The following is a 56248-nucleotide window of genomic DNA, read 5'->3' as shown; positions in this document are numbered from 1 at the left end:
TCATTTCAATGATCAGCGCCTCTTGCTCGGCGAGCCGCCGTTCTCCTTCGACGACCTCGCGTTCGATCTGGCTCAGCTCATCGTATATCGCCGTCGTGTACATCGCGATCCTCGCGCGGCCGTGCTGCAGAAGGCACGCCGGAGAGCAGTTTTCGCCTCTTCCAGGAGCTTGATCGGGCCGCTTGGTGCGGCCTTGACCGAAGCGCAAGGCGCATGACTTTCAACTCAATCAGCTTCTCGAACGTTCCGGCTGTTTCCATTTTTTCCCGAGCTTGGATCGGTCGATCGAGCGGCCGTGTTGTAATCATTTTGGCGGAAGCGGCTCACCTAACACGCGACTGCCTGGAACGGACCTCCTCGCGGCGACAATGCACTCGGCTCAGGGCTGCGCCTCAGTCAAGTTGCAAACAAGCGGTCGGCACAATATCGTCGATCGTCCGCCCGCATGTCTGACGTCCGATCTTTCAGGAGCCAACACTATGAATGTGGTCTCAGTGCCCGGCGGGATCCATCGCCCTCCAGGGAAGGTCGATATCCCGTCTGCCTGGCGGGGCGCTGAGATGAAAGCCAATCCCGATCGATGGTTGATATCGCTTGGGGCCGGCGAGATCGCGGAACTTGAGGGCGCGGCTGAAACGTATCTGGGCAAAAACAAAAGAATTGCCGAGATCACGAAGGAAAGCTTTCCGCTTCCCCGCTTTGGCGCGCATCTGGAAGAGCTTAAGACAACGCTCCTGGCTGGCCTTGGCTTCGAAGTGATCCGCGGCCTGCCGGTGGCAAAATATAACCAGGAGCTCGCCGCGACGATATTTTGTGGGGTGGGCGCGCATCTTGGATCGGCGCGGTCTCAGAATGCAGCGGGTCACATTCTCGGTCACGTCCGTGACACCGGCGCCGATGCGAAGGATCCGAACACCCGCATTTATCAAACCTCGGAACGGCAGACATTCCACACGGATTCGTCCGACGTGGTTGGATTGTTATGCATTCGCGAGGCGATGGAGGGAGGGGATTCTCTCCTTGTCAGTACGACGACAATCTACAACGAGATGTTTGACAGGCGTCCCGACCTTGCCACCCTCTTGTTTGATCCGATCGCGACAGACCGGCGAGGCGAGGTGCCGGAGAACGAAAAGCCATATCTTGAAATCCCGGTGCTGAATTGGCATGCGGGGTTCCTGACCGGGTTCTATCAGCGCCAGTATATCGATAGTGCGCAGCGCTTCCCCGATGCGCCGAGACTGACTCCGGCTCACGTCGAGGCGCTCGATCTCTTCGACACGCTCGCAAATGATCCCGGGCTGCATTTCGGCATGCGGCTTCAGCCGGGCGACATGCAGTTCGTTTACAATCATGCCTTGCTGCATGACCGGACCGGATTCCGTGATTGGCCCGATGCAGGCCAGAAGCGTCATCTATTGCGGCTCTGGCTCAGCATGGAAGGCGACCGGCCGCTGCCCGATTGTTTCAAACAGCGCTATGGCTCGATTGAGATTGGCAATCGGGGCGGCATTATTACCAAAGGTACCAGTTTGAACGTCCCGTTGGATTGACGTTCCGGATGGTTTGAACCGGAAGCCCAGACCCAACTTGGCCTCGCAAGCTCTAGCCGCATGAGCAGGCCGGACAATCCCTTCGACAGCGCCAAGCTGAAACTCTCAACGTGGCTCGACGCGACCAGGGCGAGTATCCATAAATGCCGCTTCTCGGCGTAAAGCGGACTTACGCATCACCCGAGCTACTTGAATGCCGCGGTCTCCGCCGGGGCGGGTGTACTTGGCCGCACGAATACAATGGTGGAGTTCACTGGAATTTCCGCGTTCTCGCGGGTGCCCTGGCCGATGAGAATGAGGCCTGCTCCACCATTGGCCACCGTTAGGATGACCGGTTCACCCGCCCATGTCCTGATCGGCTCCATCCCGATGATGAGAAACTCACCGATTGGCTGGTCCAAGTACTGAAGTCTCAGCTGCGGAGCGATTTCTGCGGGCGCAAGTCCGAAACCCAGCCGTTGCGCGCGCGCATAGATTTCGGTCAACGACGCTGTCTCGCCCTTGAAGCCGAGCTCCGCGGCCGAGACAGGGACGAGCTGTACGTCCGTTTTCTTGCCACTCAGAGTAAAAGCCGGCCGCGCAAGGACTTCAGCAGCGGCGCTTCCGACGTCGCAGCCCATTGCACTCATCGCCTTGCGAAGGGCGCGCATGTCCCTGAACGTCCCTATCGCAATCGTCTTCCACAGCCGAACATCGGCGGCCGAACTGACGGGAGTCTGCGATCGCTGCACCGGAGGAGCAGTCTTGAGGTCCAGGTGATTGCGCAGAACGTCCTGCGCGGTGCATTGAGCTTTGGCCTCGCTAGCGAAAGCGAGGATAAGCGCGCCACAGAGCAGCAGGGCAATAACGCCGACGTCGCGTTCTGTCGAACGATTCTGCCTCGCGATGTCTCGGTGCGAGGCGATGTAATCGATCTCGCCGCGCGTCGTGCCGATGTCCATGAGCTCCCTGTCGCTGAGGCCGCGCAGGGTCGCTTGTGCACGCCGGCGTCTACGGCGCTCCCGCCATGTGCTCAAGAATTGCTGGACGAGGCTGACAACGCGCTGCGTTGATCCGAAGGGCCGTCGCATCCATGCGGCGCCATAGATCACGCTCATCGCAATCTCCTTTGGCTTGCTTTTCACCGAGGGCTAAGGTGCCAATGCTCGGTCCGGCACGCTTGACGAGGGGCTTACATTTTTCTCACCGGCGGCTTATTCTTTGCGTCCAAGGCGGTGCGGGGGCGTTTCCGTGCGGCTGACGTCGGCCGATCCCGCGACGCTGGGCAAGGCACACTTGATATTCGGCTTACATTTTTCCGTTCGAAGGCCTATCCTCGCCGGACAATCGCTGCGGCGCTCTCGGAAGTAGAGGGCAAGCCTGGGGAATGGTGCCATGCGCTATTTCTTCGAGGACTGTGTGCTGGATACCGACCGGCGCGAGTTGCGGCGCGGGGCCGATGCCGTGCCTACGACGCCACAGGTACTTGATCTGCTCGGCTATTTGATCCGCAGCAGGGATCGCGTCGTCAGCAAGGATGATCTCATAAACGCGATTTGGAATGGTCGGATCGTGTCCGACGCGGCGCTGACGACCCGATTGAACGCGGTCCGACGCGCGATCGGCGACTCAGGCGTGCAACAACGTCTTATCAAGACATTTCCACGAAAGGGCTTTCGTTTCGTGGGCGCTGTCCACGATGACGAGCGATGTCCCGAAACTGCGGTGACATCAGGCGCCCTCGCAGAACCGGCGAATCTTGCGCGCGCAGCCGCGGAGGCAGCGGTTTTGGTCCCGGAGTTCTCCGAAAAAGTAGCTTTCAAATGGCGGTCCAAGAACTGGGTGCGTCACATCAGAGGCCCTCTGAAGTTCGTCGGCGGGACGCTGGCGTCGGTTGCTGCCATCGGTGCAATTGCCGGCGGCCTTGTCGGTTATTGGAATGTTTGGAAGACGCTCCGTACCGACGCGGTTCAGGAAGCTCGAGAGCTTCACGGACAGCCGATAGTCAGGCCCGAGATCGCGCATCGTCTCTCTCTCATCGTGTTGCCCTTCGCCAACCTCAACAACGATCCAGAGCAGGATCAACTTGCCGATGCCATCACGACAGATTTGACGACCGATCTTGCGCGAGCGCCCGCCACTTTCGTCATCGGACGCGAGGCCGCCCGCACCTACAAGAATAAGTCGATCGATCTGAAGCAGCTTGGAACGGATATCGGCACCCGCTGGGCGGTGCGCGGCGCGGTGAAGCGCAGCGGAGATCAGGTGCGGATCAGCGTATCGCTGACTGATCTTCAGACTGCGCACGACGTATGGTCCGACCGGTTCGACGGCGATCGGACAGATCTAGCCATCTTGCAGAAGAATATCACGGTGCGGCTCCTCTGTGTTGCGCACCTGCAGCTCCGCCAATACGAAGAAGCCATCGAACCGTGTAGCCGATCGCTAAATATCGGCGCGGGCCTTCAGGCTTACACAAGCTGATCTCGGCCTACGGCCGACGGGACAAATGGGAGTTGCCGTGACAGTGCTGGCTGCACCACTTAAGCGAGATACGATAATTACAGGCAGGGCGTTCCGAGGATGGCCTTCTGCTTCCAGGAATTCAGATGCTGAAAGTATCCGCCGAGGGACTCGGCCAGCAAAGTGTAACGGCCGTCAGTCCCTTGGTGACCGACAGGCGGCTGTCCCATGATTGAATTCCCTGCCAGACGCCTGCGAGCCGTCGGTTGCGAGCGCGCTGCGTCTTTCGGAATGTCCTGCTCCATTGTCGCCTCCGCCTTTTCGGTTCTGACAAGAAGATGAATCCGGACAGCGCCTCGTCGGCCGTTCTGCGCCATGCAGCGATGTCCGCTATCGCGCCTTTTTGGCGGAGAAGCGGACATCACGCGCGCCGGAGCTGTGCGCTCCGATCAAACTAGGACGTGGCCTCAGCCGCGCTTACTCCTCGTCTTCGTCATCATCCTCGTCTTCGTCGTCGAGCTCTTCCAGTCGATCGAGCACCGCGAGCGGCAGCGTCTCGCGAAACAGATCGCCTTCTGCGCCCATCCAGAGACAGATTACGTCGTCGCCCTTCACGTCAGCGACGGTGAGCGGCTGCCCGCCTGATTTCAGCATGACGATATCGCCGGCTTTTAGTTCCATGGATGGTCCTTTCGGTTGATTGACGGAGAAGCTAGCAAACCGGCATGACATGCCGATCACGGGCTACTTGGTCAGTGGATGTGTTGCGGTAGGGCGCATGCGCCGGCCGGGCTGCTGAAATCGATCAGAGAGCTTTAGGCCGGAGCGATCCCATCACGAGAGGCAACGGCGCCTGTTCGATGGGTGGCGCAAGGGCTCTTCCGTCCCGTGCGTCGCGACCATGACACCATGCGCCTGTTTTGCCCGACGGAGCAAATGATTTCGTCAGATCCGCAGTTTGCGTTTACCGCAAGTCCTTGATTCTGCTGCGGCCGTCTACTGTGCATGGGGTTGTTTTCAATGTTTTTGTTTGCGCACCCTGATTGCAGTCAGCCCGGCAGCAGTTCTGTCAGCGAGCGGATGATGCGGTCGGGCTTCACCGCCGAGCCTTCGGGCAGGCCGTCGCCATGTACGTCGATCCAGATCGCGTAGATGCCGAGACGCTGCGGCGTCACGACTTCCCATTCCAGATTGTCGCCGATCATCCATGTGTCTCTTGCGGTGACGCCGAGCGCGTCCATCGCGTGCAGATAGGCGCGCTCCTCGGGCTTGCCGAAGCCGTGCTCGCCCTCGATCTGGATGTGGTGAAAGCGATGCGCCAGCTCGAAGCGCTCGACCTTGGCGCGCTGGGTGTCGGCGGCGCCGTTGGTCACCAGCGCGAGCTTGATGCCGAGCGCCTTGAGCCTGTCGATGGCGTCATGCGCGCCGGGGAAGACGAACATCTCCTCCTCGCGATAGGCGGTGAAACGGTCGGCGAGACGAATGGCGAGGTCGTCGGGCAGGGCGCGATGACCGGCGGCCGCGAGCGCGGCGAAGCCGCCCTTGACGGTGAGATGCCGGGCCTCGGCGAGCTTCATCCGCCAGGAGGCGTCCGCATTGGCCCAGAAGTTTTTCGCGAACGCCAGGACGGTGCTTGCGACCAGTTGCGGCGGCAGCGGCGCGAGCTCCTCCGCGAACTCCGCTGTGATCGCGTTCCAGGCGATCTCGGGCCGCGCATAGGCCGACAGGATGGTGTCGTCCATGTCGATCAGCATGGCGCGCGGCAGCGGCCTCATTGCGGGCTTCATCGTCGTCATGGCCACTTCACCTCCGGCGGCAGCGACGACAGGATCGAATCCACATTGCCGCCGGTCTTGAGACCGAAGATGGTGCCGCGGTCGTAGAGCAGGTTGAACTCGACATAGCGGCCGCGCCGGATCAATTGCTCCTCGCGATCCTCCGCGGTCCAGCTCGTCGCGAAATTGCGCTGCACGATGTCGGGATAGATCTTCAGGAAGGCGCGGCCGACATCTTGCGTGAAGGCGAGGTCGGCGTCCCAGTCGCCGCTGTCATGCCAGTCGTAGAAGATGCCGCCGATGCCGCGCGCCTCTTTGCGATGCGGCAGGTGGAAATACTCGTCGCACCACTTCCTGTACTTGTCGTAATCGGCGATGCCGTTCGGCTGCGTGCAGGCCTGTTTCATTGCGGCGTGGAAGGCGATGCTGTCGGCATCGTCCTGCATGCGCCGGCGGTCGAGCACCGGCGTGAGATCGGCGCCGCCGCCGAACCAGGCTTTCGTGGTGACGACGAAGCGCGTGTTCATGTGCACCGCCGGCACGTGCGGGTTGCGCAGATGCGCGATCAGCGAGATGCCGGAGGCCCAGAATTTCGGGTCGTCCGCCGCACCGGGAATCTGCGCGCGAAACTCGGGCGCGAATTCGCCGTGCACGGTGGAGCAGTGCACGCCGACCTTCTCGAACAGGCGGCCGGACATCATCGACATCACGCCGCCGCCGCCGGCCGCGCCGGTATGATCGGTGCGCTGCCACGGCGTGCGTTTGAAGCGGCCCGGCTCGCCCGAATAAAGGCTTTGCGGGGCATCGTCCTCCAGCCGCTCGAAGCTCGCGCAGATGTCATCGCGCAGGGCTTCGAACCAGGCGCGTGCGCGCGTCTTGCGGTCTTCGATCAAACTCGGGTCCAATGTGGATGTCATTCTCTCAACCCTTGCGGACCGTAATAGGTGCAGCTCTCGTTGCAACTGTCGCGGTGGATGCTGACGCGGGTGAGCTTGCCGATAGGGGCTAGCCGCTCCCAGACGAAGCGCGAGAGGTTTTCCAGCGTCGGCGTGCCCAGCGCTTCGATCTTGTTGAGGTACTTGTGGTCCAGCGTCATGCGCACGTCCTCGATGGCGCGCTGGACCAGGCCGAGATCGACCACCATGCCGGTTTTGGGATCGGGCGTGCCGCGCAGCGTCACCTCGGCGCGAAAGGAGTGGCCGTGGATCTCTTCGCTATCCGCGCCGAACGTCGTTCCCGACAATGAGTGCGCCGCCTCGAAGCGAAACGATTTCGTCAATTCCCACATCTGTTGGAAAACCAATCCTATCTGATACCGAGCGACTTATGCGTCTGCACGCTGAGCCGCCATTGCGGATGATTGAGGCAATAGTCGATGGCGCCCGCGGTGTTTTGGGCGACCTCGGGCCCGTCCATCGGCTGCAGCGAGAAGCGCTCGAAGGCGAGATCCGCGAAGGTCTCCGGCATGGCGAGCGGCTGCGGATAGACCAGCTTCAGCTCGTGGCCGCGCCGGATCACAAGATCGCTGCCGCCCTTCGGGCTGACGCAGATCCAGTCGAGACCCTCGGGCGGGGCGATCGTGCCGTTGGTCTCGACCCCGATCTCGAAGCCGCGGGCATGGAGCGCGTCGACCAGCGCGGCATCGACCTGAAGCAGCGGCTCGCCGCCGGTGAGCACCACGTAACGGTTGTCGGTGGAGGCCGTCCATTGCGCCGCGATGGTGCCGGCGAGTTCCGCAGCCGAAGCATAGCGCCCGCCGAGCGTGCCGTCGGTGCCGACGAAATCGGTGTCGCAGAATTTGCAGGTGGCCTCGCTGCGGTCCGCCTCGCGCCCGCTCCAGAGATTGCAGCCGGCAAAACGGCAAAACACGGACGCGCGCCCGGCGTGGGCGCCTTCGCCTTGCAGTGTCAGGAAGATTTCCTTGACCGCGTAACTCAACCGTCTCTCCTCAACATATCAAACTTGCGGGTTCCGGAGCTGCCGCAGCGCTTCGCCTGCGGCCATCGCCGCGGTCATGGCGACATTGAGCGACCGCAGCCCCGGAGCGATCGGGATCACCAGCCGGGCGTCCGCCGCCTCGACCACCGCCTCGGTGACGCCGGCGCTCTCGCGCCCGAATAGCAGGATGTCCGCCGTCTGGTAACGGAAATCGCGGTAGTCGGTCGCCCCCTTGGTGGTGAACAGCAGCAGGCGGGCGCCCTGCGCCGCGCGCCATTGCTCGAATTTCGACCAGGAGTCGTGCCTGACGATGCTGACCTGATCGAGGTAGTCCATTCCCGCCCGGCGGAAATGCCGGTCGGAGACCGGGAAGCCCGCCGGTTCAATGATATGGGCGGCCACGCCCAGACAGGCGCAGAGCCTGAGAATCGTGCCGGTGTTCTGGGGGATGTCGGGTTGGAAAAGCGCTATCTGCATGGGCTGTGCCGGGTTCGGTGCGGGCCGGAAATGTCTCAATAAAACATCGCTGGCCGCGGAATTCGTGCATTGCACGCTCCCGCGCCGATAGCGGGCTTGCGCTCGCCCGGCAAGGGTGCCAATAGAACGATTCTGGACTGCTGTTTTCGCCTTGTTTTGGTGGGGGCACGTGAAGTTCTGCCGCCGCGGGGGGCCGCGGGCGCCGGCAGGCTGTTCTGGGGACCTTGGGGGCCCTTGGAGCGGTTCCGCCGGCTGCATAAGAAGAAAGGGTTGGAATCGTGACGACAGCGTCTTCGGCGGACCATCCGACACGCCGTGATTTCTTATTCGTTGCAACGGGGGCAGCTGCAGCAGTAGGGGGCGCAGCCGCGCTCTGGCCCTTCATTTCCCAAATGAATCCTGATGCGTCGACCATCGCCGCCGGTGCGCCGATCGAGGTCGATCTCAGCCCGGTCGCCGAGGGGCAGGACATCAAGGTGTTCTGGCGCGGCAAGCCGATCTATATCAGCCACCGCACCAAGAAGCAGATCGACGAAGCGCGCGCCGTCAACGTCGCGAGCCTGCCCGATCCGCAGTCCGACGAGGCCCGGGTCAAGTCCGGCCACGAGCAGTGGCTGGTTGTGATCGGCATCTGCACCCATCTCGGCTGCATCCCGATCGCCCATGAAGGCAATTACGACGGGTTCTTCTGCCCCTGCCATGGTTCGCAGTACGATTCGTCCGGCCGCATCCGCCAGGGGCCCGCGCCCGCGAACCTGCCGGTGCCGCCGTACCAGTTCGTTTCCGACACCAAAATCCAGATCGGCTGAGCCTCGGGCCCTCGTCCGAAGCTTCGCGCCGTCTCGTCGTACTATTTCCTCAGGATCGCATCATGAGCGGACCATCCGACTACCAGCCGAGCAATCCGGCCCTGCAATGGATCGAGCGACGTCTGCCGATCCTCGGCCTCATGCACTCCTCCTTCGTGGTCTATCCCACCCCGCGCAACCTGAACTATTGGTGGACCTTCGGCGCCATCCTCTCGTTCATGCTGGGGATCCAGATCCTGACCGGCGTGATCCTGGCGATGCACTACACGCCGCATGCCGACCTCGCCTTCAAATCGGTCGAGCTGCTGGTCCGTGACGTCAATTACGGCTGGCTGCTGCGCAACATGCATGCCGTCGGCGCCTCGATGTTCTTCGTCGCCGTCTATGTCCACATGCTGCGCGGCCTCTATTACGGCTCCTACAAGGAGCCGCGCGAGGTGCTATGGATCCTCGGCGTCATCATCTACCTGCTGATGATGGCGACGGGCTTCATGGGCTACGTGCTCCCCTGGGGCCAGATGAGCTTCTGGGGCGCCACCGTCATCACCAATCTGTTCTCCGCCATTCCCTATGTCGGCGAGAGCATCGTGACGCTCTTGTGGGGCGGCTATTCGGTCGGCAACCCGACGCTGAACCGCTTCTTCTCGCTGCACTACCTGCTGCCGTTCCTGATCGCGGGCGTCGTCGTGCTCCACGTCTGGGCGCTGCATGTCTCCGGCCAGAACAACCCTGATGGCGTCGAGCCCAAGACGGAGAAGGACACGGTTCCGTTCACGCCGCATGCGACCATCAAGGACATGTTTGGCGTGTCCTGCTTCATGCTGCTCTACGCCTGGTTCATCTTCTACATGCCGAATTACCTCGGTGACGCCGACAATTACATTCCGGCGAATCCGGGCGTGACGCCGCCGCACATCGTGCCGGAATGGTATTACCTGCCGTTCTACGCAATCCTGCGTTCGATCCCGAACAAGCTCGCGGGCGTGATCGGGATGTTCTCGGCGATCATCATCCTGTGCTTCCTGCCCTGGCTTGATGCTGCCAAGACCAAATCGTCGAAGTACCGTCCGCTGGCCAAGCAGTTCTTCTGGATCTTCGTCGCGGTCTGCATCCTGCTCGGCTATCTCGGCGCGCAGCCGCCGGAAGGTATCTACGTGATCGCCGGCCGGGTCCTGACGTTCTGCTACTTCGCCTACTTCCTGATCGTGCTGCCGCTGCTCTCGCGCATCGAGAAGCCGCGGCCGGTGCCGAACTCGATCTCGGATGCCGTCCTGGCTCAAACCGGGAGCAGGTCGACGCCGATGGTGTCGAGTGCGATCGTGCTTGCGCTGGCGGGCGCGTTGTTTGCGGGCTCAGCCGACAGCGCGCGTGCCTCCGAAGGCAGCGACAAGCCGCCGGGCAACAAATGGTCGTTCGCCGGTCCGTTCGGCAAGTACGACCGCGGTGCGCTCCAGCGCGGGCTGAAGGTCTACAAGGAAGTCTGCGCCAACTGCCACGGCCTGTCCTACGTCGCCTTCCGCAACCTCGCGGAAGCCGGTGGTCCCGGCTATTCGGTCGCGCAGGCTGCAGCCTTCGCCTCCGACTACAAGGTCAAGGACGGCCCGAACGACGCGGGTGACATGTTCGAGCGCGCGGGCCGGCCGGCGGATTATTTCCCCTCGCCATTCCCGAACGAGCAGGCCGCGCGTGCGGCGAACGGCGGCGCGGCGCCGCCGGATCTGTCGCTGATCACAAAGGCGCGCTCCTACGGCCGCGGCTTCCCGATGTTCATCGTCGACTTCTTCACCCAGTATCAGGAGCAGGGCCCGGACTACGTCTCGGCGCTGCTCCAGGGCTTTGAGGACAAGGCGCCCGAAGGCGTGACCATCCCGGAGGGGTCCTACTACAACAAGTATTTCCCGGGCCACGCCATCAAGATGCCGAAGCCGCTCAGCGATGGCCAGGTCACCTACGACGACGGCTCGCCGACCACGATCGCGCAATATTCCAAGGACGTCACCACGTTCCTGATGTGGACCGCCGAACCGCACATGGAAGCGCGCAAGCGCCTCGGTTTCCAGGTGTTCATCTTCCTGATCATCTTCGCCGGCCTGATGTACTTCACCAAGAAGAAGGTCTGGGCCGACTCGCACTGAGCGGCCCGAAGCGAGAATGAAGAGGCCCCCGCAAGGGGGCTTTTTTGTTGGGCACGAGAGTGTGTTGTCAGGCGCGATTGCCTATCGCCCGCGCAGCCGCCAAAATACCAGCAATCGCTTCCCCAGAAACTCGTCGGAGGACACCATGGGAACCGCCATCACCTTCAAGCGCCCGGACGGCAAGGACGCATCGGGCTATCTCGCCAATGCCGCGCGCGGCAACGCGCCGGGCGTGGTGGTCATCCAGGAATGGTGGGGGCTGTCGGACCAGATCAAGGGCCTGTGCGATCGCTTCGCGCTGGCCGGTTTCGATGCGCTGGCGCCCGATCTCTACAAGGGCAAGGTGGTGCCGTATCACGACACCGACGCCGCCGGCAAAGAAATGAACTCGCTCGATTTCATGGACGCTACCACGCAGACCGTGCGCGGCGCCACGCAATATCTGTCGCGCAACGGCGCCAAGGTCGGGCTGACAGGCTTCTGTCTCGGCGGTGCCGTCACCATCATCGGCGCGGTGCACGTGCCGGAGCTCGCGGCCGGCGTCGTGTTCTACGGCATTCCGCCGGAGCAGGCCGCCAAGCCCGCCGACGTCAAGATCCCGCTCCAGGCCCATTTCGCCAACAAGGACGATTGGTGCACGCCGGAACTGGTCAACGGCTTCGAAAACGCTATGAAGGCCGCCGGCAAGTCGCTGGAGCTGTTCCGCTATGACGCCGAGCACGCCTTCGTCAACGAGCAACGCCAGGCCGTCCACGACCGCGAAGCCGCCGAGCTCGCCTGGGGCAGGGCGACGGAGTTTTTTAGGAAGCATCTGGGGTAGGCGCGCTGGCGGCGCCACAATTTTAGTGTCGTCCCGGCGAAGGCTGGGACCCATAACCTGAGGGAGAGGTTATGGTGCGAGCTTGTAACCACGAGTCTTCGTCAAATTACTTCCGGTGGCTATGGGTCCCGGCCTTCACCGGGACGACGGCGGAGATTGACGTACGGCTACCGCTCCGGGCCCACCCTTGACGCCGTCCCCGCGCCATGGTGAGTATCCGCCCTATGAGCACCGCCGTCCGACCATCCCGTCTTTGGTGGCGCACCTCCTAAGAGGTGGCCGGTGCGATTTATTCTCCCAAAATCGTCTGAGGTCGCCCACGCAGTGCGGCGGCCTGATCGTTTGTCCTGTGTGGCGTTCCCTCGACAAGTTTCGTAAGAGGACCCCATGAACAGGACCGTCTTTGCCCTTCCGCCTCGAAGCGACTACGTGACCCGCGCAGGGCTTGCGATCGCGCGCGTGGCGGAACAGTTTTCCGGCGGCGCCAACCGGCTCGACGATCTCGTCAGCCTGCTCGACCGCCGCCGCGGCGTGGTGCTGTCGTCGGGCACGACCGTGCCCGGCCGCTACGAGAGTTTTGACCTCGGCTTCTCCGACCCGCCGCTCAAGCTCGAGACCACCGGCGTCAATTTCAAGCTGGAAGCACTGAACGCGCGCGGGGAGGTGCTGATCGCCTTCTTCGCTGACGTCTTGCGCGAACCCTGCGTCGTGATCTCAGAGACGACGCCCACGCGCCTTGCTGGTCATATCATTCGCGGCGAAGCCCCGATCGACGAAGACCAGCGCACGCGGCGCGCCAGCGTGATGTCGCTGGTGCGCGATCTCGTCGCCGCGTTCTCCGCCAATGACGACGGGGTGCTCGGCCTGTTCGGCGCCTTCGCCTACGACCTCGTGTTCCAGATCGAGGATCTCGTGCAGAAGCGCGCGCGCGAGAGCGACCAGCGCGACATCGTGCTCTACGTCCCCGACCGCCTGCTCGCCTATGACCGCGCCACCGGCCGCGGCGTCGTGCTCACTTACGATTTCGCGTGGAAAGGCAAGTCCACCGCGGGCCTCCCGCATGAGACCGCCGAGAGCCCCTACCTCAAGACACCGCGCCAGGGTTTTGCCGATCACGCGCCCGGCGAATATCAGGCCACAGTCGAGACCGCGCGCGCCGCCTTTGCGCGTGGTGATCTGTTCGAGGCGGTGCCGGGGCAGCTCTTCGCCGAGCCCTGCGACCGCTCGCCTGCCGAAGTGTTCCAGCGGCTCTGCGTCATCAACCCGTCGCCGTACGGTGCGCTGATGAATCTCGGCGAGGGCGAATTTCTCGTCTCGGCTTCTCCGGAAATGTTCGTGCGCTCGGACGGACGCCGGGTCGAGACCTGCCCGATCTCGGGGACGATCGCGCGCGGTACCGATGCGATCGGCGATGCCGAGCAGATCCGCCAGCTCCTGAACTCCGAGAAGGACGAGTTCGAGCTCAACATGTGCACCGACGTCGACCGCAACGACAAGGCACGCGTCTGCGTCCCCGGCACGATCAAGGTGCTGGCGCGCCGGCAGATCGAGACCTATTCAAAACTCTTCCACACCGTCGACCATGTCGAAGGCATGCTGCGTCCCGGCTTCGATGCGCTCGATGCGTTCCTCACGCATGCCTGGGCCGTCACCGTCACCGGCGCACCAAAACTCTGGGCGATGCAGTTCGTCGAGGATCACGAGCGCTCGCCGCGCCGCTGGTATGCCGGCGCGATCGGAGCGGTGAATTTCGACGGCAGCATCAACACCGGCCTCACCATCCGCACCATCCGGATGAAGGAGGGCCTCGCGGAAGTGCGCGTCGGCGCCACCTGTTTGTTCGACTCCGATCCCGCCGCCGAGGACCGCGAATGCCAGGTCAAGGCCGCGGCCCTGTTCCAGGCGCTGCGCGGCGATCCGCCAAAGCCGCTGTCGGCCTTCGCGCCCGATGCCACCGGAAGCGGCAAGCGGGTACTGCTGATCGACCATGACGACAGCTTTGTGCATATGCTGGCCGATTATTTTCGCCAGGTCGGCGCCGATGTCACCGTAGTTCGCCATGTGCATGCGCTCGACATGCTCAAGCAGAAGCGGTGGGATTTGCTCGTGCTGTCGCCCGGGCCCGGCAGGCCTGAGGATTTCGGCATCAAGAAGACCATCGACGCGGCACTGGAGAACAAGCTGCCGGTGTTCGGCGTCTGCCTCGGCGTCCAGGCGATCGGCGAGTATTTCGGCGGCGAGCTCGGGCAGCTCACGCATCCCGCCCACGGCCGGCCCTCGCGGGTGCAGGTGCGCGGCGGGCGGCTGATGCGCAATCTGCCGAACGAGATCGTGATCGGCCGCTATCACTCGCTCTATGTCGAGCGCGACAGCATGCCGGAGGTGCTATCCGTCACCGCCAGCACCGAGGACGGCGTCGCGATGGCGCTCGAGCACAAGACCCTGCCGGTCGCCGGTGTGCAATTCCATCCGGAATCGCTGATGTCGCTCAGCGGCGAGGTGGGCTTACGAATTGTCGAGAACGCGTTCCGTTTGGATGCGCGCGCTGATTGAGAGGCACCATGACTTTTGACCACGATCTGAAGGCGAGCGTCCGCACCATCCCGGACTACCCCAAACCCGGGATCTTGTTCCGCGACATCACCACCCTGCTCGCGGATGCGCGTGCGTTCCGCCGCGCGGTCGACGAACTCGTCAATCCCTGGGCCGGCAACAAGATCGACAAGGTCGCCGGCATGGAAGCGCGCGGCTTCATCATCGGCGGCGCGGTGGCGCACCAGGTTTCGGCCGGCTTCGTGCCGATCCGGAAAAAGGGCAAGCTGCCGCACACCACCGTGCGGATCGCTTACTCTCTCGAATACGGCATCGACGAGATGGAGATGCATGTCGACGCCATCCAGCCCGGCGAGCGCGTGATCCTGGTCGACGACCTCATCGCCACCGGCGGCACCGCGGAAGGCGCGGTGAAATTGCTGCGCCAGATCGGCGCCAATGTGGTCGCCGCCTGCTTCATCATCGACCTGCCGGATCTCGGCGGCGCCGCCAAGCTCCGAGCGATGGACGTGCCGGTGCGCACGCTGATGACGTTCGAGGGGCACTGAGCGGCAACCGCGCCGCTGGTGACGTTCAGATCGGCTCGGCCTTTAGCTCCGACAGCCAATGCAGCATGCGCTCTTTGAGCAGCGCATTCCTGACATAGGCAGTCTCCTCATCCTCCAGACGCTCACATTCACCAAACGTCAGGCCTGTCTCGCCATGGGCGTTCCACGCAGCCTGGAGGCGACGACAGGTGTGGCTACCCTGGCGCAGAGAGAACCAGATGCGGTTCTGGATGGTCTCGAGGTTCGGGGCTTGACTGACCCAAGCCTCGCCCGAGGCCGTGCAGCGGACGACGTAGATGCCCGCAACGGTCTTCCGGTCCTTGTAGGCAGCGATCGCTGCTTTCCGGTCTATGGTCACGGTGAAAGGGCCTTGCTGAGGAACGCTGGTACGTAAACTCCAGTAACCGAAGGGCCGCTCGACGTCAATATTATCCGGGTAAAATATTCAGGATCGTTGCAGGATCAGGCTGAGCTCGAGCTCGCGGAAGGCGAGATAATTGCGCCGGGTCCACTGGTGCAGCTCGGTCGAAGCATCCTTCTCATGGCGCAGGTAGCCGGTGAAGGAGAAGTTCAGGCGGCCGATATAGGTCTTCAGGAAGCCGGGCAACGCCGGCAGGCGCAGCAGCCGGCCGCCGGCCATCGCTTCCGGCAGCTCGCCGCGCACGATGTGCTCGTTGTCCACCGTGATCAGATTGATCCGCGGGATCTGTTCGCGCAGCATCTCGTGGGCGCGAGCCGAGACGCGGTCGGTGTCGGCGACGAACAGGATCATCGGCGCGACGTGGCGGCGCGCCGCCTCTTTCAAAAGGCCGATCTCCTCCGTCATCTTGAAGAACTCGTCAAAGGCGTGGAAGCCGAGGTCGATCACCTTGGCAACCCCGTCATCGACGATGACGCGATCCATCAGCTGCATCTTGCCATAGGTGTCGATCACGTCGGCGGTCTCCGTGATCTTCGGCAGATAGTCGAGCAGCGACGGCTCCTTCAGGTTGACGTCGAAGGCCACGACGTTGCCGTTCTTGAGCAGCAAAAATTCGCTCAAAAGCCGCGCCAGCAGGGTCTTGCCGACCTGCGGGCGGGGCGAACAAATGATGTAGAGGGGCGTCGCGGGCATCGATAGCTATATCAGTCGAACTTGGCGACCAATCCAGCCGTATCCGCCCGGCTTGCGCAACTATTTTTCGCTGTTGCGGCTCCCGGATTTCGTCGAGCCGACGATATCGGTCAGCCGGATCCGGTCGAATTCGCTCCAGACGTTCGCAAGCCAATGCCGGACATAGCCGCGCAGCACGAACGAATAGTTCGCTGCCTCGTCGTTGATGCCCTTGTTGGCGACGAATTTCAGGAACGGGACGGAGGACACCTCGACCTGCTCATAGGCCATTTCGTTGAGCTTGGGGATGGTCAGCTCGGTCGCGTCCTTGATGCGGTTGAAATACGACTGGTAAGTCGCCTGGTCCCACTGGAAGAACTGGGTATCGTTGATGAAGTTCTTGACTAGGAAATATTTCGCGCCCCCCATGAAGCCTGCGGTCTCGGCGATTTCGTCCAGAGAGGCGATCGAGGGTCCGAGGATGTGGAACACGGCAAAGGTGATCTGGCCGGCCTTGGCGGCGTCGAGGAAACCGATGTCGCGCAAGGAGGCGAGCGCCGGCGAGAGCAGGCCGGCGCGGACGTCGATCACGGTAACCGACGGGCTCGTCGCGTTGAGCGTATCGAAGATCTTCATCTGGTCCGACGTCGTCGTCATGTCGACGATCTCGGTGATGTCAGGGTGGAAGCGCTTCAGGGTTCCGCGCGGCGACTCGGTGTCGAAGGCGCGCGTCGGCACGTTGTTGGCGGAAAAATAATCGAGCAGGGTGCGCGACACGGTGGTCTTGCCGACCCCGCCCTTGTCTGCGCCCACCACAACCACTGCCGGCTTTGCCATTGCTGTCCCCTAACGCGCCCCCCGATCGCGAAGTCGCAATCGGCCGGGCCCCAAATCGATGTCGCAAAGATGTCCCAAGTCTGCTGTTGGGCGCGAACATGGCAGAAACAAGGGAGAATTCAATTCCGCAGGCCCCAGTTACGGCAATTCCCGAGGTTTTTCCCAATCGCGACGAAACCCGCCGCGCATGGCGTCAAATCACGCTCAATGGCGGCCCCAAGGACCCATAGGATTTCCTGTGGGATTGCCCAAGGAATTACCTCTCGGGTTGCTGCTGGCGGTTCCGGCTGAGCTGGGTGCGGGCACCGGCGGCGGATTGGCCGCGCCGCCAGCGTCATTCCAGGGACCCTGCCGCAGCGGCGCTGGGGCGTCCTGCCGGTCGGCTTGCGCGTCTGGCTCCTCGGCCTCGTCGGCGGGAGGCGGCAGCGGGCCGGGATCATGGCCGCCGGCGAACTTGACCAGCGCATCGACCCGGGACTGCACTGAAGGGTGGGTCGCGAACAAATCGGCAAACCCCTCGCGCGGATTGTCGACGCAGAGCTCCATCACTGCCGAGGTTGCGCCCGGTAGTTCGCCGCGGTTCTCGATCTTGCGCAGTGCCGAGATCATGGCGTCCGGGTTTTTCGTCAGCTCGACGGAGCCCGCGTCCGCGAGATATTCGCGCGAGCGCGACAGCGCGAGCTTCACCACCTGCGACAACAGCCAGGCCACCACGATCAGCACGACCGCGATGATGATGACGATCACCGCACCGCCCCCCGAACTCTTGCTGTCGCTCGGCGACGAGGACGATCGTGACGACGAGGAGGAGCCCGACGACCACGAGCCGCCGGAGCCCCAGCTGAAATTCGTGAACAGGCGGAAGAACAGTTCGCCGAAGAACCCGACCACACCCGCGATGATGACGGCGACCACCATGAGCTGCACGTCGCCGTTCTTGATGTGGGTCAGCTCATGGCCCAGCACCGCCTCGATCTCCTTGTCATCAAGCGCATTGAGAAGACCGGTGGTGACGGTGACCGAATATTGCCGCGGGTTGAGGCCGGTCGCGAACGCGTTCAGCGCCGGGCTCTCCATGATCTTCAGCTTCGGCATCGTGATGCCGCGCGAGATGCAGAGATTTTCGAGCAGATTATAGAGCCGAGGCTGTTGCTGCCGGGTGACGTCGTGGCCTCCGGTCACCGCATCGATCATCGACTGGTGGAAGAAATAGGCGATCACGATCCAGGCCGCTGCCACGACGGTCGCAACCGGTGCGGCGACTTTCAGATCATAGAAGGCGCGTCTCAGATAATGGACCACTGTCTCGTCGCCGTTGATGACGACTTCGGCGATCAGCGCGCCGGCATAGACCAGCACATAGACCAGCGCGAACAGGCCGGCGAGCAGCAGCATCGAACGAAACTTGTTCGAGGCGATGTGCGTGTAGAGACCATACGCGGCCATGACGCGATGCCCTGCCGGCCTATCGGCTCAACTCAGAACTTCACCTGCGGCGTGGCCTCGACCTCGGTGCGGCTGGCGCCGAGATCGAAGAAGTCCTTTTTGGTGAAGCCGAACATGCCGGCGAACAGAGCGGCGGGCATCTGCTGGATGCCGGTGTTGTATTCCTGGACCGCGTTGTTGAAGAAGCGGCGGCTGGCCGCGATCTTGTTCTCGAGGTCGGACAGCTCGCTGGCGAGCTGCTGGAAATTGGCATTGGCCTTGAGGTCGGGATAGGCCTCCGACAGCGCGATCAGCCGGCCGAGCGCGCCGGAGAGCTGGGTCTCGGCCGCGGACACCTGCGCCGGTCCCTGCGCCGACATCGCCGAATTGCGCGCCTTGATGACGTCGTCGAGCGTGCCGCGCTCATGCGAGGCATAGCCCTTCACCGTCTCGACCAGGTTCGGGATCAGATCGTGACGCTGCTTGAGCTGCACGTCGACGTCGGCAAAGGCCTGGCCGACGCGTTGGCCCAGCGCCACCAGCCGGTTGTAGGCGGCGAAGGCAAAGAACACGAGGACGACGATAACGCCGAGGACGATCCAGCCGGTCGACATGGAGAACTCCTGAAGGGGGAAGAAGGCGGGCGCTAGGGTAGACCAAATTGGCGCGGAGCGAGAGCCCGGCGCAGAGGGAAGGTAGGATTTGGTCGGATGAGAGGCTATCCGAGTTCAAGGTGAAAGAGCCGGAGGAGGTTAACTTTCGGCAATGGCGGCATCGCCCCAGCGCCAGCGCCGGGCGCTCGCATAGGCGGCCTTGTCACGGCGCGGCACCTTCGTGATCGCGAGGCCTTCCCCGGTGCAGACCTTGGCCGTGATCTCGGCCTTGCCGATATCCGGCGGCGCCAGCACGCGCGCGGTGCGGGTTGCGGGCGGCGTACGGGTCAGCGCCACGTAGATGAATCGCTCGTCCTCGAACGGCACCTCGGCGCCCTTGATCTGGCGGTGAGCCTGCGAGCGCGGCAAGCGCCGGGAGAAATGGCACCAGTCCGGCGCCATCAGCGGACACGGCTTTTCGTGCGGGCAGGGTGCGGCGACGTAGGCTCCCGCCGCGATCAGTTGCTGGCGCAAAGCGAGGATGCGCGCGTAGCCGGCGGGCGTGCCGGGCTCGATCACGACCAGCGTGTGGCGCGCTTTCGCCCACATCGCTTCCGCGAGCTTGCGTTGATCGCCTTCACTGAGCTCGCCGATGACATAGCTCGCGACGACGAGATCGGCTTGCGAGACCTCGGCGAGGTTCGCGCCGGCATCGCCCGGCAGATAGCGGCAATCCGCCAAACGCGTGCTATCGCGCGCCAGTTCGAGCGCGAGACGGCTGAGCGTGGCGTTGGCGTCGAGCAGGGTGAAATCCTGCAACGAGGAGAACGCCTCCGCCGCGGCCCAGCTCGCGGTGCCCGGACCTGCGCCGACGTCGAGCAGTGTTTCCGGAGCGAGGTCCGGTACGGTCTCGGTCAGCGCATTCAGGCTGGCCGCCACCGCCGCGTAGGTCGCGGGCATGCGCGCGAGCGCATAGGCGAGCGCATCGGCCTCCGACTTGATCGTGCCGGAGCCGCCGCCTGTGCGATAGGTGGTCGAGATTTTCTGCGATCGCTGCGCAGCGTCGGTGCGGGAAAAGCCCTGCAGCTTGCCGTCGAGGGCGGCCTTTAGCTCAGCGGGAAGCGTGGGCGAGATCATCTTGGTTCGCCGTCATTCCGGGGCGCGCGTAGCGCGAACCCGGAATCTCGAAATGGTGGCCTGAGATTCCGGGTTCGATGCTGCGCATCGCCCCGAAATGACCGCCAAAATATCACGCCACGTTCTGGTCGAGAATGTCCACGGCCTCTTGCAGATTCACCGACACCAGCTGCGAGACGCCGCGTTCGGCCATGGTGACGCCGAACAGGCGGTTCATCCGCGCCATCGTGATCGGGTTGTGGGTGATGATGATGAAGCGGGTGTCGGTCGAAGCGGTCATCTCGTGCAACAGGTTGCAATAGCGCTCGACGTTGTGGTCGTCGAGCGGCGCGTCGACTTCGTCCAGCACGCAGATCGGCGAGGGGTTGGTGAGGAACACCGCGAAGATCAGCGCCATCGCGGTCAGCGCCTGTTCACCGCCGGAGAGCAGCGACAGCGTCTGCGGCTTCTTGCCCGGCGGCTTGGCGATGATTTCGAGGCCGGCTTCAAGAGGGTCATCGCTCTCGATCAAATGCAGCGCGGCTTCGCCGCCGCCGAACAGCTCGACGAACAGGCGCTTGAAGTGGTTGTTGACGACCTCGAACGAGGTCAGGAGCCGCTCGCGCGCCTCCTTGTTGAGGCTCTGGATGCCCTGGCGCAACCGCTTGATGGCCTCGACGAGGTCGTCGCGCTCGGTCACCAGACCGTTGTGCTGGGTCTCGACCTCGCGCAGCTCTTCCTCGGCGCGCAAATTGACCGCCCCCAGGCGCTCGCGATCGCGGCGCATCTTTTCGAGGTCTTCCTCGATATCGTGCAGCGGCGGCAGCTCGGTGCCGGGTTCGATCTCGGCGAGGCCGGCAACGGCCTGCGGTTCGACTTCCAGCATGTCGCGGATCTCGCGCTCGATGTCCTCGAGCCGGCGCCGTGCGCCTTCCATGCGCTCCTCGGCGCGGGCGGTGGCCTCGCGCGAGCTCGACAGCGCCTCCAGCGTCAGCTTGGCGACGCGATCGGTTTCGGCCATCGCGGTTTCCGCGCTGGCGAGCGCATCGGCAGCCATGCGGCGGTCGTTTTCGGCGTATTCGATCTCGGTGATTAGCGCGCTGCGCTTCTCTGCGAACACGGCCGGCGCGTTCTCCAGGTCGCTTCGCTCGATCGAGACTTCGGCGATGCGCGCCTGGATAGTGTCGATGTGGGAGGCGGCGCTCTCCTTGCGGTTCTGCCACTCGGTGCGTTCGGCGAGGATCGCCTGCACGCGGCGGTCGGCCAGCTCGGCTTCGCGCGCCAGCGCCTGTGCCTCGGCGCGGACCTGAGCGGCCATGCGGCGATGACCTTCGATGTCGCTGCGGACCGCGGCGAGACGGGTTTCGGTGTCCTCGCTCGACGGCAGCTCGGAGATCCCGGCTTCGGCGTATTCGTAGGCGGCTTCGGCCTCGGCGCGGTCGGCGGCCAGGCGGCTGTGCGCTTCCGACAGCGTCGCCTTGCGCGCGGCGTGGCGGCTGATCTCGCGCTCGACCGTGGCATGGCGCTCGCGCGCGACGTTGAGCTCGCGCTGCGCGGCGCGCCAGGCTTCGCGGCTCGCACCTTCGGTGCTGGCGGCCATCTGCAGCTCGGCCTCGGCGTTCTCCAGCGCCTGACGCTTGATCTGCGCGTCGATGCGGGCCTGCTCCAGCTCGTTCTCGATGTCGATCAGGCGGGCACGCTCGGCAAGCCGCCGTGCTGCGCCGGTCGGCGCGTGGGCGGCTGCGACAAAACCGTCCCAGCGCCAGACGTCACCTTCGGGCGACACCAGCCGCTGGCCGGTCTTGAGCTGCGAGACCAGCTCGGCGCCGCGCTCGCGCGGCACCACGCCGATCTGCGCCAGGCGGCGGGTCAGCTCGGCCGGGGCCTGCACGTGGCTGGCGAGCGGCACCACGCCTTCGGGCAGTTCCGGATCGCCGTGGGTGACGCCGGCATTGGTCCAGCGCATCGGCGCGGACGGATCGACCGGCGCGTCGAGATCGTCGCCAAGCGCCGCGCCGATCGCCTTTTCAAATCCCTTGTCGACGGTGATGCCGTCGATGATCGGCGGCCACAGGTTCTTGGTCTCGCCGTTGAGGATCTTGGAGATCGTGCGCGCCTCGGTATCGAGCCGTTGCACGCGCTTGTCGGCTTCGACCAGCGGCGAGCGCGAGGATTCCAGCGTCTGCCGCGCCGCGACGTGCGCGGCTTCGCTGGCCTGAGCCGCGGCTTCCGAGGCTGCCAGCGTCTGCTCGGCGTTCTCAACCGTCGCGGTCAGCTCGTCGAGATCGCCGAAGCCGCCGGTCGCCTCGGTGAGCTTCTGCTCTTCCGCCGCGACGTTCGAAATCTCCTGGTCGAGCCGGGCGAGCTTGTCGCGGTGGGTTCGAACGTTGGCTTCGAGTTGATTGCGCTTGGCTGTGAGATCGGCGAGCGCGGTGGTGAGCTCGGCGAACTGCTGCTCGGTCTCGGTCAGCACCGCCTCGGCTTCGGCGACACGCTCATCGACGCCGGAGCGCTTCTCGACGCGCGACTTGATCTCTTCCTTCAGCTCGGCATCTTCGGCGTCGAGGCGCTGCAGCGCGACATCGGCGTCCATGGTCTGCTGCTGGGCACGCGAGATGTCGCCTTCGAACTGTGCGAGGCGCCGCTCGAGCTCAGCGACGCGCTCCTTGGCGCGCTCTTCCTCGCGATCGAGCAGCTCGCGGGCGTTGGTCAGGCGCTGCAGCCCCGCTGCGGCGCGGGCTTCGGCATCGCGCAGCGCCGGCATTTCGGCAGCGCGAATCGCCTGGATGCGGGCGGCCTCGGCCTGGTGCTGGGTCCGCTCGGCCATCTCGCGGACCGCGAGATCGTGGGTGTGGCCGGACTCGCTGACGTCGGCATGGGCGCCGATCCAGCGCAGATGGAATAGGGTGGCTTCCGCCTTGCGGACCTTGGCCGCGACCTCGCGATAGCGCACGGCTTGGCGCGCCTGCTTCTTGAGGCCTTCCATTTGCCCTGCGAGCTGGCCGATCACGTCCTCGACGCGGGTGAGGTTGGTTTCGGCCGCCTTGAGCCGCAGCTCGGCTTCGTGGCGGCGGGCGTGCAGGCCGGCGACGCCGGCGGCGTCTTCCAGCACGCGGCGGCGCTGCTCGGGCTTGGCCTGAATGATCTCGCCGATCTTGCCCTGGTGGACCAGAGCCGGCGAGCGCGCGCCGGTGGCGGCGTCGGCGAACAGAATCTGCACGTCGCGGGCGCGCACGTCGCGGCCGTTGATGCGGTAGACCGAGCCGGCCTCGCGCTCGATGCGGCGGGAAATTTCCAGCAGCTGGCTGTCGTTCATCGCCGCCGGCGCGGTGCGATCGGAATTGTCGATCGTCATCGTCACTTCGGCGTGGTTGCGTGCCGGACGATTGCCGGAGCCGGCGAAGATCACCGCGTCCATGTCGGCGGCGCGCAGCGACTTGTAGGAGGTCTCGCCCATCGCCCAGCGCAGCGCCTCGACGAGATTCGACTTGCCGCAGCCGTTGGGGCCGACCACGCCGGTCAGGCCGGGCTCGATGACGAAGTCGGTGGCTTCAACGAAGGACTTGAAGCCGTGAAGGCGCAGGCGGGTGATTTTCATAAGCACGCATCTCTGTTGGCAGGCGCGAATCCCCCTGCCGGGACAATACCATGGAAGGCAATGTCGGTATCCGGGCGAGTCGCGCGAGGCGCCTCATGCGGTCGGACAATGGCCGCGGTGCGCCGCGAGGGCAACCGGCGAAAGCCGCTTTTCCCAAGGGATTTATGCCGGGAAAGATACGGCTATCGAGATGCGAATCAGAATCTTGACGAGCGAATCAGCTCTTGAGCAGCGGATTGATCTTCTTGGCGAATTCCTCGAATGAGGTCTCGCCCTTGATCTTCTCGCCGTTGACGAAGAACGTTGGCGTCGAATCGACCTTCAGAACGTCGCTGGCATATTTCTGGTCGGCGGCGATCTTGTCGAGCAGCGTCTGGTCCTTCAGGCAGGCCTCGACCTGCTGCTGGGTCAGACCGGCCTGCTTGCCGATCCGGGTCAGGGTCTCCGTGGTATTCTTCACCACCCAGTCGTTCTGCTGGCGGAACAGCATGTCGGTGACGGCAAAGTATTTCGGCGCATCGCCATTGGCGATGCAGCGCGACAGCATCGAGCCAGCGGCGGCTTTGATGTCGAGCGGGAACTCGCGGAAGATGTAACGCACCTTGCCGGTGTCGATGTATTCCGACTTGATCTTGGGAAACACTTGCTCATTGAAAGCCGCGCAATGCGGGCAGGTCATCGAAGCATATTCGGTGATGGTCACGGCGGCGTCCTTCGGACCCAGCGCCATGTCGGGCAGCGACACCGGCTTGGCGACGTCGCCAGCCGCCGCCTGCGCCATGGCTTCAGGGATCATGGCATCGGAGATGAACCGCAGCGGCGAGAACCCGGCGAGCGCGGTAAGCCCGGTCAGCGACAGCATCGACGTGAAGGCGCGGCGGGTGATGATCAAGGTCGGCTCCCGGATTGGCGTGGTCTCGCCCGAAATTCCCATTCAGACGGCCTGTCGCTAGCTTGAAACGTCGCTTGAGGCAATGGCGAGCGGCAAGGACAGGTCCAGTTTGGCCGCAGAATAAGGCTCAATTTCGCTTGATGGCGGCCCCGAGGCGCGCCAGCGCCGACTTCAATTGTTCATCTTCGATGTCGCCCAGGCGCTCAGCCACCTCGGCCACCGATTTGGCGTCCGGCGGGGCGGGCCGGGTCTGCCGGCGGGCGCGCGACAGCGGAGCCTGGCGGAAGGCTAGCTTGCCGACCGCGCTCCAGCCGAAGAAGCGGTTGACCCGCTGCAGGATCACATCGGCGGAGTGCTGGATCTCCAGCGCCATCGGCCCCTCGACCCGCAGCACCAGCGTGGCCGGCTCCTGCGGCTGACCCTCGACCGGCCGCGGCCACTGCATCTTGAGCGGCTCAGCATGGGCCGCGATCTCCGGTCCGGCAATCTGCGCCCACCGCGTCACCAGTTCGCGCGCGGCAAAACCCTGCTTGGCATAGGCCTCGGCGAAGACGTCGTTGAGCAGGAGCGATAACGGCTTGGCGCTGATAGGACCGGGTTTCATGGGGCGAAGCTTGGACATGGGACCTTATAGCACTCCGGCGCGTCGGCCACAGGCTCTTCGCCGCGAAGAAAAACGTGGATGCCCGCGACAAGCGTGGGCACGACGTGGAGAGATCGGTGCATTGCCGCTACAGTGCGAACATGAGCCTCAAATCCGCCCTCAAGGCGAAATCGGAACCAGTTCCGCCGGAGACCTCGTCGCGCCCGCTCGCGCTGCTCCAATGGTACGACCGCCACCGCCGCCGCTTGCCCTGGCGCGCTGCGCCCGGCGAGGCATCCGACCCTTACCGCGTCTGGCTGTCCGAGATCATGCTGCAGCAGACCACGGTGAAGGCGGTCGGGCCCTATTTCGAAAAATTCGTCGCGCGCTGGCCTGATGTCACCGCGCTCGGACGGGCCTCGCAAGACGACGTGCTGCGGATGTGGGCCGGGCTCGGCTATTATTCTCGCGCCCGTAATCTCCATGCCTGCGCGGTCGCGGTGACGCGCGAGCACGGCGGCGCCTTTCCCGACACCGAAGTGGGCCTGCGTGCGCTGCCGGGCATCGGGCCCTATACGGCGGCAGCGATCGCGGCGATCGCGTTCGACCGCCGCACCATGCCGGTCGACGGCAATATCGAACGCGTGGTCTCGCGGCTCTTTGCAGTTGAAGAAGAGCTCCCGCAGGCCAAGCCGCTGATTCAGGAGTTGGCTGCGACGCTGCTTGCCGATTCTCGCGCCGGTGATAGCGCCCAGGCGCTGATGGATCTGGGGGCCTCGATCTGCACGCCGAAAAAGCCGGCCTGCTCGTTATGCCCGCTGAACGAGGACTGCACGGCGCGCGCGCTCGGAACGCAAGACACGTTCCCGCGCAAGGCGCCGAAGAAGAGCGGCGCGCTACGGCGCGGCGCCGCCTTCGTTGTCACGCGCGGCGACGAGCTTCTCGTCCGCAGCCGTCCCGAGAAGGGTCTGCTCGGCGGCATGACCGAGGTACCGGGATCGCATTGGCTGGCCGGGCAAGAAGATGCCAAGGCAAAACAGCAGGCACCCGAGCTGAAGGGGCTCTCGCGCTGGCAGCGCAAGATCGGCGTGGTCACCCACGTCTTCACGCATTTCCCGCTGGAACTGGTGGTCTACACGGCGAAGGTGGTAATGCGCACGCGGGCACCGGCAGGCATGCGCTGGGTGCCCATCGCCACGCTCGCCGACGAAGCATTGCCCAACGTCATGCGTAAGGTGATTGCGCATGGATTGGACCCCTAGCAGCCCATCCTGCTGACAACATGCTGGCAGCAGGCCTGCGTTAGCTGTGGTCGGCAACGGAGGCTCGCATGATCAAGACCGCGCTCGACAACTTTCCCAGGCCGCCCTGTGCCGAGCTATTGGGGTGGCGCCTGCTCGATGCCCGTCCCGGGGAAGGCTGGATCAAGCTCGCCTTCGACGGCAAGCCGGAGTTCTGTAATCCGGCCGGCTTCATCCAGGGCGGCATGCTCTCGGCCATGCTCGACGACACGATGGGCCCCGCCGTGCTGGTGATGAGCGAGGGCAGGCTCTACACCACCACCATCAGCATGACCGTGAATTTCCTGGCGCCCGCAAAGCCCGGACCGATCATCGGTGAAGCCAAGGTGACGCAGCTCGGCAGGACGATTGCGTTCGTCGAGGCAAAGCTGACGGCGGAAGACGGCACGCTGCTGGCGACGGCAAGCGCGAGCGAGCGGTTGCTGGAGGCGGCGAGGGTGGTGAGCAAATAGCTGCCGCGCACTCTTTTTTCCTTCTCCCCTTACGGGAGAAGGTGGCGCGAAGCGCCGGATGAGGGGTTTGTCTCGGCGAGTTCAAATGAGAGTTAGACTCGCGGAGACAGACCCCTCACCCAAGTGAGCTTGCGTCTGCCGGCGTCACTGCCCTCTCCCGCAAGGGGCGAGGGCGCATCAACGTGCGTCTCGCTTGGTGCGAATACTCATTTCGTCGCGCGCGCACCCGCGCTCACGATCGGCGGCTTCGCATTCAGCGCTTCGACCTGGAAGCCCGCGACGCGCTTGTAGTTGGCGGCAACATCCTCCAGCTCCTGTTGCGACAGCACGTCAGTGACGACCTTGTAGCCATCCGGCGCGCGCTCCTCGACGAGCTGCATCACCTGCTCCGGGCCATTCTTGCGGTTGAGCAGGACGAGACTGGTGGTTGCAGGCCGCCGCTCCGCCTCATAGGCGAGCAGGGCCGCTTGCGTCGGGCCGTGCGCCAGGATCTCGCGGGTGATGGTGCGGGCATCGAGGATCGCCTGCGAGGCACCGTTGGAGCCGATCGGGTACATCGGATGTGCGGCGTCGCCCATCAGCGTGACGCGGCCGAAGGTCCATTGTGACACCGGATCGCGATCGACCAGCGGATATTCATAGGCGTGCGGGCAGTTCTTGATCAGGCCCGGCACGTCGAGCCAGTCGAACTGCCAGCTCTCGAACCAGGGCAAGAACTCTTCCAGGCGCGCGGTGCGGTTATAGTCCTCGCGCCGCCATTGATAGGTCGGCGGCATGTGGCGCTCGGCAACCCAGTTGATCAGATGGTTGCCCGCGGCGTCAGGTTCCTTCGAGATCGGATAGCAGACGAATTTCAGGATCTCGTGGCCGGCCATGATCATGGTGCGGCCGCTGAGGAAGGCCTTTGCAGGTGTGACGCCGCGCCAGAGGATGCGGCCGTTCCAGATCGGCGGGCCTTCGTCGGGATAGAGTTTTTCTCGCGCGGCGGAATGGATGCCTTCGGCGGCGATCAGGATCGTGCCGTCGTAAGTCCCCGCGGCCTTGCCGGTGGCCTTGTCGATAAAATCGGCGCGCACGCCGTCGGCGGTTTCGCTCCAGCCGGTCAGATGATGGCTGGTGAGGATGTTGTCGCGGCCGAGGCGCTCGATCGCGGTGTCGAGCAGCAATTGCTGGAGCGTGCCGCGATGGATCGAAAACTGCGGCCATTTATAGCCGGCCTCCAGCCCGCGCGGCTCGCTCCAGATCGGCTTGCCGTGCTTGGAGAAATAGGCAAGCTCGCGGGTGCGCACGCCGCTAGCATCGAGCTTGTCCATCAGGCCGAGCTCGATCAGCTCGCGCACCGCATGCGGCAGCACGTTGATGCCGACGCCGAGCGGCCGCAGTTCGGCGACGCTCTCGAACACTTTTACGGGAATGCCGATTCCGTGCAGGCTGAGCGCAAGCGTCAACCCGCCGATGCCGCCACCGGCGATGAGTACGGTCATGGGAAAGCCCCTCCAACTCGGGGCGTCTTGGCACAGCCGGGCGCCGGTGGGCAACTGCGAAGAGAAGTTCGTGCTATGGACCTCGGGGCCCGCAGCCGTTACCTTCCGGCTTTCCCATGAGGTCCGACATGCTCAAGCTCTACTACGCCACCGGCACCTGCGCGCTCGCCACCTACATCACCCTGGAAGAAGCCGGCGCCGACTACGCGGCGGAGCGGCTGAGCTTCAAGACCAACCAGCAGAACAGCGCGGAGTATCTCGCGATCAACCCGAAAGGCCGCGTGCCCGCGCTGGTGACCGATCGCGGCGTCCTGACCGAGACTCCGGCGATGCTGGCCTATCTCGCGCAGACCTTCCCCAAGGCGAAGCTCGCGCCGCTCGACGATCCCTTCGACTTCGCGCAGGTGCAGTCGTTCAACTCCTACCTCTGCTCGACCGTGCACATCAACCATGCCCACAAGATGCGCGGCGCACGCTGGGCGAGCGAAGAAAGCTCGTTCGCCGACATGAAGGAGATGATCCCGAAGACCATGGGGGCCTGCTTCGCCCTGATCGAGCAGAAGATGTACAAGGGGCCCTGGGTGATGGGCGAGCAGTTCACGATCTGCGATCCTTATCTCTACACCCTGTCGACCTGGCTCGAAGGCGATAGCGTCGACATCAACGCGACGCCGAAGATCGCCGATCATTTCAAGCGCATGTCCGACCGCCCCGCCGTGCGCAAGGTGATGGACGCGCAGAAGGCGTAGCAGCGCGGGAACATATTCCCTTGTCGTCCCGGGCAAGCGTAAGCGCAGACCCGGGACGACACCATTTGCTTTGAAGTTGCGTCTTACCCAGCGCGCCCTTTCTTCTCCAATTCCCGTCCCGTCTCCAGCATCAGCCGCCGCAACCAGATTGAGCCCGGATCCATCTGCGCGCGGGTCGGGTAGAACATGAACTGCTCGTCGATGCCGGGGTCGAGCGGCGGCGTCACCGTGACGAGGCCGAGCTGCTTGGACAGCGCCGCGATCAGCCGGCGCGGCACGAAGGCGACGAGGTCGGTGCGGGCGGCGACGTGCAGCGCTTCGAGATAGCCTGGGACGACGAGAGCGATGTGCCGGTCGATGCCCTTGGTGCGCAGCCAAGTGTCGATCAGGTCCTCCGGCTGGCCGCGGATGATCACGCCCACATGGCGTGCGGCCAGGAACATCTCGCGCCGTTTCAGCTTCGCAGCCACGGGATGGCCGCGCCGCACCGCCAGCGCGTCGCTGTCGGTGTAGAGCAGCTGGCGGTGAAAGCCCTTGAAGGCGTTGCCGATCGAGATCACGAGATCGATGGTGCGGGCGAACTCGGCGTGGAAAATCGCCGGTCCCCGCCACGGCACCACGTCGATTCGGACATTGGGGGCGGCCTGCGTCACCTTTTCCATCAAGGGCGGCATCAACAGCTCTACCGCGAGATCCGGCATCATCAGTCGGAATTGCCGCTCGCTGCGCGCCGCGTCGAATTCGTCCGATAGGAACAGCCCGCGCACCTGGTCGAGCGCCTGCGCCAGCGGCGCGCGCAAGGCTTGCGCCCGCGGCGTCAGCTCCATGCGCGCGCCTGTGCGGACCAGGAGCGGATCGCGAAAGATGTCGCGCAGACGCTGGAGCGCATGACTGGCCGCCGGCTGCGACAGCCCGATCCGCAAGGCGGCGCGGCTGACGTTGGCCTCGCGCAGCAGCGCGTCGAGCGCGGTCAGGAGATTGAGGTCGAGCGAATTCAAATTCATGAGGCGAATAGATATCATATCCACTATCGATTTGAAGAATTTAGAGGCGGCGGCGATGATCTCGATGTTCTCACAAAGGGAGATGCCGCCATGAGCGCGAGCGCCAACAAGAAGCTGATGCAGGATATCTTTGCCGCCGCCGCCAGCCGCGATCCGGCTGCACGTGACCGCGCCTTGTTCACCGAAAGCCTTGCCGACGACGCCAAATGGATCGTGACCGGCCAGTACTCCTGGTCGCGCACCTTTTCGGGCAAAGAAGCGATCCTCAACGACCTGCACGCCTATGTGCGGACCCGTCTTGTCGACCGGACGCGGACGGTCGCCCACCGCTTCACCGCCGACGGCGATGTCGTCGTCGTCGAAGCCAAGGGCGACAACGTCACGCCCGAAGGCGTGCGCTACGACAACGACTATTGCCTCGTGTTTCGTCTCGAGGACGGCAAGATCAAGGAGATCCGGGAATATTGCGACTCTGTGCTGACCGAGAAGGCCCTCGGCCCGTTTCCGCAAACGCTCGTGGGGGCCGCGAGCTGAGCGGATCGAGCGGCGTCGCGTCCGTCGACCGGTGCCATCCGCCGCGGTCGGCGAGGGGCGTGTCGGTCTGGCGCAGGCCGAACAGCTGCAGCGGCCTGCATGGCGCTGCGGGCCTCTCGCCAAAAACTTGCTCACCTGCCGATAAAATCAGCAGATCTTGTGCCGTCTGACGCATGCGCGCGCGAAAAATTTGAAGGTTCAATTAACGAGTGTCCCCCATTGTGTCGCGGTGCAGCGTGGGTCGCGAACAACGCGATCCGCGGCTGCCGGGGTGGCCCGATAAATCGCCGGAGTTGTTCGTCCGCCCGAATTGACATGCTTCTGAGTGGACAGTGGGAATGCCGAGTTTTCGTTTGCGGATCAGGGGACGCCTGTACGCAGGTTTCATGGCCTTGGTGGCGGTTGGTCTTGTGATGGCGGTGGTCGCCATCTGGAATTTGCGGTCCGTTCAGGATCAGGTCGAAAAACTCTCCAAATTGTCGGACAGCACGGCGCGCGTCCTGGAGATATCGACCCATTTTCAGGCCATCCAGCGGGCCAATCTGCGCTACATTTACGACGCCAACGAGCCTGCGATGCGGGAGGCTGCCGAGCGAGAGACCGCGGCGACGGGGCTATTACAGCTTGGAGCAAAGGGCACCCTCTCGGAGGAGCGGCGGAAGCTCTACAACGATCTGATCGACGACATCGCCAAAATGAAAAGCCTGCGTGACAGTCTCGGCGACGCCGTCAACGAGGCGCGGACCGGCAAGGCGACGCTGTTGCCGAGCGGCGAAGAGCTGACGGTGAAGATGGCCAAGCTGGTCGATGTGGCCCGCGCCGCCGCCGACGACGACACGGTGTCGCTCGTCGCGGACCTCGAATCCCGGGTCCTGCTGGTTCGAATCGCGAACTGGCGCTTCCTCGCTCTGCGCGACACCAACGGCCCCACCGCCTTCAGAACCAATGTCGACAGGGCGGTGCAGCGGCTCGCAGCCGTCGAAAGGAGCCCGCAGGCGGCCGACCTTCGCTCGTCTCTGACGCCCGTGAAGACCGCCCTCGGTATCTACAAATCCGCGTTCGAAACGACCTCCGCCGCGATGCTGCGGTCCGACGAGATCTACCACAAGGATCTCGCACCGCTCATCTCCGCCAGCATCGCCAAGCTCAAGGTCACGGAAACGGCCTTGAAGACGGATTACAAGGATTCGCGCACCGCGGCCGATGCTGTGATCGACGGCACGACCTCGCTCCAGGCGATTGCGGGCGGCCTCGCCGTCCTGTTCGGACTGATCGTCGCCTTCCTGACCGCCCGCAGCATCGTGGGGCCGCTGACCTCGATGACGCGCGCAATGGGGCTGCTTGCCGGGGGCAATCTCGCCGTCGAGATCCCTTCGCGCGGCAAGGCCGACGAGATCGGCGACATGGCCAAGGCGATCGACGTCTTCAAGACCAACATGATCGAGACCGAAAGGCTGCGCCATGAGCAGACCGCAACCGAGGCCCGGCAGGCCGAAGGCCGCAAGGCCGACATGGCCCGGCTCGCCAGCCAGTTCGAGCAGGCGGTGGGCGAAATCGTCGATACCGTATCCTCGGCATCGCACGAACTCGAGGGCTCGGCCGGCACCCTGACCGCAACCGCGAGGCGCGCTCAGGATCTCTCCACCGAAGTGCAATCCGCCTCCCAGGAAGCCTCGGCCAATGTGCAGGCGGTGGCCTCCGCGACCGAGGAGTTGTCCTCCTCGGTGACGGAGATCGCGCGCCAGGTGCAGGAATCGGCGCGCATTGCGGGCGAAGCCGTCGGTCAGGTGAGCAAGACCAACGCGCGCGTCAGCGAGCTCTCCAAGGCTGCAGCCCGCATCGGCGACGTGGTCGAGCTGATCAACACCATCGCCGGCCAGACCAACCTCCTGGCGCTGAACGCCACCATCGAGGCGGCGCGCGCGGGTGAAGCCGGCCGTGGCTTTGCCGTGGTCGCCTCGGAGGTCAAGGCGCTCGCCGAGCAGACCGCGAGGGCCACCGGTGAGATCGCCCAGCAGGTTTCGGGCATCCAGGCCGCGACGGAGGAGTCGGTCGGCTCGATCAGGGAGATCAGCGGCACCATCGAGCGACTGTCGGAGATCTCGTCGACGGTTGCCGCCGCCGTGGAGGAGCAGGGTGCGGCGACGCAGGAGATCTCCCGCAACGTGCAGCAGGCGGCCCAGGGCACGCAGCTCGTGTCGTCCAACATCGGCGACGTGCAGCGCGGGGCTTCCGAGACCGGCTCGGCCTCTTCGCAGGTGCTCTCGGCGGCACGCTCGCTGTCGGCCGACAGCAACCGCCTGAAGCAGGAAGTCGCCAACTTCCTGAGCTCGGTCCACGCCGCCTGAGCCTCAAAAGCAAAAAGGCCACGCGCATGCGCGTGGCCTCGCGTTGTGACCGGACGCGATCAGGCGACTTTCGTCGTCATGTGCTTGAACATGTTGCTGCGGGCCTCGTCGTCCATCTCCGCCTTGAAGGTGAACTTGTCCTTCAGAGCGATCGCGCGCGTCGCCGCAGGCCGCGCCGTGACCTCGTCCACCAGCCGCTTGACGTTCGGGTATCGCGCGAAGGCATCGTCGCCGAGCTTGAACGGCAACATCCGTGCCCAACCCCACAGCGCCATGTCGACAATCGAATAGCTGTCGCCGACCATGTAGCGGCGGCCTTCGAGGTGACCGTCGAGAATCTTGTAGTGACGATCGGTCTCGAACTGATAGCGGTTATGCGCGTAGTCGTGGTTCTGGTCCTTCGGCGCGAAATGCTTGAAGTGCACGGCCTGGCCCGAATACGGGCCGACGCCGGTGGCGACGAACATCAGCCATGACAGCATCTCGCCGCGAAAATTGGCGGCCGGCAGGAATTTTCCGGTCTTCTCGGCCAGGTAGAGCAGGATGGCGTTGGAATCGAACACGATGGTGCCGTTGTCGTCGATCGCCGGCACCTTGCCGTTCGGATTGATCTTCAGATAGTCCGGCGTGAACTGCTCGCCCTTGCGGGTGTCGATCTTCACCGGCTCAAAGGCCAGGCCCGACTCTTCGAGATAAAGCGCGACCTTGGTCGGGTTCGGCGAGCCATTGAAATAGAATTTGAGCATCGGGCATCTCCCCTGTGTTTGTTGGCTGAGAGTGGAGGCAGCAACATGTCCGCAAGCGGCCTTGTCTTGCCTGAACCTTATCGGGGAGGGCAACCGGCGAGTTTGCCGGGCGGTATCTGCGCGCCACGCAGATCAGCCGGCGTAACAAAGGCCGATCGCCGCCGTAATGACCATGGCCGCGCCCACGACCTCCAGGCGCAGCCCGAGCCGGGTAGCGATATGCATGTCGGAAGCTCGCGCCTTGCGCTCCGATCCGCGCGCGTAGCCGTGAACGATGACGTCGTGATTGAAGCTGTCATGGGCCTCGTTGCTGCTGGCGAGCCCGACACAGACCACGAGCACGCCGAACAAGGCGAGGCCGAAAAATCCCAGCAGCGCGATCAGGAACATCGGAAACATGCCGAGCAGAAAGATCGGCAGCAGCGGCACCAGCAGCAATGTCTCGGACTGTCGTCGCATGGGAGGACCGGTCGGGACGGGGCGCAGGCGGTCAATCTAGTCCCGCCGGCCGCTGTGTTCAACCAGTCTCGTGATTCCAGGGCCGCGCCAAGAGGCGCGCTCCGGGATGACGAAAGGAAGGCTACCCCGCCGCCATGCCGGCGCGGATTTCGGCGCGGAGTTCGTCGATCAGCTTGAGACCCTTCTTGGTCTCGATGTGCCAGAAGGTCCAGCCGTTGCAGGCTTGCGCGCCTTGCGCCACTGCGCCCATGCGGTGGATGGAGCCGACCTTGTCGCCGAACATGATGGCCCCGTCGGCGCGGACCAGCGCGCCGAACTTCTTCTTGGCGTCGAACAGCTTGGTGCCGGGCATGATCATGCCACGCTCGATCAGCTCGGAGAACGCAACCCGCGGCGCTTCGCGCGCCGTCATGAACGGGGCGAGGCTTGCCTCCGGCAGCGGCTCGACCGCGGCGATGCGCGCTTGTGCGGCTTTCGCATAAGTCTTGTCGCGCTCGAAGCCGATATAAGAGCGGCCGAGGCGCTTTGCGACCGCGCCGGTGGTGCCAGTGCCGTTGAAGGGATCGATCACGAGATCGCCGGGCTTGGAGGACGACAGCAGCACGCGCGCGAGCAGGCCTTCCGGCTTCTGCGTCGGGTGCACTTTCTTGCCGTCGGCGCCCTTGAGGCGCTCCTCGCCGGTGCAGAGCGGGATCAGCCAGTCGGACCGTGCCTGCACGTCCTCGTTGGCGGCTTTCAAGGCTTCGTAGTTGAAGGTGTAGCCCTTGGCCTTTTCGTCGCGCGCGGCCCAGATCATGGTCTCGTGCGCGTTGGTGAAGCGACGGCCGCGGAAATTCGGCATCGGGTTGGTCTTGCGCCAGACGATGTCGTTCAGGAGCCAGAAGCCGAGGTCCTGCATGATCGCGCCGACGCGGAAGATGTTGTGATAGGAGCCGATCACCCAGATCGTCGCCGACGGCTTCATCGCGCGGCGGGCGGCAAGCAGCCAGGCGCGAGTGAAATCGTCATAGGCGGAGAACGAATCGAACTTGTCCCAGTCGTCGTCGACCGCATCGACATGGGATTCGTCGGGGCGCTTGAGATCGCCCTTGAGCTGGAGATTGTAGGGTGGATCGGCGAACACCAGGTCGACCGAACCAGCCTGAAGCTTCGACATCTCTGCGACGCAATCGCCGAGGACGATGCTGTGCGAAGGAGACTCAAAATTTGTGCGGGGCGCCCTTGCAGACGCCCCGCGACGCGACTCTACCATGACTCAAGAACTCTGACTCAGGCGACGCTGTCGGCGACGCGGGACCAAACAACCGACTGACCGTTACATTGAAGCGGCAAAGTAAAAATCGACTTAATCCGCCGCTTTCGTGAATAGCTCTCACATCGCGCCTTGCACGCGGTTCGCTCCGCGCATTCGCCGTGTTTTGCAGTGTATTTCGTGTTTCTTCGCGTTGCGGCTGTGATCGGAGCGCAAAAAGACTCGAAATTCCTCTCGGAAAAAATTGCTCGATGCCCGGAAAAAATTGCTGGCATTGCCATGCTGTCGCACTAGGCAATAATTGCCGAGCGGGATATTGATTAACGCAATGGAAATTTTACCTGCATGGTGCGTTGAGCTTTGCCGCCTTTGCGCCCAATGATGCCAGCCAGGACCGAGGGAAGCCGCCATGCGCTACGATGATTTCCGCCGCAGCGACGACATCGAGGATCGTCGCGACGATGGTGGCGGCGGCGGTGGAGGAGGCGGGTTCGGCCTCCCCATGGGCGGCGGCGGGCTCGGCATCGGCACCATCATCGTGCTCGGCCTGGTCGGCTACGCCTTCGGCATCGATCCGCGCATCCTGATCGGCGGCGCCGAGATCCTCACCGGCGGCGGCCAGGCGCCGTCCTACCAGACCGATCGCCAGTCCACCTCGGCCAAGCGCGGCGCGCCGACCGACGAGATGGGCAGCATGATCTCCGGCATCCTCGGCGAGATCGACGACCGCTGGAGCGAGATATTCCAGGCCTCGGGCCAGTCCTTTACCGGTCCGAAGGTCGTGCTGTTCCGCAACGTCACCAATGGCGGGCGCTGCGGCCGGGCGGAGTCGGCGATGGGACCATTCTATTGTCCGCCCGACAGGACCATCTTCCTCGACACCGGTTTCTTCCGCGAGGTCGAGACGCGTTTTCGCGGGTGCTCCGGCAAGTCCGCCTGTAACTTCACCACCGCCTACATCATCGCCCATGAGGCCGGCCATCACATCCAGAACCTGCTCGGCATCATTCCGCGCGTGACGCGCCTGCAGCAGCAGGCCGGCAGCAAGGCGGAGTCGAATGCGCTCCAGGTGAAGGTCGAATTGCAGGCCGACTGCTTGTCCGGTGTCTGGGTCAATCGCGAGGCGAAGAAGCGGCCGAACTTCCTGGAGCCGGGCGACATCGACGCCGCACTCACCACGGCGAGCGCGATCGGCGACGACACGCTGCAGCGCCAGTCCACAGGCCGCGTCGTGCCCGATTCCTTCACCCACGGCTCGGCCGCGCAACGCAAACAGTGGTTCATGACCGGCTACCAGCAGGGCACCGTCCAGGCCTGCAACACGTTTGGTGGCGGACAGTAGGGGTTATCCGTCATCCTGAGGTGCTCGCCAATTGGCGAGCCTCGAAGGATGGCGAGCCCGTGGCCCATCCTTCGAGGCGCGCCAGAGCGCGTACCTCAGGATGACGTCAGTGGGCGGGGAAAGAAGGTGCGTTGCAATGACCTCCATCGACGAAACAAAACAGTTCGTCCCGCTCAACATCGCGGTGCTCACCGTCTCGGACACGCGCGCGCTCGCGGATGATAAATCCGGCCAGACCTTGGCCGACCGTCTCCTTGCGGCTGGCCATCATCTCGCCGCGCGCGAGATCGTCACCGACGACGTCGAGGCGATCCGCGCCGTCATCCGCCGCTGGACTGCGGACGCAGGCGTCGACGTCGTCATCACCACCGGCGGCACCGGCTTCACCGGGCGCGACGTCACGCCGGAGGCGATCGAGCCCCTGTTCGAGAAGCGCATGGACGGTTTCTCGATCGCATTCCACATGCTGAGCCACGCCAAGATCGGCACGTCGACGATCCAGAGCCGCGCCACGGCCGGCGTCGCGGGCGCAACCTACATCTTCTGCCTCCCAGGTTCGCCCGGTGCCTGCCGCGACGGCTGGGACGGCATCCTCAAAGCCCAGCTCGACTACCGCACGCGTCCCTGCAATTTCGTCGAGATCATGCCGCGGCTGGACGAGCACCTGCGCCGGACGAAGGCGCGGGGCTCGACGGTGTAGTTGGACATTCCTTCTCCCCTCATGTCCGCCGAAGCTTTAGCGAAGGCGGATGTGGGGGAAGGTGGCATAGGCGGCCTTCTGCCGCCGTTCTTAAGGAACGCCGAAGCGAAGCTTCGGCTATGGTGCCGGATGAGGGGTCTCTGTCCATTTGCACAGATGCTTGCGGAGACAACCCCTCACCCAAGTGAGCTTGTGTTTACCAGCGTCGCTGCCCTCCCCCGCAAGGGGCGAGGGCACATATTATGCGCATCTCGCCCGCTGTTGAAGCGTCAGAGATCCCGCTCCCACATTTCCCCAATCAGATCCTGCCCGAAGCTGTGATGCGGCTCGGTCTTCACGAGGTTGAAGCCTGCACTTTGATAGATGCCCCGCGCGGCGACCAGGATGCTTTGCGTCCACAGCGTCATCTTGCTGTAGCCCCTCTCGCGTGCGCCCTGGATGCATCGCTCGACCAGCGCGCGGCCGACACCGAGTCCCCGCGCTTTCTTCTCCACCTGCAACAGGCGCAGCTTGGCAATCTCGTCCGTGGCCTTGACCAGAAAGATCGAGCCGACCGGCTCGCCATCCACTTCCGCAATCCAGCAGTGCTCGCGCGCGGCGTCATAGTTCTTGATGAACTGTGCGCAGATCTCGGCGACCAGGGCCTCGTAGCTGATATCCCAGTTGTAGTCGGCCGCATAGGCGGCGGCCTGTCGGGAGATGACCCAGCCCATGTCGCCGACGCGATGGCTGCGCAGCATGAAAGCCGCGGGCTGGTTTCGATGCTCCAGCACAGCTTCGATGGTCGCCATAGCCTGCGTGAGCCGCGTTGCATCGCTGGCCGAAAGCTGAGCCAGCATTGCGGCGACCTCGTTTTGCGAGCCCAGGTTCAGCTTGGCAAAGCTCTGGCGCCCCTTGGCAGTGAGGCTGAGCTGGTATTGCCTGCGATCCGCGGGCAGGGGCCTGCGGGTGATCAGCCCCTTTTCGTCGAAGCTCTGCACGATGCGGCTGAGATAGCCGGGGTCGAGGCCAAGCTCGTTGCCGATCTCCTTTGCGGCAAGGTCGTCCCGTTGTGCGAGCTCGTAGAGCACGCGGGCCTCGCTGAGCGAGAACGGGCTCTTGCCAAGGTGCTGGTCGAGCACGCCAAGCTTGCGGGTGTAGAAGCGGTTGAAGGCGCGAACCGCTGCGACGTGGTCCTCGGTACCGTTAATTGACATGGCTCACCTCGATACTTGCCATTGTCAAATAATTATTTGACTTTGGCAAGTATTGAAGTGCTTCAGCCGACCATGACGATCCGGCTGCGCAGCATGATCCGCGACGAGCGGCCGAGCCGCCGGAGCAACCGCGCCTCGGACCGGCGGGCTTGGGGCGGGTAGCCGCCGATGCGGTCGTAGTGATCACGCGCGATCAAAAGTCCCTGATCGCCGAAGGGACCGACGAGCTTGCGCATCAGAGCCCAGAGGATATCGCGGAAGCCGGCATCGGCGTAGGGTGAGCGGGCATAGCGGAAGACGGCCGCACGATCCCGGCCGCTGGTCGAGACGGACTGGATAAACTGAGCGGTTTCCTCGATCCAGCCGGTTTCCAGCACGGCGCCCGCAGGGAGGAACATCAGCCAGGACGAACGGGCCTGGAGTGCGCCGGCGGCAAGCGCGGCGCCCTGCGTGGATCCTTCGAAGCCGATGAAACGGCAGCCCGCGACGTCGGCAACGCGCTCGATGACCCCATTGCGGGTGCCATCGACGAGGAGCACTTCCCGGATGATGCCTGCGGCGGCACCGGGTACCAGCGCGGCCAGAGTTGCGACCGCCGTCTGCTCGACGCCTTCGGTCGGAATGATGACGCTCAGCATGATTGAGGCTTCAGTGTCCACACTTCGGGAGAAGCGTAGCTCATTATCAGGGCGTCATAAAACATGTGGCGCTGCCGAGTGCAACTTTCCGGCCACGCTTCGGTATACGATGGTAAACCGCCGCGGCTGTCGCATCCAAATTTGTCCCGTACGGGCCACGATATCGCCAATGTGTCGGCCCCAGCCTATCCTCTCCGTATTAATCCGGAGGTGAGCCGTAATATTGCGCGGCGGGCCGGCCGTTCGCAATCCCGCAAGAGGAAGGACGCGATAGCGGACGAGCGCGAGAGCGGGAAAAACGTGCAATCACGCTGCTGACGAGGTCTTCGAATGAACGCCGGTCAACCTGCTGTTCGTAGCACCGCCGCACAATGTCGTGCGATCATCAGTTCCTCATTCGTTGGAATGACGAAGACATCGGCTGCGCTATCGTCACCGCTAATGCGCTCGCGCGCCGCATCATTCGCAGCCGCATCGATGCGCACACCGAGCCAATCGAGACGCTCACCGATCGCTCTGCGGATTTCCCTGGCATGCTCGCCGATGCCGCCGGTGAAGACCAGGCAGTCCAGCCCGGCAAGCGTCGTCGCCATCGCCGCCACCTCCTGCGCGGCGCGGAAGGTGAAGAGCTCGACCGCCTCCCGTGCCGCAGCTTCGCTGCTCGCAAGCAGCGTCCGCATATCCGACGCGATGCAGGAGACGCCGAGCAGGCCCGATTCGTGGTAGAGCAGGTGCTGGACATCGTCGACCGACATCTTCTCGTGCTGTTGCAGATAGAGCAGCACGCCCGGGTCGATCCTGCCGCACCGCGTGCCCATCACCAGCCCGTCGAGCGGCGTCAGTCCCATCGTGGTGTCGATGCTGCGGCCGTCGCGCAAGCCGCACAGGCTCGCGCCATTGCCGAGATGCGCGATCACAGTGCGCTTCGCCACGAGCTGCGGCGCGATTCGGGCGAGCCGTCGCGCGACATATTCGAACGAGAGGCCATGAAATCCGTAGCGCCGGACTCCGCGCTCTTCATAACGTCGCGGAATGGCGAAGCGGCTGGCGGGCGGCGCAATGCCGTGGTGGAAAGCGGTGTCGAAGCAGGCGATCTGCGTCAGGTCGGGCCTGATCGCCCTTATGGCGCGGACCGGCGCCAGACACCGCGGCTGGTGCAGCGGCGCCAGCGGTGTCAACGCCTCCAGCTTTGCGGTGACATCGTCTGTCAGCTCGATCGGAGCGGAATAGTCCGGACCGCCATGGACGACGCGATGGCCGACGGCGCGCAAGCGATGGTCGCCGAAACGATCCTCGATGAAGCCGAGCATGTCGGCGAACAGATGATCGCTATCCGCATCCGATGCTTCCCTCCCTTGCTGGAACAGGTCTTCGCCCGCGGGGCTCTTCACGACGAGCCGCGGCTTCGTCTCGTGCTCGTCGAGCAGGCCCTTGCAGAGCGGGGTGGGCTCGGCCGCCGAGATCTCGAACAGGCCGAATTTGATGCTCGACGATCCCGAGTTGAGAACGAGAACGGTGTTCAACATGGCTGCTGTCAGTCGCCTGCCTCCGCCGGCGTGTTGCCGCCGGCGCTGTTCTGCCAGACCCATTCCTGGATTTCCGGCATGTCCTCGCCGTATTCGCGCACATAGCGCGAATGCTCGATCAGCTTGTCGCGGAATTGCTGCTTCACCTGCGCCGCTTTGGTCGCGAGCCCCGGCACGCGCTCGATCGCCTCGATCGCGAGGTGATAGCGGTCGAGCTCGTTGAGCACGACCATGTCGAACGGCGTCGTCGTGGTGCCTTCCTCGGCAAAGCCGCGCACGTGCATGCCGGCGTGGTTGGTGCGGTTATAGGTCAGCCGGTGGATCAGATAGGGATAGCCGTGATAGGCGAAGATCACCGGCTTGTCGCGCGTGAACAGGCCGTCGAAGTCGCGGTCGGACAAGCCGTGCGGGTGCTGTTCCCTGGGTTGCAGCGTCATGAGGTCGACGACGTTGACGACGCGGATCTTCAGCTCGGGCAGCGCCTTGCGCAGCAGGTCGACGGCGGCGAGCGTTTCCAGTGTCGGCACGTCGCCGGCGCAGGCCATCACGACATCGGGCTCGCCATTCGCGTCTTCCGTGCCGGCCCAGCTCCAGATGCCGATGCCGGCATCGCAGTGCGTGGCTGCCTCCTGCATCGACAGCCATTGCGGCGCCGGCTGCTTGCCGGCCACGATGACGTTGATGCGGTCATAGGTGCGCAGGCAGTGATCGGCGATCCACAGCAGCGTGTTGGCGTCCGGTGGGAAGTAAATGCGGACGATATCGGCCTTCTTGTTGGCGACGAGATCGACGAATCCGGGGTCCTGATGGCTGAAGCCGTTGTGGTCCTGGCGCCAGACATGCGATGTCAGCAGATAGTTGAGCGAGGCGATCGGGCGTCGCCACGGCAGATGCCGCGTCACTTTCAGCCATTTGGCATGCTGGTTGAACATGGAATCCACGATGTGGATGAACGCCTCGTAGCAGGAGAAGAAGCCGTGCCGGCCCGTGAGCAGGTAGCCCTCTAACCAGCCCTGGCAGAGATGTTCGCTCAGGACTTCCATCACGCGTCCGTCCTGGGCGAGATGCACGTCGTAAGGTTTTGTCGGCTCCATCCAAACGCGTTCGGTGGCCTCGAACACCGCATCGAGCCGGTTTGAGGCGGTTTCGTCCGGGCCCATGATGCGGAAGTTGCGGGCCTCGGCGTTGAGGCGGATGACGTCGCGCAGGAATTTGCCGAGCTCGCGGGTTGCCTCCGCCACGATGCCGCCCGGCTGAGGGACCTTGACGGCGAAGCTGCGGAAGTCCGGCAGCTTCAGCTCCTTCTTCAGAAGGCCGCCATTGGCGTGCGGATTGGCGCCCATGCGGCGATTGCCTTCGGGCGCGAGCGCCTGGAGCTCGGCAACGAGCGCGCCGTTCGCGTCGAATAGCTTTTCCGGCTCGTAGCTGCGCATCCAGTCTTCGAGAATCTTCAGATGCGCCGGGTTGTCGCGGCAGTTCGCGACCGGCACCTGATGTGCACGCCAAAAACCCTCGACCTTCTTGCCGTCGACTTCCTTGGGGCCGGTCCAGCCCTTCGGGCTGCGTAGCACGATCATCGGCCAGCGCGGGCGTTCGACGCTCTTGCGGCCGTCGCGGGCGTGCTGCTGGATCGACCGGATGCTGGCGAACGCGACGTCGAGCGCGTCCGCCATGGCCCGGTGCATCAATTTCGGATCGTCGCCCTCGACGAATAGCGGCTCGTGGCCGAGCCCGCGGAAGAGATCGCGGATCTCGTCGTCGCGCATCCGGCCGAGCACGGTTGGGTTGGCAATCTTGTAACCGTTGAGATGCAGGATCGGCAGCACCGCGCCGTCATGGGCAGGATTGAGGAACTTGTTGGAGTGCCAGGACGCCGCGAGCGGGCCAGTCTCGGCCTCGCCGTCTCCGACGACACAGGCGACGATCAGGTCGGGATTGTCGAATGCCGCGCCATAGGCATGCACCAGCGCGTAACCGAGCTCACCGCCTTCGTGAATCGAGCCCGGCGTCTCCGGCGCCGCGTGACTCGGGATGCCGCCGGGGAAGGAGAATTGCCTGAACAGTTTGCGCAACCCGTCGGTATCGCGCGAGATATCGGGATAGATCTCGCTGTAGCTGCCTTCGAGATAGGTGTTGGCGACCATGCCGGGGCCGCCGTGGCCGGGACCGCACACATAGATCACGCTCAGGTCCAGCGCGCGGATGACGCGGTTGAGATGGGCATAAATGAAGTTCAAACCGGGCGTCGTGCCCCAATGGCCGAGCAAACGCGGCTTGATGTGCTCGGGCCGTAACGGCTCGCGCAGCAGCGGATTGTCGAGCAGGTAAATCTGCCCGACGGAGAGATAGTTCGCGGCGCGCCAATAGCGGTCGAGCAGATTGAGGTCGCTGCTCGCTGCGGCCAATTGTTGTTGATTTGTCATGTTCCTGCCGAACTTCACCCGGGATCGTCACCAACCGAGTTCCGGCTAGATCGATCCTTCGGCAGCATCAAACGAGATCGCCGTGACGCCACTGTTGCGTGAGGTCAAAAGCAGGCGCGCGAAGTTTGGGCAACTCTACTGTGCATGGGGTTGTTTTCACGTTTTTGGTTTGTGTTCTTGATTTGTTCCTTCGACGTGCTATCTTGGCTTCATGAGTCCAGCATCCTCTCATGCTCTCAAGCACCCGCCGGTCACGGCGCCCTCCGAGCCGGCGGGTGCGCCTTCTGACTTCCCTGAGCTGGCGGTCGCCATCGACCGCCAGCGCAGGCGAGGCCGGGGCGCGCAGTCCAACGCCAGCGGCCGCTTTGAGGCCGAGGCGCGCGTCGCATTCGACGATGGCTGGCAGAGCCTTGACGAACTGCCTCCGTTCAAGACCACGGTCGGGATCGACGCCTCGCGCAAGGTGATCACCCGCAACGAATCTCCCGACATCGGCTTCGACCGTTCGATCAATCCCTACCGCGGCTGCGAGCACGGCTGCGTCTATTGCTTCGCGCGGCCGACGCATGCCTATCTCGGCCTGTCGCCGGGGCTCGACTTCGAGTCGAAGCTGTTCGTGAAGCCCGAGGCGCCGGCGCTGCTCGAGAAGGAGCTTGCGGCGCCGGGCTACGAGCCGCGGATGATCGCGATCGGCACCAACACCGATCCCTATCAGCCGATCGAGCGCGAGCGCAAAATCATGCGCGGCATTCTGGAGGTGCTGGAGCGCGCCGGCCATCCCGTCGGGATCGTCACCAAGTCGGCGCTGGTGACCCGCGACATCGACATTCTCGCGCGCATGGCCAAACGCAACCTCGCCAAGGTCGGCATCTCCGTGACCTCGCTCGATCCGAAGCTGGCGCGCACCATGGAGCCGCGGGCGTCCACGCCGCCGAAGCGGCTGGAGGCGCTGAAGCAGCTTTCCGAGGCCGGCATTCCGACCACCGTCATGGTCGCGCCCGTGATTCCCGCGCTGAACGATTCCGAGATCGAACGCATCCTGGATGCTGCCGCCCATGCCGGCGTCAAGGAAGCCTCCTACGTGCTGCTGCGGTTGCCACTCGAGGTGCGCGATCTCTTTCGTGAATGGCTGATGGCGAACTATCCGGACCGCTATCGCCACGTCTTCACGCTGATCCGCGACATGCGCGGCGGCCGCGACTACGACGCGAAATGGGGCGAGCGCATGAAGGGCACCGGCCCGATGGCCTGGACCATCGGTCGCCGCTTCGAGATCGCCTGCGACAGGCTGGGGCTGAACAAGCGGCGCTCCAAGCTGACGACGGATCATTTTGCCAAGCCGAAGCGGAACGGCGATCAGCTCAGCCTGTTCTGAGGGACAAAGTGGGAGAGGCGTCGCATGAGTAAGGAACTGCCAGCTCCGATCCCGCGACTTACCGTCATCACGCTGGGCGTGAACGGCATCCGCGCCAGTATTGCCTTTTACGACGCGCTTGGTTTCTCGCGCCGGCTCAAGGTGACCGGCGAGGCCGTGGCGTTCTATGACACCGGCGGTCCGGTGCTGGCGCGATTTCCCTGGGATCAGCTCGCGGCCGACGCCAAATTGCCGGATCAGCCGAGGCCATCGACGTTTCGCGGCATGACGCTCGCATGGAACTGCCGCGCGCGTGAGGAGGTGAACGCAGTGCTGGCCTTCGCCGTCAGCAAGGGCGCCGCGCTGCTGAAGGCCGCGCATGAGACCGACTACGGCGGTTATTCCGGCTATTTCGCCGATCCTGACGGCCATCCCTGGGAAGTCGTGGTCGCGCCCGGCATCGAAGTCGGCGAGGACCGACGGGTGCATCTGGCGGAATAGGGCGACTGACTTGAATAACGGGAATTGTCCGAGGTTCCCGGTTGCGCAGGCCATGCCGCTTGCGCACGATCCCGGCCATGATTCGGGATCAATCCGCCAAGAAGCCGGCCAAAGGCGCGCCCAAGAAGGTTGCGCCTGAGAACAAGAAGGCTGCGCCGAAAATCGCCAAGGCGCTGGCCGGCACCAAGAGCGCCATCATCGTTGCCCCAAGCTTCCGCCGCGAGCGCGCGCTGATCAAGCGCGGCGTCTGGCCGGTGGCGGGCTGCGATGAGGCCGGCCGCGGGCCGTTGGCCGGTCCGGTGGTGGCGGCGGCGGTGATTCTCGATCCCGACCGCATCCCGCGCGGCATCGACGATTCCAAGCGCCTGACCGCCGAGGAGCGCGAAAGGCTGTTCGACAAGATCTGCGCCACCGCCCAGGTCTCCGTGGCCGTCGCCTCCCGCGCCCGCATCGACCGCGACAACATCCTGCGCGCTTCGCTGTGGGCGCTGAAGCGCGCCGTCGTGGCGCTGCCCGAGCAGCCCCGGCACGTCTTCGTCGACGGCCGCGACCGGCTCGACACGGCATGCGATTGCGAGGCCGTGATCGGCGGTGACGGCATCGTCCTGTCGATCGCAGCGGCCTCGATCGTCGCCAAGGTGACGCGGGACCGCCTGATGTGCGCGCTGGCTCAGGACTGCCCCGGGTACGGTTTCGAGCAGCATAAGGGCTACGCCGTGCCCGAGCACCTCGATGCGCTCAACCGCCTCGGCCCCACCGTCCACCACCGCAGCTTCTTCGCCCCCGTCGCCGCCGCACGCGCCAAGCACATGCCGTGGACGGTCGAGCCGGCGCAGGATCTGTTTGCGGTGACCGAGATCGAGCTGCAGGTGGACACGAGCTCGGAAATCGACGCGTCGGCAAATCTCTAGACGAGACTCGGTTGCCACGACGCGTCGCGCCCTCTATCAAAATAGTCGTGAGCGAATAGGGCCGGCTTCACGGGTTGGCTGCATCTTTCGGACGTTGCATGCGGTTTACCTCCCTGGTCATCGAGCTCATTCGCGCGCGGCCGCGGCTGATCGTCTGGATCGCCGTGCTGCTCCAGGCCGCGATGTGGCTGTTCGTGGCGCTGGTGTTTTATCGCAGCCCGCCCGGCAGCCTCGCGACTCTGCTGGCCTTCGGCCGCGAATACCAGGTCGGCACTGATTTGGGCCCGCCCTTGCCGGTCTGGCTCGCCGACATCGCCTATCGCGCTGCCGGCGGCCACGTGTTCGGCGTCTACGTCCTGGCGGAGCTCTGTGGGGTCGCGACCTTCATCGCGCTCTATCATCTGTCCCGCGCGGTGGTCGGCGCCCAGCAGGCAGTGCTTGCCGTGCTGCTGACCATGACGCTGCTGGCCTTCTCCTCGCCCGTACTCGACTTCGGCCCGCTGGTGCTGGCGCGGCCGCTCTGGGCACTGCTGCTGCTGCATTCCTGGCAGATCATCGGACAGCGCCGCGGCAACGCCTGGTTTGCCTGGTCGATCGAGGCGGGCCTCCTGCTGCTGACGACGCCGGCTGCGATCTTCCTGCTGCTGCTGATCGTCGTCTTCGCGCTCGCAACCGCGGATGGCCGCCGCACGCTACGCGCATTCGACCCGCTGTTTGCGCTCGTGGTGGTCGCCGTGCTGGCATTGCCCTATGCCGTCTGGCTGATGCGCGCCGAGGCGTTCGTCCTGCCGGCCTTGCCGCAGGTTGCCGAACTCAATGCCCGCGCGCTGCACGCGGCCTGGCTGCTCGGAGGGCTCCTGCTCGGCGCGGCGGCGATCCCGGCGCTGACCGTGCTCAACACCGGCCTGTTCGTTCCCAAGAGCGAGGAGGCGCCGATCATCTACCGCCCGTCGGTCGAGCCGCTCGCGCGCAATTTCGTCTGCTTCTTCGCGCTGGCGCCGGCGCTTGGCGCGGTGCTGATCTCGGGCCTGCTTGGCCTCGACGCCGTCGTGGGCGGCGCCGGCGTCGTGCTGGTGTTGTCGGGGCTCGCCGTGGTCGTGGGGGCCGGCGATCTCATCGCGATGCGCCGCGCGAGGATGCTGCGGATGGTCTGGGCGGCCGCCGTCATCGCGCCCGCAATCGGCGTCGTGCTCGCCGTCCTGCTCCTGCCGTGGACCGGTGCCAACGAGATCGCGACGTCGATGCCGGCGCGCGCGATTTCGGACTTCTTCGACGAGAGCTTTGCCCGCCGCACCAATCATCGCCTGCGCGCGGTCGCCGGCGAGACCCAGCTTGCGAGCTTGATCACGCTGCATTCCGGCCGGCCGCATCTGTTCATCGATGCCCAGCCCTCACGCACGCCCTGGATCAATCAGGCCAAATTCAGCGAGACCGGCGGCGTCGTGGTCTGGCGTGCCTCCGACACCGCGGGCACCCCGCCGCCGAACATTCTCGCGCGCTTTCCCGGCATCGTGCCGGAAGTGCCGCGCGCCTTCGAATGGCTGGTGACCGGCCGTCAGCAACTGCTGCGCATCGGCTGGGCCATCGTGCGGCCGAAGGGCACTTAGTCGCTCGCTCTTTCCGTCGTCATTGCGAGGAGCCCTTGCGACGAAGCAATCCAGGGTCGCTCCGCGGAAAGATTCTGGATCGCTTCGCTGCGCTCGCAATGACGGGGAGAGGTCGTACGCCTCCTCACGCGCCCGCCAGCACCTTCGCGATCGCGCGCAGATCCTGCCAAGCGAGCCGCTTGTACGACGGCGAGCGCAACAGATAGGCGGGGTGGAAGGTCGGCAGCGCGCGAATGGTGCGCCCGCCCGTCTCGTAATCGAACCAGCGGCCGCGGGTGCGCATGATGCCTTCGCGGGTCGACAGCAGCGTCTGCGTCGAGGGATTGCCGAGCGTCACCAGCACATCCGGATTCACCAGCTCGATCTGGCGCTGGATGAAGGGCAGGCAGATTTGCGTCTCCTGCGGCGTCGGCGTGCGGTTGCCGGGCGGGCGCCAGGGAATCACGTTGGCGATGTATGCGGTGGTGCGGTTGAGGCCTATGGCTCCGATCATCAAGTCGAGCAGCTTGCCGCTGCGCCCGACGAAGGGCAGCCCCTCGATGTCCTCGTCGCGGCCCGGTGCCTCGCCGACGAACATGATGCGCGCCTGCGGATTACCGTCGGCGAAAACCAACCGTGTCGCCGTGTGCTTCAGCGCGCAGCCGTCAAAGCTTTGCATCAACTCGCGCAGCGCCTCCAAGGTCGGCGCGGTGCGTGCGGCCTCGCGCGCCGAGGCGATCGCGATGTCGGGCGCGGGGGCCGCCTCGCCGCGCAACACTGCCGGGGCGGCGGCCGGCCGTGGGGCCTCGACCGGAGGTGGCGCGCGCGGGGCCGGAGGTGGAACATCCAATTCCGCCAAGCGGTCGATCGGTTCCTCCGCGAGCGTGCAATCGACTCCGGCCTCCAGATAGAAGGCGAGAAGCTCTCGGACCGTGGGTGCGGGTTCTGGGATCATCGGAAAGTCTGACTATTAGTCCAGTTTGGGGCGCCTTGCACCCCGGCGAAACGCATTTCCGAGGTTGTCCTACCCGGAAAAATCGGAAACAAGAGGGCGCAATCGACCAAGGACCGTCTCAAGGGCTGAGATCAGATGAGCACCGAAGAACTTCCCGCGCGCGAATCCATGGAATTCGACGTCGTCATCGTCGGCGCAGGCCCCTCGGGCCTGGCTGCGGCGATCCGGCTGAAGCAGATCAATGCCGATCTCAACGTCGTCGTGGTGGAGAAGGGCTCCGAGGTCGGTGCGCATATTCTCTCCGGCGCCGTGATCGACCCGGCCGGGCTCGACAAGCTGATGCCGGACTGGCGCGAGGATTCCGATTGTCCTCTGAAGACCCAGGTGAAGGACGACCGCTTCTACTGGATGACGGGCGGCGGCGCGATTAGGCTGCCTAACTTCATCATGCCGCCGCTGATGGACAATCATCACTGCTATATCGGCTCGCTTGGCAATTTCTGCCGGTGGCTGGCACGCAAAGCGGAAGCGCTAGGCGTCGAGATTTATCCGGGCTTTGCCGCGGCCGAGGTGCTCTATGACGAGCAGGGCGCGGTGAAGGGCATTGCCACGGGCGACATGGGCATCGGCCGGGACGGCAAACCGAAGGACTCCTTTACCCGTGGCATGGAATTGCTCGGCAAGTACACGCTGTTCGCGGAAGGCGCGCGCGGCAGCCTGACCAAACAGCTCATCGCGAAGTTCGCGCTGGATACCAAGAGCGAGCCGGCGAAATTCGGCATCGGGCTCAAGGAAGTCTGGCAGATCGATCCCGCCAAGCACCAGAAGGGCATGATCCAGCATTCGTTTGGCTGGCCGCTCGATCTGAAGACCGGCGGTGGCTCGTTCCTCTATCACTACGACGACAACCTCGTTGCCGTCGGCTTCGTCGTGCATCTCAACTACGATGACCCGTATCTGTCACCGTTCGACGAGTTCCAGCGTTTCAAGACCCATCCGTCAATCCGCTCCACCTTCGAAGGTGCCAAGCGGCTCGCCTATGGCGCGCGCGCCATCACCGAGGGCGGCTATCAGTCGGTCCCGAAACTCAGCTTCCCCGGCGGCGCCCTGATCGGCTGCGCGGCCGGCTTCGTCAACGTTCCCCGGATCAAGGGCGTGCACAACGCGATGGGCACGGGCATGCTCGCCGCCGAGCACGTTGCGTCCGCCATTGCCGCCGATCGCGCCAATGACGAGATCGTCGACTACGAGAACGCCTGGCGCTCCTCCTCGGTCGGCAAGGATTTGTTCCTGGTCCGCAACGTCAAGCCGTTGTGGTCGAAGTTCGGCACGGTCCTCGGCGTTGCGCTCGGCGGCTTCGACATGTGGTGCAACACGCTGTTCGGCGGTTCGCTGTTCGGCACCCAGTCGCACGCGAAGCCCGATCGCGCGACGCTCGATCCGGCCAAGACCCACGCGCCGAGGACCTACCCGAAGCCGGACGGCAAGATTTCCTTCGACAAGCTCTCGTCGGTGTTCCTGTCCAATACCAATCATGAGGAGGACCAGCCGGTCCATCTCAAGGTCACGGACATGAACCTCCAGAAGACCTCCGAGCATGACGTGTTTGCAGGTCCGTCGAATCGCTATTGCCCGGCCGGCGTCTATGAGTGGATCGAGGAAGGTTCGGGTCCGCGCTTCCAGATCAACGCCCAGAACTGCGTCCACTGCAAAACCTGCGACGTGAAGGACCCCAACGGCAATATCACCTGGGTTCCCCCGGAGGGCGGCGGCGGTCCGAACTACGAGGCGATGTAGGCGGGGTCAGCAAGCCACGGGCTAGTGCGACGAATATTACGTGACCTTGGCCCTGTGACGCACGTTCGCGTGAGAACCCGGCCGCGGTCCCGCTCCGTGGTCACGATAAGGCCATACTGGCGGCGTCTTGGGGCGCTCTTGACCGGTCACTTGACCGATTTGGGGCGCGCGGAGGGGATCGTCCGGCCCGAATCCTTGCGGTGAAGCGCCAAAAGCGGCATTGTTGGCCCGACGGTTCCGGGTCCCCATGCCACCGGCCGCGTTCGCATGCGATACGGCCTTCTTCAGACCCAGGCACTACCAACTCAAGGCGAGCCCTGATGTTTTCAAATCGTTTCAACCGCTGGACTGTTGCCGCCATCGCCCTCATGGGCACAGCGATCGCGACGGTCCCCGGCAGGGTCCTGGCGCAGACGCCGGATCATCCGTCCGACACGGCGGCGCAGTTTCCGACCCGAAACGATCTGAAGGCGCTGACCACTTCCGGCAGCTATCTCGCCGCCCGCCACGCCAGCGTCGAGCGCGATGCGGCCTCCGCCGCCGCGTTCTATCGCTCGGCCCTGCGCACCGATCCCAAGAACAACGAGCTGCTCGACCGCGCCTTCATCTCCTCGGTTGCCGACGGTGACATCGACGAAGCCGTCAAGCTCGCCGAGCGCATCCTGACCATCGACAAGACCAACCGCGTTGCACGCCTCGTCGTCGGCGTGCACGATCTCAAGTTCAAGAAGTACGCGACGGCGCAGACCAACATCAACCAGTCGATCCGCGGTCCGATCACCGATCTCGTCGCCACGCTGCTGTCGGGCTGGGCCGCCTATGGCGCGGGCGATGCCAAGGGCGGCGTCGCCACCATCGACAAGCTGGCCGGTCCGGAATGGTATCCGCTGTTCAAGGATCTCCATGCCGGCATGATCCTCGAGCTCGCCGGCAAGGAGAAGGACGCTGGCACTCGGTTCGAGCGTGCCTACAAGCTCGACGATTCCATGTTGCGTGTCACCGAGGCCTATGCGCGCTGGCTGTCGCGTAACAAGGACTCGGCCGCCGCGACCACGGTCTACCAGGCTTTCGACAAGAAGCTCGCCCGCCATCCGCTGATCGTGGAAGGATTGCGCGACACCAAGGCCGGCAAGAAGATGCCGCCGCTGGTCGATAGCGCGCAAGCCGGCGCCGCCGAAGCGCTCTACGGCATCGGCGCCACACTGACCCGCCGCGGCGGCGAGGATCTGGCGCTGGTCTATCTCCAGCTCTCACTCTACCTCCAGCCCACCCATCCCCTGGCGCTGCTCTCGCTCGCCGATCTCTATGAATCGGTGAAGCGGCCGCAGATGGCGATCAAGGTCTACGAGCGCGTGCCGGCGTCCTCGCCGCTCAAGCGCAACGCCCAGATTCAGCTCGCCATCGATCTGGATTCCGCCGACCGCACCGACGAGGCGATCAAGATCCTCAAGGGCGTCACCACTGAGGATTCCAAGGATCTCGAAGCCATCATGGCGCTCGGCAACATCGAGCGCGGCCGCAAGAAGTTTGGCGAATGCGGCGCGACCTATTCGCAAGGCGTCGACGTGCTGCCGGCCGGCAACGACAAGGCCAACAGCGTCTGGTATTATTATCGCGGCATCTGCGAGGAGCGCTCCAAGCAGTGGGGCAAGGCCGAAGCCGACATGAAGAAGGCGCTCGAGCTGCAGCCCGACCAGCCCCACGTCCTCAACTATCTCGGCTATTCCTGGATCGACCAGGGCATCAATCTCGACGAAGGCATGAAGATGATCAAGCGGGCGGTCGAGCAGCGCCCGGATGACGGCTACATCGTCGACTCCCTTGGCTGGGCCTATTACCGCATCGGCAATTACGAGGACGCGGTGAAGAACCTCGAGCGCGCCATCGACCTCAAGCCCGAGGATCCCACCATCAACGATCACCTCGGCGACGCCTATTGGCGTGTCGGCCGCACGCTGGAAGCCAAGTTCCAGTGGGCGCACGCCCGCGATCTCAAGCCCGAAGCGGATGAGCTTCCGAAGATCGAGGCCAAGATTGCAAACGGAATGACCGACGACAATTCGAACTCCTCGGCTGCGCAGGCGGAGAAGGAGAAGAAGAAGGACGACGGCAAGGGCGGCTGAGCGAGTTGAAGTTGGGGGCGTGTCGTCTATGCCGGCGTTGATTGAAGAAGGGCGCGCGAAGGTCAATCTGAGCCTTCGCGTGGTAGGCCGTCGTGCCGACGGCTATCATGATCTCGAAAGCGTGGTCGCGTTTGCCGACTGCGCCGACCGGCTCACGCTGGAGCCCGGCGACGAGCTGAAGCTCACCACGACGGGGCCGCTCGCGGCGGCCTGCGGCGATATGGCCGACAATCTCGTGTTCAAGGCGGCCAAGCTCCTGGCCGAAGCCGTCCCGAACCTGAAGCTGGGCGCCTTCGCGCTCGACAAGGTGCTCCCGGTCGCCGCCGGCATCGGCGGCGGCTCGGCCGACGCCGCGGCGGCGCTGCGGTTGCTGGCGCGTCTCAACGATCTGTCGCTCGACGACGCCCGCCTCCAGAAGGTTGCGCTTGCGACCGGTGCCGACGTGCCGGTGTGTCTGTTCTCGCGCGCCTGTGACATGACCGGTGTCGGCGAACAGCTGCTGCCGCTGGCGTTGCCGAGCATGCCCTGCGTGATGGTCAACCCGCGCGTGCCGGTCGCGACCAAGGATGTGTTTCAGGCGCTGGGCCTGCGCAACGGCGAACTCCTGGTCGGCGCCACGTCCGTCTTCGACGGTCCGGCCTGGCCGGGCGAGGGCGCCTCCATTGCCGATTGGGTCGACACGCTCGAGACCGTCGCCAACGATCTCGAAGCCCCCGCGATGCGCATCGAGCCTGTCATCGGCGACGTGCTGGAAGCCTTGCGTGGCTCCGCCGGCGTCAAGCTCGCCCGCATGTCCGGCTCGGGTGCGACGTGTTTTGCGATCTATGGCGCATTTGCCGAGGCGCATGCCGCCGCCGAGAAGATCCGCAGGGATCATTCGGGTTGGTGGGTGCACGCGGGGACGCTGAGCTAGGCCAGCCCGAGAAACCGCCGGATCTCGCCCAACACTTCTTGCGGCTTGTCATGTTGCAGCCAGTGTCCGGCGCCGGCGATGGTCTCGACACGCGCCTGCGGAAAGTAGCGCTCCAGGCCCGCGGCCCTCGCGCCAGCCAGAAAGCTTTCGCCGGCATTCAAGAGCAGCGTCGGACAGGTGATGCGCGACCACAGCGCGATGTGATCGTCCGGCCAGAGCCGGTGCGGCGCAGAGGCGCGCTGGTAGGGATCGAACTTCCAGCTATAGGTGCCGTCCTCGTTCTGCCGCGCGCCGTGGGTGGCGAGATGCAGCGCGAGGTCGCGGGACAGCCGCTTGTTGTGAAGCACCATCTGCGCCGCGGCGTCTTCGAGGGTCGAATAGCGGCGCGGTGCGCGGTCGTGCAGCTTGTCGAGCTGACCGACCCATTTGCCGATCCGCTCATGTACCGGCGGCTTTGGTGTATCCGGCAACATCGTCACGCCGTCGAGCACGACTAGCTTCGAGACCTGTTCGGGGAATGCTCCTGTAAAGATCAGGCTGACCATGCCGCCCATGGAATGGCCGATGAGAGTGACTTGAGGGGCCGCGACGGCACGGACGAGCTGGGCGAGATCGTACACATACTCCGTCAGCGCGTAGCTGCCGCCTTTGGTCCAGTCGGAATCGCCGTGCCCGCGCAGGTCGGGTGCGAGCACGTGAAAATGCGGCTGCAGCGACCGGGCGATGACGTCCCAGCTCCGGCAGTGATCGCGCCCGCCATGGACCAGGATGGCGACGGGCGCGCCATCGTTGCCCCAGTCGGCATAGTGCAGCCGCAGGCCGTGAGACTCGTAGATGCGGCTTTGCGGGGCGAGCATGGTGGCGCTATCCATTCACCGGCCGCCGCGCCAGCGCCAGCGACAGCCCGAGCCCTGCGATGAAGACGCCGGAACCCTGGGTGAGACGCCGCATCAGCTGCGGCCTTCCGATCAACTGCGTGCGTGTCGCGGAGGCCATCAGCACCACCACGATGTCGGCGAGCGTGTTCAGCGTCACCGAAATCGCACCCAGCATGATGAATTGCAGCGTCGGGTTCGATCCCGCCGGGTCGAGGAACTGCGGAATGAAGGCGAGAAAGAAGGCGGCGGTCTTCGGGTTCAGCGCCTCGACCAGCACGCCGTCGCGAAAGGCTTGCTTGTCGCCGATGGGCTCGCTGTCGAATGACAGCGCGCGGCTGGCGCCGCGAAAAGTCCTGATGCCGAGCCAGACCAGATAGAGCGCGCCGACAAATTTCACGGCGGCAAACAGCTCGGCGCTGGCAAGGATGATCGCAGAGATGCCGAGGCTGCCTGCGATCACATGAACTAGCCCGCCGAGCGCGGTGCCCGCGGTCGATGCAAAACCGCTGGCGCGCCCTTCCGACAGGGTCCGTGCCGCCACGTAGAAAATGCCGGGGCCGGGAACGGCGGCGATGAGACAAGCTGCGGCCAGGAACAGCCAGAAATTCGTGTTGATCATCCTGCTTTGGTAGCGATGCTTGCCGCGATTGCAAGGCCCGTCGTTTGCAAGGACCGTCGTTCAGCCCATCCGGCGGAAGATCACGCTGGCATTCACTCCGCCGAAGCCGAATCCGTTCGAGATCGCGTGCTGCATCGGCATCGGGCGCGCCACACCGGCGACGATGTCGATGCCGTCCGCGCCCGGATCAGGGTTCTCGAGGTTGAGGGTCGGCGGCGCGATCTGGTCGCGCAGGGCGAGCACGGTGAAGATGGCCTCGAGCCCTCCGGCGGCGCCGAGCAGATGGCCGGTGGCCGATTTGGTCGCGCTCACGGCGATGCCGCGGTGACGACCGAACAGCGCGGCAATCGCGCCAAGCTCGCTCTCGTCGCCGGCCGGCGTTGAAGTTGCATGCGCGTTCAGATGCTGCAAATCGGCAGGCGCAAGCTTCGCCTGCCGGAGCGCGATCTCCATGGCGCGCCGGGCGCCGTCGCCGTCAGGCGGACCCGATGTCATGTGATAGGCGTCGGCAGTCGTGCCGTATCCGACGATCTCCGCGATCGGCGTCGCGCCGCGCGCCAATGCATGCTCCAGCTCCTCGATCACCAGGATGCCGGCGCCTTCGCCCATGACAAAACCGTCGCGGTCGCGATCGAACGGGCGCGAGGCGCGCGCGTCATTGAACGCGCTCGATAGTGCGCGGGCCGCGGCAAAGCCGCCGAGGCTGACGATGTCGATGCAGGCTTCCGCACCGCCGCAGATCGCCACATCAGCCTCGCCCGCGCGGATCATGCGCGCGGCATCGCCGATCGCCTGAACGCCGGCGGCGCACGCCGTGACCGGTGTGCCCAGCGCTCCCTTGTAGCCGTATTTGATCGAGACGTGGCCGGCCGCGAGATTGGCGAGGAAGGAGGGGATCGTGAACGGCGACAGCCGGCGCGGGCCGCGTTGTTCGGTGATGCGCACCGCTTCCGCCATCGCCGGAAAGCCGCCGACGCCGGAGGCGATGATCGTCGCAGTCCTCTCCAAAGCCGCCGCGTCCTGCGGCGTCCAGCCGGCCTGCGCAACCGCCTCTGCGGTGGCGAGCAGCGCGAACAGGATGAAGCGATCCATCTTGCGCTGGTCTTTCGGCGCGGCGGCCTGCGCGGGATCGAAGCCGCCGTCCACGTCATCGGCCTTGTCGGGCACGAGGCCGGCAATGCGTGCGGGCAGCGCCTGCGACCATTCCGGCAGCGGGCGCAGCCCGCTTTGACCGGCCAGCAGCCGGCGCCAGGACAGCTCGACACCGCAG

The 56248-nt window shown here is 64.5% G+C and carries 51 protein-coding genes (2 of these 51 only partly in view); 22 read left to right on the top strand and 29 right to left on the bottom strand.

What is annotated here, in order from left to right:
• Both IVA75_RS39530 and IVA75_RS39525 read left to right on the top strand, forming a co-directional pair.
• On the top strand, positions 1-217 hold the 3' portion of the coding sequence (locus IVA75_RS39530) for a hypothetical protein (RefSeq protein ID WP_247357033.1). It extends 86 nt beyond the left edge of the window; the window shows 217 of its 303 coding nt (coding positions 87-303); its start codon lies beyond the left edge, outside the window; it ends in the stop codon at positions 215-217.
• 262 nt (positions 218-479) lie between these two features.
• A complete protein-coding gene (locus tag IVA75_RS39525) occupies positions 480-1553 on the top strand; it encodes a TauD/TfdA family dioxygenase (RefSeq protein WP_346658467.1) in 1074 nt (357 codons plus the stop codon).
• Between the two features lie 185 nt (positions 1554-1738).
• Here IVA75_RS39525 and IVA75_RS39520 read toward each other — a convergent pair whose 3' ends face one another.
• On the bottom strand, positions 1739-2650 hold the full coding sequence (locus tag IVA75_RS39520) for a DUF1127 domain-containing protein (protein WP_247291261.1): 912 nt from the start codon (positions 2648-2650) through the stop codon (positions 1739-1741).
• 277 nt (positions 2651-2927) lie between these two features.
• On the opposite strand from IVA75_RS39520, the gene IVA75_RS39515 reads away from it, so the two are divergent.
• Entirely contained in the window at positions 2928-4016 is a 1089-nt protein-coding gene (locus tag IVA75_RS39515; RefSeq protein WP_247291259.1) for a winged helix-turn-helix domain-containing protein, read from the top strand.
• Between the two features lie 456 nt (positions 4017-4472).
• Here IVA75_RS39515 and IVA75_RS39510 read toward each other — a convergent pair whose 3' ends face one another.
• The 6 genes from IVA75_RS39510 to IVA75_RS39485 form a co-directional block, all read right to left on the bottom strand.
• Positions 4473-4676 carry a DUF2158 domain-containing protein gene (locus IVA75_RS39510; protein WP_027516401.1) on the bottom strand — a complete coding sequence of 68 codons (204 nt, stop codon included), beginning with the start codon at positions 4674-4676 and terminating at the stop codon, positions 4473-4475.
• Positions 4677-5044: 368 nt separating this feature from the next.
• Positions 5045-5791, bottom strand: coding sequence for an HAD family hydrolase (locus tag IVA75_RS39505; RefSeq protein ID WP_247291257.1), 747 nt, complete (start codon positions 5789-5791; stop codon positions 5045-5047).
• A complete protein-coding gene (gene hemF, locus IVA75_RS39500; RefSeq protein ID WP_247291255.1) occupies positions 5788-6687 on the bottom strand; it encodes an oxygen-dependent coproporphyrinogen oxidase in 900 nt (299 codons plus the stop codon). Before hemF ends, IVA75_RS39505 begins: the two co-directional genes overlap by 4 nt.
• On the bottom strand, positions 6684-7058 hold the full coding sequence (locus tag IVA75_RS39495; RefSeq protein ID WP_027568574.1) for a 6-carboxytetrahydropterin synthase: 375 nt from the start codon (positions 7056-7058) through the stop codon (positions 6684-6686). Before IVA75_RS39495 ends, hemF begins: the two co-directional genes overlap by 4 nt.
• A 17-nt stretch (positions 7059-7075) precedes the next feature.
• Positions 7076-7708 carry a 7-carboxy-7-deazaguanine synthase gene (gene queE / locus IVA75_RS39490; RefSeq protein ID WP_247291253.1) on the bottom strand — a complete coding sequence of 211 codons (633 nt, stop codon included), beginning with the start codon at positions 7706-7708 and terminating at the stop codon, positions 7076-7078.
• Positions 7709-7726: 18 nt separating this feature from the next.
• Positions 7727-8185 carry a tRNA (cytidine(34)-2'-O)-methyltransferase gene (locus IVA75_RS39485; protein WP_007595044.1) on the bottom strand — a complete coding sequence of 153 codons (459 nt, stop codon included), beginning with the start codon at positions 8183-8185 and terminating at the stop codon, positions 7727-7729.
• 278 nt (positions 8186-8463) lie between these two features.
• On the opposite strand from IVA75_RS39485, the gene petA reads away from it, so the two are divergent.
• The 5 genes from petA (at position 8464) to IVA75_RS39460 (ending at position 15050) form a co-directional block, all read left to right on the top strand.
• On the top strand, positions 8464-8994 hold the full coding sequence (petA, locus tag IVA75_RS39480; protein ID WP_026232845.1) for a ubiquinol-cytochrome c reductase iron-sulfur subunit: 531 nt from the start codon (positions 8464-8466) through the stop codon (positions 8992-8994).
• Positions 8995-9056: 62 nt separating this feature from the next.
• Positions 9057-11129, top strand: coding sequence for a cytochrome b/c1 (fbcH, locus tag IVA75_RS39475; RefSeq protein WP_247291251.1), 2073 nt, complete (start codon positions 9057-9059; stop codon positions 11127-11129).
• Between the two features lie 145 nt (positions 11130-11274).
• Complete coding sequence (locus IVA75_RS39470; RefSeq protein WP_027568578.1) at positions 11275-11949, top strand: dienelactone hydrolase family protein; 675 nt, start codon at positions 11275-11277, stop codon at positions 11947-11949.
• A gap of 387 nt (positions 11950-12336) precedes the next feature.
• The gene (locus IVA75_RS39465) at positions 12337-14502 is read left to right on the top strand and encodes an anthranilate synthase component I (RefSeq protein ID WP_247291249.1); all 2166 of its coding nucleotides are present in this window, start codon (positions 12337-12339) and stop codon (positions 14500-14502) included.
• 8 nt (positions 14503-14510) lie between these two features.
• Positions 14511-15050 (top strand): adenine phosphoribosyltransferase, encoded by a 540-nt coding sequence (locus IVA75_RS39460; RefSeq protein WP_007595035.1) that lies wholly within the window; start codon positions 14511-14513, stop codon positions 15048-15050.
• A gap of 25 nt (positions 15051-15075) precedes the next feature.
• On the opposite strand, the gene IVA75_RS39455 is transcribed toward IVA75_RS39460, so the two are convergent.
• The 9 genes from IVA75_RS39455 to IVA75_RS39415 form a co-directional block, all read right to left on the bottom strand.
• Complete coding sequence (locus tag IVA75_RS39455) at positions 15076-15408, bottom strand: GIY-YIG nuclease family protein (protein WP_027568580.1); 333 nt, start codon at positions 15406-15408, stop codon at positions 15076-15078.
• 87 nt (positions 15409-15495) lie between these two features.
• Complete coding sequence (locus IVA75_RS39450) at positions 15496-16164, bottom strand: hypothetical protein (protein ID WP_027568581.1); 669 nt, start codon at positions 16162-16164, stop codon at positions 15496-15498.
• Between the two features lie 60 nt (positions 16165-16224).
• Positions 16225-16980 (bottom strand): hypothetical protein, encoded by a 756-nt coding sequence (locus IVA75_RS39445; protein ID WP_027516412.1) that lies wholly within the window; start codon positions 16978-16980, stop codon positions 16225-16227.
• Positions 16981-17184: 204 nt separating this feature from the next.
• Positions 17185-18426, bottom strand: coding sequence for a M48 family metallopeptidase (locus tag IVA75_RS39440; protein ID WP_247291247.1), 1242 nt, complete (start codon positions 18424-18426; stop codon positions 17185-17187).
• A 32-nt stretch (positions 18427-18458) separates the two neighbouring features.
• Complete coding sequence (locus tag IVA75_RS39435) at positions 18459-19019, bottom strand: LemA family protein (protein WP_027516414.1); 561 nt, start codon at positions 19017-19019, stop codon at positions 18459-18461.
• A 138-nt stretch (positions 19020-19157) separates the two neighbouring features.
• Positions 19158-20135 carry a small ribosomal subunit Rsm22 family protein gene (locus IVA75_RS39430; protein WP_247291245.1) on the bottom strand — a complete coding sequence of 326 codons (978 nt, stop codon included), beginning with the start codon at positions 20133-20135 and terminating at the stop codon, positions 19158-19160.
• A 112-nt stretch (positions 20136-20247) separates the two neighbouring features.
• Positions 20248-23712, bottom strand: a complete 3465-nt coding sequence (gene smc / locus IVA75_RS39425) for a chromosome segregation protein SMC (RefSeq protein WP_247291243.1) — start codon at positions 23710-23712, stop codon at positions 20248-20250.
• 217 nt (positions 23713-23929) lie between these two features.
• Positions 23930-24604, bottom strand: a complete 675-nt coding sequence (locus tag IVA75_RS39420) for a DsbA family protein (protein ID WP_247291432.1) — start codon at positions 24602-24604, stop codon at positions 23930-23932.
• A gap of 127 nt (positions 24605-24731) precedes the next feature.
• Positions 24732-25226 (bottom strand): DciA family protein, encoded by a 495-nt coding sequence (locus IVA75_RS39415; protein WP_247291241.1) that lies wholly within the window; start codon positions 25224-25226, stop codon positions 24732-24734.
• A 122-nt stretch (positions 25227-25348) separates the two neighbouring features.
• Here IVA75_RS39415 and mutY point away from each other — a divergent pair, with 122 nt between their 5' ends.
• Together mutY and IVA75_RS39405 are read left to right on the top strand one after the other, a co-directional pair.
• The gene (mutY, locus tag IVA75_RS39410) at positions 25349-26449 is read left to right on the top strand and encodes an A/G-specific adenine glycosylase (RefSeq protein ID WP_247291239.1); all 1101 of its coding nucleotides are present in this window, start codon (positions 25349-25351) and stop codon (positions 26447-26449) included.
• A gap of 68 nt (positions 26450-26517) precedes the next feature.
• Positions 26518-26940, top strand: coding sequence for a PaaI family thioesterase (locus tag IVA75_RS39405; RefSeq protein WP_247291238.1), 423 nt, complete (start codon positions 26518-26520; stop codon positions 26938-26940).
• Between the two features lie 206 nt (positions 26941-27146).
• On the opposite strand, the gene IVA75_RS39400 is transcribed toward IVA75_RS39405, so the two are convergent.
• Positions 27147-28424, bottom strand: a complete 1278-nt coding sequence (locus IVA75_RS39400; protein WP_247291236.1) for a flavin-dependent oxidoreductase — start codon at positions 28422-28424, stop codon at positions 27147-27149.
• Between the two features lie 128 nt (positions 28425-28552).
• Between IVA75_RS39400 and IVA75_RS39395 the strand changes: the two genes are divergently transcribed.
• On the top strand, positions 28553-29173 hold the full coding sequence (locus IVA75_RS39395; RefSeq protein ID WP_247291234.1) for a glutathione S-transferase family protein: 621 nt from the start codon (positions 28553-28555) through the stop codon (positions 29171-29173).
• An 83-nt stretch (positions 29174-29256) separates the two neighbouring features.
• Here IVA75_RS39395 and IVA75_RS39390 read toward each other — a convergent pair whose 3' ends face one another.
• Entirely contained in the window at positions 29257-30177 is a 921-nt protein-coding gene (locus IVA75_RS39390) for a LysR family transcriptional regulator (RefSeq protein WP_247291232.1), read from the bottom strand.
• 90 nt (positions 30178-30267) lie between these two features.
• Here IVA75_RS39390 and IVA75_RS39385 point away from each other — a divergent pair, with 90 nt between their 5' ends.
• Together IVA75_RS39385 and IVA75_RS39380 are read left to right on the top strand one after the other, a co-directional pair.
• Positions 30268-30711 (top strand): nuclear transport factor 2 family protein, encoded by a 444-nt coding sequence (locus IVA75_RS39385; RefSeq protein ID WP_247291230.1) that lies wholly within the window; start codon positions 30268-30270, stop codon positions 30709-30711.
• Positions 30712-31049: 338 nt separating this feature from the next.
• Positions 31050-33059 (top strand): methyl-accepting chemotaxis protein, encoded by a 2010-nt coding sequence (locus tag IVA75_RS39380; RefSeq protein WP_247359793.1) that lies wholly within the window; start codon positions 31050-31052, stop codon positions 33057-33059.
• 59 nt (positions 33060-33118) lie between these two features.
• On the opposite strand, the gene IVA75_RS39375 is transcribed toward IVA75_RS39380, so the two are convergent.
• The 3 genes from IVA75_RS39375 to IVA75_RS39365 all read right to left on the bottom strand — a co-directional run bounded on the left by IVA75_RS39375 (position 33119) and on the right by IVA75_RS39365 (position 35516).
• On the bottom strand, positions 33119-33805 hold the full coding sequence (locus IVA75_RS39375; RefSeq protein ID WP_247291226.1) for a glutathione S-transferase family protein: 687 nt from the start codon (positions 33803-33805) through the stop codon (positions 33119-33121).
• Between the two features lie 132 nt (positions 33806-33937).
• Positions 33938-34264 carry a hypothetical protein gene (locus tag IVA75_RS39370; RefSeq protein WP_027568594.1) on the bottom strand — a complete coding sequence of 109 codons (327 nt, stop codon included), beginning with the start codon at positions 34262-34264 and terminating at the stop codon, positions 33938-33940.
• Positions 34265-34385: 121 nt separating this feature from the next.
• Positions 34386-35516: a site-specific DNA-methyltransferase gene (locus IVA75_RS39365; RefSeq protein ID WP_275992023.1), complete on the bottom strand. Its 1131-nt coding sequence runs from the start codon at positions 35514-35516 to the stop codon at positions 34386-34388.
• A 409-nt stretch (positions 35517-35925) separates the two neighbouring features.
• On the opposite strand from IVA75_RS39365, the gene IVA75_RS39360 reads away from it, so the two are divergent.
• Positions 35926-36858, top strand: coding sequence for a neutral zinc metallopeptidase (locus tag IVA75_RS39360; RefSeq protein WP_027568595.1), 933 nt, complete (start codon positions 35926-35928; stop codon positions 36856-36858).
• A 136-nt stretch (positions 36859-36994) separates the two neighbouring features.
• Complete coding sequence (gene moaB / locus IVA75_RS39355; protein ID WP_247291221.1) at positions 36995-37558, top strand: molybdenum cofactor biosynthesis protein B; 564 nt, start codon at positions 36995-36997, stop codon at positions 37556-37558.
• Between the two features lie 269 nt (positions 37559-37827).
• Here the strand turns inward: moaB and IVA75_RS39350 are convergent, their stop codons facing one another.
• The 4 genes from IVA75_RS39350 to IVA75_RS39335 all read right to left on the bottom strand — a co-directional run bounded on the left by IVA75_RS39350 (position 37828) and on the right by IVA75_RS39335 (position 43341).
• A complete protein-coding gene (locus tag IVA75_RS39350; protein WP_247291215.1) occupies positions 37828-38754 on the bottom strand; it encodes a helix-turn-helix domain-containing GNAT family N-acetyltransferase in 927 nt (308 codons plus the stop codon).
• A gap of 62 nt (positions 38755-38816) precedes the next feature.
• On the bottom strand, positions 38817-39392 hold the full coding sequence (locus tag IVA75_RS39345) for a glycosyl transferase (RefSeq protein WP_247291212.1): 576 nt from the start codon (positions 39390-39392) through the stop codon (positions 38817-38819).
• Between the two features lie 341 nt (positions 39393-39733).
• Positions 39734-40918, bottom strand: coding sequence for an acetate/propionate family kinase (locus IVA75_RS39340; protein ID WP_247291210.1), 1185 nt, complete (start codon positions 40916-40918; stop codon positions 39734-39736).
• A gap of 8 nt (positions 40919-40926) precedes the next feature.
• Positions 40927-43341 (bottom strand): phosphoketolase family protein, encoded by a 2415-nt coding sequence (locus IVA75_RS39335; RefSeq protein ID WP_247291208.1) that lies wholly within the window; start codon positions 43339-43341, stop codon positions 40927-40929.
• A gap of 211 nt (positions 43342-43552) precedes the next feature.
• On the opposite strand from IVA75_RS39335, the gene IVA75_RS39330 reads away from it, so the two are divergent.
• The 4 genes from IVA75_RS39330 (at position 43553) to IVA75_RS39315 (ending at position 47714) form a co-directional block, all read left to right on the top strand.
• Positions 43553-44716 (top strand): PA0069 family radical SAM protein, encoded by a 1164-nt coding sequence (locus IVA75_RS39330; RefSeq protein ID WP_247291206.1) that lies wholly within the window; start codon positions 43553-43555, stop codon positions 44714-44716.
• A gap of 24 nt (positions 44717-44740) precedes the next feature.
• Positions 44741-45196, top strand: coding sequence for a VOC family protein (locus IVA75_RS39325; RefSeq protein ID WP_247291204.1), 456 nt, complete (start codon positions 44741-44743; stop codon positions 45194-45196).
• Positions 45197-45273: 77 nt separating this feature from the next.
• On the top strand, positions 45274-46107 hold the full coding sequence (locus IVA75_RS39320) for a ribonuclease HII (RefSeq protein ID WP_247291201.1): 834 nt from the start codon (positions 45274-45276) through the stop codon (positions 46105-46107).
• A 98-nt stretch (positions 46108-46205) separates the two neighbouring features.
• Entirely contained in the window at positions 46206-47714 is a 1509-nt protein-coding gene (locus tag IVA75_RS39315) for a glycosyltransferase family 39 protein (RefSeq protein WP_247291199.1), read from the top strand.
• Between the two features lie 124 nt (positions 47715-47838).
• Here the strand turns inward: IVA75_RS39315 and IVA75_RS39310 are convergent, their stop codons facing one another.
• On the bottom strand, positions 47839-48648 hold the full coding sequence (locus tag IVA75_RS39310; RefSeq protein WP_027568605.1) for a uracil-DNA glycosylase: 810 nt from the start codon (positions 48646-48648) through the stop codon (positions 47839-47841).
• 135 nt (positions 48649-48783) lie between these two features.
• On the opposite strand from IVA75_RS39310, the gene IVA75_RS39305 reads away from it, so the two are divergent.
• From IVA75_RS39305 to IVA75_RS39295, 3 genes are all read left to right on the top strand, one after another.
• Positions 48784-50445: an electron transfer flavoprotein-ubiquinone oxidoreductase gene (locus IVA75_RS39305; RefSeq protein WP_247291197.1), complete on the top strand. Its 1662-nt coding sequence runs from the start codon at positions 48784-48786 to the stop codon at positions 50443-50445.
• Between the two features lie 320 nt (positions 50446-50765).
• Positions 50766-52568, top strand: coding sequence for a tetratricopeptide repeat protein (locus IVA75_RS39300; protein ID WP_027568607.1), 1803 nt, complete (start codon positions 50766-50768; stop codon positions 52566-52568).
• A 28-nt stretch (positions 52569-52596) separates the two neighbouring features.
• On the top strand, positions 52597-53481 hold the full coding sequence (locus IVA75_RS39295) for a 4-(cytidine 5'-diphospho)-2-C-methyl-D-erythritol kinase (protein ID WP_247291194.1): 885 nt from the start codon (positions 52597-52599) through the stop codon (positions 53479-53481).
• Here IVA75_RS39295 and IVA75_RS39290 read toward each other — a convergent pair.
• The 3 genes in view from IVA75_RS39290 to fabF are tightly spaced (at most 60 nt apart) and all read right to left on the bottom strand, a layout consistent with a single transcriptional unit that may run on beyond the window.
• On the bottom strand, positions 53478-54338 hold the full coding sequence (locus tag IVA75_RS39290; RefSeq protein WP_247291430.1) for an alpha/beta hydrolase: 861 nt from the start codon (positions 54336-54338) through the stop codon (positions 53478-53480). The two genes, IVA75_RS39295 and IVA75_RS39290, sit on opposite strands and share 4 nt — an antisense overlap.
• A 7-nt stretch (positions 54339-54345) precedes the next feature.
• A complete protein-coding gene (locus IVA75_RS39285; protein WP_027568610.1) occupies positions 54346-54978 on the bottom strand; it encodes a LysE family translocator in 633 nt (210 codons plus the stop codon).
• Positions 54979-55038: 60 nt separating this feature from the next.
• A protein-coding gene (gene fabF / locus IVA75_RS39280) for a beta-ketoacyl-ACP synthase II (protein ID WP_247291192.1) crosses the window boundary here: on the bottom strand, positions 55039-56248 show its 3' portion. Its footprint extends 47 nt past the window's final position; only the last 1210 of its 1257 coding nucleotides appear in the window; the start codon falls outside the window, past its right edge; the stop codon is at positions 55039-55041.

Origin of the sequence: Bradyrhizobium sp. 134, assembly GCF_023074155.1 — a bacterium.
Classification (GTDB): Bacteria; Pseudomonadota; Alphaproteobacteria; order Rhizobiales; family Xanthobacteraceae; genus Bradyrhizobium.
The sequence above is the reverse complement of the archived record's forward strand: the minus strand, read 5'-3'. Positions and strand labels throughout refer to the sequence as shown.

What these genes read in the sequence shown, in the direction of transcription:
- IVA75_RS39525 (WP_346658467.1), top strand. Translation starts at nt 480, where the DNA reads ATGAATGTGGTCTCAGTGCCCGGCGGGATCCATCGCCCTCCAGGGAAG.
- IVA75_RS39520 (WP_247291261.1), bottom strand. Translation starts at nt 2,650, where the DNA reads ATGAGCGTGATCTATGGCGCCGCATGGATGCGACGGCCCTTCGGATCA.
- IVA75_RS39515 (WP_247291259.1), top strand. Translation starts at nt 2,928, where the DNA reads ATGCGCTATTTCTTCGAGGACTGTGTGCTGGATACCGACCGGCGCGAG.
- IVA75_RS39510 (WP_027516401.1), bottom strand. Translation starts at nt 4,676, where the DNA reads ATGGAACTAAAAGCCGGCGATATCGTCATGCTGAAATCAGGCGGGCAG.
- IVA75_RS39505 (WP_247291257.1), bottom strand. Translation starts at nt 5,791, where the DNA reads ATGACGACGATGAAGCCCGCAATGAGGCCGCTGCCGCGCGCCATGCTG.
- hemF (WP_247291255.1), bottom strand. Translation starts at nt 6,687, where the DNA reads ATGACATCCACATTGGACCCGAGTTTGATCGAAGACCGCAAGACGCGC.
- IVA75_RS39495 (WP_027568574.1), bottom strand. Translation starts at nt 7,058, where the DNA reads ATGTGGGAATTGACGAAATCGTTTCGCTTCGAGGCGGCGCACTCATTG.
- IVA75_RS39485 (WP_007595044.1), bottom strand. Translation starts at nt 8,185, where the DNA reads ATGCAGATAGCGCTTTTCCAACCCGACATCCCCCAGAACACCGGCACG.
- fbcH (WP_247291251.1), top strand. Translation starts at nt 9,057, where the DNA reads ATGAGCGGACCATCCGACTACCAGCCGAGCAATCCGGCCCTGCAATGG.
- IVA75_RS39470 (WP_027568578.1), top strand. Translation starts at nt 11,275, where the DNA reads ATGGGAACCGCCATCACCTTCAAGCGCCCGGACGGCAAGGACGCATCG.
- IVA75_RS39465 (WP_247291249.1), top strand. Translation starts at nt 12,337, where the DNA reads ATGAACAGGACCGTCTTTGCCCTTCCGCCTCGAAGCGACTACGTGACC.
- IVA75_RS39460 (WP_007595035.1), top strand. Translation starts at nt 14,511, where the DNA reads ATGACTTTTGACCACGATCTGAAGGCGAGCGTCCGCACCATCCCGGAC.
- IVA75_RS39450 (WP_027568581.1), bottom strand. Translation starts at nt 16,164, where the DNA reads ATGCCCGCGACGCCCCTCTACATCATTTGTTCGCCCCGCCCGCAGGTC.
- IVA75_RS39445 (WP_027516412.1), bottom strand. Translation starts at nt 16,980, where the DNA reads ATGGCAAAGCCGGCAGTGGTTGTGGTGGGCGCAGACAAGGGCGGGGTC.
- IVA75_RS39440 (WP_247291247.1), bottom strand. Translation starts at nt 18,426, where the DNA reads ATGGCCGCGTATGGTCTCTACACGCACATCGCCTCGAACAAGTTTCGT.
- IVA75_RS39435 (WP_027516414.1), bottom strand. Translation starts at nt 19,019, where the DNA reads ATGTCGACCGGCTGGATCGTCCTCGGCGTTATCGTCGTCCTCGTGTTC.
- IVA75_RS39430 (WP_247291245.1), bottom strand. Translation starts at nt 20,135, where the DNA reads ATGATCTCGCCCACGCTTCCCGCTGAGCTAAAGGCCGCCCTCGACGGC.
- smc (WP_247291243.1), bottom strand. Translation starts at nt 23,712, where the DNA reads ATGAAAATCACCCGCCTGCGCCTTCACGGCTTCAAGTCCTTCGTTGAA.
- IVA75_RS39415 (WP_247291241.1), bottom strand. Translation starts at nt 25,226, where the DNA reads ATGTCCAAGCTTCGCCCCATGAAACCCGGTCCTATCAGCGCCAAGCCG.
- mutY (WP_247291239.1), top strand. Translation starts at nt 25,349, where the DNA reads ATGAGCCTCAAATCCGCCCTCAAGGCGAAATCGGAACCAGTTCCGCCG.
- IVA75_RS39405 (WP_247291238.1), top strand. Translation starts at nt 26,518, where the DNA reads ATGATCAAGACCGCGCTCGACAACTTTCCCAGGCCGCCCTGTGCCGAG.
- IVA75_RS39400 (WP_247291236.1), bottom strand. Translation starts at nt 28,424, where the DNA reads ATGACCGTACTCATCGCCGGTGGCGGCATCGGCGGGTTGACGCTTGCG.
- IVA75_RS39395 (WP_247291234.1), top strand. Translation starts at nt 28,553, where the DNA reads ATGCTCAAGCTCTACTACGCCACCGGCACCTGCGCGCTCGCCACCTAC.
- IVA75_RS39390 (WP_247291232.1), bottom strand. Translation starts at nt 30,177, where the DNA reads ATGAATTTGAATTCGCTCGACCTCAATCTCCTGACCGCGCTCGACGCG.
- IVA75_RS39385 (WP_247291230.1), top strand. Translation starts at nt 30,268, where the DNA reads ATGAGCGCGAGCGCCAACAAGAAGCTGATGCAGGATATCTTTGCCGCC.
- IVA75_RS39380 (WP_247359793.1), top strand. Translation starts at nt 31,050, where the DNA reads ATGCCGAGTTTTCGTTTGCGGATCAGGGGACGCCTGTACGCAGGTTTC.
- IVA75_RS39375 (WP_247291226.1), bottom strand. Translation starts at nt 33,805, where the DNA reads ATGCTCAAATTCTATTTCAATGGCTCGCCGAACCCGACCAAGGTCGCG.
- IVA75_RS39370 (WP_027568594.1), bottom strand. Translation starts at nt 34,264, where the DNA reads ATGCGACGACAGTCCGAGACATTGCTGCTGGTGCCGCTGCTGCCGATC.
- IVA75_RS39365 (WP_275992023.1), bottom strand. Translation starts at nt 35,516, where the DNA reads ATGGTAGAGTCGCGTCGCGGGGCGTCTGCAAGGGCGCCCCGCACAAAT.
- IVA75_RS39360 (WP_027568595.1), top strand. Translation starts at nt 35,926, where the DNA reads ATGCGCTACGATGATTTCCGCCGCAGCGACGACATCGAGGATCGTCGC.
- moaB (WP_247291221.1), top strand. Translation starts at nt 36,995, where the DNA reads ATGACCTCCATCGACGAAACAAAACAGTTCGTCCCGCTCAACATCGCG.
- IVA75_RS39350 (WP_247291215.1), bottom strand. Translation starts at nt 38,754, where the DNA reads ATGTCAATTAACGGTACCGAGGACCACGTCGCAGCGGTTCGCGCCTTC.
- IVA75_RS39345 (WP_247291212.1), bottom strand. Translation starts at nt 39,392, where the DNA reads ATGCTGAGCGTCATCATTCCGACCGAAGGCGTCGAGCAGACGGCGGTC.
- IVA75_RS39340 (WP_247291210.1), bottom strand. Translation starts at nt 40,918, where the DNA reads ATGTTGAACACCGTTCTCGTTCTCAACTCGGGATCGTCGAGCATCAAA.
- IVA75_RS39335 (WP_247291208.1), bottom strand. Translation starts at nt 43,341, where the DNA reads ATGACAAATCAACAACAATTGGCCGCAGCGAGCAGCGACCTCAATCTG.
- IVA75_RS39330 (WP_247291206.1), top strand. Translation starts at nt 43,553, where the DNA reads ATGAGTCCAGCATCCTCTCATGCTCTCAAGCACCCGCCGGTCACGGCG.
- IVA75_RS39325 (WP_247291204.1), top strand. Translation starts at nt 44,741, where the DNA reads ATGAGTAAGGAACTGCCAGCTCCGATCCCGCGACTTACCGTCATCACG.
- IVA75_RS39320 (WP_247291201.1), top strand. Translation starts at nt 45,274, where the DNA reads ATGATTCGGGATCAATCCGCCAAGAAGCCGGCCAAAGGCGCGCCCAAG.
- IVA75_RS39315 (WP_247291199.1), top strand. Translation starts at nt 46,206, where the DNA reads ATGCGGTTTACCTCCCTGGTCATCGAGCTCATTCGCGCGCGGCCGCGG.
- IVA75_RS39310 (WP_027568605.1), bottom strand. Translation starts at nt 48,648, where the DNA reads ATGATCCCAGAACCCGCACCCACGGTCCGAGAGCTTCTCGCCTTCTAT.
- IVA75_RS39305 (WP_247291197.1), top strand. Translation starts at nt 48,784, where the DNA reads ATGAGCACCGAAGAACTTCCCGCGCGCGAATCCATGGAATTCGACGTC.
- IVA75_RS39300 (WP_027568607.1), top strand. Translation starts at nt 50,766, where the DNA reads ATGTTTTCAAATCGTTTCAACCGCTGGACTGTTGCCGCCATCGCCCTC.
- IVA75_RS39295 (WP_247291194.1), top strand. Translation starts at nt 52,597, where the DNA reads ATGCCGGCGTTGATTGAAGAAGGGCGCGCGAAGGTCAATCTGAGCCTT.
- IVA75_RS39290 (WP_247291430.1), bottom strand. Translation starts at nt 54,338, where the DNA reads ATGCTCGCCCCGCAAAGCCGCATCTACGAGTCTCACGGCCTGCGGCTG.
- IVA75_RS39285 (WP_027568610.1), bottom strand. Translation starts at nt 54,978, where the DNA reads ATGATCAACACGAATTTCTGGCTGTTCCTGGCCGCAGCTTGTCTCATC.